The organism is Brevundimonas sp., assembly GCF_029946145.1.
In the GTDB taxonomy this organism is placed as follows: Bacteria; Pseudomonadota; Alphaproteobacteria; order Caulobacterales; family Caulobacteraceae; genus Brevundimonas.
The window spans coordinates 1-54,847 of record NZ_JAQSDY010000030.1; the positions used below are offsets into that span (position 1 = coordinate 1).

Below are 54,847 nucleotides of genomic sequence, written 5' to 3' on the forward strand. Positions count from 1 at the left end.
GAAAGGCAGACGGTTGTAGCTTAACCGGGTGTCCTCGAAACCGGGTGCAGCTCAGGACGCCTTTCTCTTCGACACCACTGTCCTGTCGATCTATCTCGACCCGAACCATCCTCAGCACATCGCGAAGGGTCAATCGCTCGCGGCGCTGCCGGCCGAGAACCCCCGGTTTGTGTCTCCGGTCGCTCTAGGAGAACTCGGGTTCGGAACCCGACTCGCCAGCCTGATCGGCAAGGGCGATCCCGCCAGACTCAACGCCATCCTCGCAGAGGCCCGCGCCTATGCCGTTCTCGACATTACCCACCACACAGCGTCCGCCTATGCCGAGCTGAAGTCGAAGGTGGCCCACAAATATCTTGCCAAGACGCTTCGGCAGGATCGCCCGAAGTATATCGAGGACTGGATCGACAAAGCCACCGGACAGAAGCTCGCCATCGACGAGAACGACCTTTGGATGTGCGCCCAAGCCAAGGAGCGCGATCTCGTCTTCGTCACGGCGGACGCGCGGATGAAACGTATCCCTGATGCCGATGCAGAAGTGCGTCTGCTTATCGTCTAGCCGGCACCCGGGTTCTCCGTGCCAAGGCGTCAGAGGCGGTCGGGAGGCGGCTACTCGATGTGAGAGTGGTGCGGGTGGCCGGGGTCGAACCGGCACTCCTTTCGGAACTGGATTTTGAATCCAGCGCGTCTACCAATTCCACCACACCCGCACAGGTCTAGCGAGGGCTGATCTACAAGGCGGGCGCGCGGGTTTCAACTGATGTGATGCCGGGTCGTCACCCTTGCCCTGTTACGAGGAATAGTCGGCAACGCGCCAGAACCGGAACTTGGCGGCTAGTCAGAAACACGACATTCTGCTCAATTGGCATGCGGCTTGAAAGCCCGCTTCCCGGACGCCTCCGAAGGTGCCGTAGGCGACTCAAAGGAGATATCGCAAGAGACTGCTTCCGGCCGGATAGGAACCGCTGGCATACTTCAACAACGGCTCGGTCCGTCGCAAGGCCCTCATTGGGTCGGGTTCACGCCCCTCCAGCCGGCCGGACGCCCAGCTGAAGGTGTACCTCCTTGATCGGCGGAGGGGGCCTTGCTCCCTCGACAACCTCCACCACCGTTTGAGGAGGTTTGCGGGTGGCAAAACCACCGCGTACAACGTTCGAGAAAGTTGCAGCTAGTTCGATGAAGTTCTGGCGCTGATCGTTGGGCATACAACAATCAGCATATCGGCGGGACTGAGACCCGCATCCGCATAGCTCATCGCCTCTACATTCGATCAGCCTGTAGTAGGCCGACACTTTCGGGTCGCCACCGGGGAGAGCGTACTGCCTTCCGGGCCAGCGGCCGAAAGCTTCTAGATGGAGGTGTCGGAGCGCCCAAACGCTATAGAGATCAAGCAGAGTTCGAAGATCGCCGCCCTCGTGCCAGGCGCCGTCCGTCGGAGAGAAGGCGCAGACAGAGCCGTCGTGAAAATTGGTATGCCTCGGGCCTATCCAGCGCGGGGCACTGTCACCGGTCCAAAAAGCCCATGCGCGAGGGCCAGCATCTGCCCGATAAGGCAGAGCTACCAAGAACGTGGCTTCTCGATCGAGATCGGCGATGACCGAACTCTTTGCAAGAAGCCACATCCCGTCTTCGTCGGGGTAGGTCCGGAGCGAGGGATACGCTTCGGCAAGCGCGGTCACCTGAACTTCGTACGCGGCACGAAGTAGGTCGATGCCGATCCGTGCCCCGGCACCGGCCGGCCGTGGTCCACGGGCCTGCCCTTGCCGTCTGGCGGCCCCTTTCCGCGGTCGGGTTGCGGATCCTCGCGTTCCTTGTCTGCCATCACCAGTCTCCTTTGTTTCGTTGGATGGGGACTCTCGACCCAAGGCGACGCGCCCTTGATCGTGCACTACGAGCAAACATTGCGTGTCGAGCGCAGCGCCAAGCTCGTGCAACACTGCCCGCGTACCCGTCCCGAAAGTCTCTTCCCTCGGAATCCCGGATGTGCGAGTCTGTGTCACCAGCACAAGCTGCGCCGCCGGCTGGGGTGTGTCAAGGCGTGTCGTTCGCACGGGGAAAGATGCAGTCATTCCAGGAGAAGCTCGTTGAAGCCGTCAAACGGAAGCGAGAGGCCGAGGGACTAAGCATCCGTGCCTTGTCGGCAGCTGTCGGAATTAGCTTTTCTTCGCTGGCCCGGATCGAGCGCGGAGAGGGCCAGCCAGATAACAACTCCAAGATTCGGTTGCTGCAGTGGCTCGGGACGGACGCCGAAGCGGCCGGCCTAGGGTTCGACAATGTCGCGTTCGTGCACTTTCGCGCAGGGAAAAACATTCAGTCGCCGACCGTTCAAGCGTTGCTGGAAGCGGCCGATTGTCTTCGCCGATCTCTTGGCAAAGTAGATGACCGCACGGCTCATGTAGCGGTCGAAGACAGTGCGTCCGAAAGCGCACCGCTATCGAAGGATGAGCTCGAGCAGATTGCGTACAAGTTCCGAGCGGACCTCGGACTAGCCGAGGCGCAGCCCATTGATAGTCTAAAAATTGAGGTCGAGGGGGTAGAGGTAGTCCGTGCCGGACAGACGAACTGTCTTGATCAGAAGACGGTGGATTACCTTCGCGAGCGCGCGAGCGGAGAGTGGTCGGCGATGAGCGTGCCGTTGGACGTTGAGCATGAACGGTGGGCTGTCCTGTTGAACGATGGCCACACTTTGGAGCGCCAGCGCGTCACCGTTCTAGAAGAGTTCTGGCACATTCTGCTCGGCCACAAGCTCACGAAGATCGCACGGATAGCTGAGGCTTTCGGCCGGACGTACGACAAAACCGAGGAGCACGACGCCTACTACCTCGCCTCGGCGACCCTATTGCCCAAGGCCGCGTTGATAGAAGCCGTCGGCAAGAACCGCTCGTCCGAGCAAATCGCGGGGGTGTACGGCACGTCGTCTGAGCTCGTGGACTATCGCGTTAAACGCCTGGGCCTATGGCGAGAGCACGTAGGCAAGCGGGTCAGCCTGTCTTCCGACTGACGGCATTGCGCGGTGGGCCAAGAAGCGGACATGCCGATTTCGCTATGGGAAGCCCTCATCGCAGAGGACTGCCGGCTTCTTTGAGCTCGACCGTCGAGCCTTCGTACCCCTCCGGTGAGGGCCGCCTTGCGGGGACGGGGTGGGGCCGGGATGCTGCGCTGGTAAGGAGTCCTTATGAGCGCTGATACGAGAGACTGCCTGGGGGCATCGGTTTTTTGATGCACTGCGCCCGCAGGCCGTCGCCCCGGACAAGGACCACGACCGGCTCGTGAAGGCGAGCCGCCAGTTCTAGTCCCAAGCCCCACCCCTCTCTTCGAGGAGATCGCCCGGCCTGACCTTCAATTCCAGCGCGGGCCGCGCCCCCCCAAGGGATATATACCCGAATTGTTTACCTCTTCTTTCCTCCTCGTAGGCGAGTGGTTAACAGTTCATTTTCGAGGGGGAGACGGGTTTGGCGAAGCGTCCAGCGACCGGCGGGGCTGACCCGGCGGCGACAACGAAAATGCAGGCGACGCTGTGGGCTGCGGCCGACAAGCTGCGCGGCAACATGGACGCGGCCGAATACAAGCACGTCGCGCTGGGTCTGATTTTCCTGAAGTACATCTCCGACCGGTTCGAGGAGCGGCAGGCTGAGATTCTGGCCGATCCGGACACGCCTGACGACCTCAAGACGGAGTTGGCCGAAGACCGCGACGCCTACACGGCCGAAAGCGTATTCTGGGTGCCGCCGACGGCGCGTTGGACCTATCTCAAGGAAAACGCGACGAGTGTGTCTCCTACGGTCGGCACCCTGATCGATGACGCAATGATCAAACTGGAGGCCGAGAACGCTTCGCTTCGAGGCGTGCTGACCAAGAACTACGCCCGTCCTGAGCTGGACCAGACACGCCTGGGTGAGGTGGTGAAGCTCTTCTCCGACCTGGCGTTTCGCGACGCTCACCACGGTCAGGACACGCTAGGACGCGTGTATGAGTACTTCTTGGGGCAGTTCGCCATCGCGGAAGGTAAGCGCGGCGGTCAGTTCTATACCGCAGGCTCGGTTGTGCGGCTGCTGGTCGAGATGCTCCAGCCCTTCAAGGGGCGCGTGTACGATCCATGCTGCGGTTCGGGCGGGATGTTTGTCCAATCAGAACGGTTCGTAGAGGCCCACAATGGGAGTCGGAATGACGTCTCCGTCTTTGGTCAGGAGTCCAACCCGACCACTTGGCGCCTAGCAAAAATGAACCTCGCGATCCGAGGCATCGAGGCTGACCTAGGGCGCAAGTGGGCAGATACCTTCAACGAAGACCTCCATCCCGGGCTGAAAGCCGACTTCGTGTTGGCCAACCCGCCCTTTAACGACAGCGATTGGGGCGGCGAGAAGGTTCGGTCGAGCGAACGCTTCCCCTATGGCGTGCCGCCCGCTGGCAACGCCAACTTCGCTTGGGTTCAGCACTTCATCCACCACTTGGCACCCTATGGGCTCGCCGGCTTTGTATTGGCCAACGGCTCTCTCTCCAGCCAACAGTCGGGCGAAGGTGAAATTCGCCGCAGGATCATTGAGGAAGGCGATCTGGTCGACTGCATTGTGAGCCTGCCAGGCCAGTTGTTTTCAACGACGCAAATTCCGGTCTGTCTGTGGTTCCTCGCCAAAGATAAGTCGAATGGCCTGATCAAGGACATCACCCTGCGTGACCGGCGGCGCGAGACGCTGTTCATCGACGCCCGAAAGCTGGGAACGATGGAGACTCGCACACTCAAGGTTCTGAGCGACGCAGACGTAGCCAAGATCGCAGATGCGTACCACGCTTGGCGGGAAAAGGGTGGGCGGTACACGGATCAGCCGGGTTTCAGCAAGGCGATCACGACCGAGGAAATTGCCGCTCAAGCCTATGTGCTCACCCCTGGTCGCTATGTGGGAACGGCCGCTGCGGATGACGACGCCGAACCCTTTGAAGAGAAGATGGCCCGGTTGGTCACGACTTTTCGAGAGCAAGTCACCCAAGGCGCGAAGCTAGACGACACCATACGCCAAACGTTGGCCGGGGTCGGCCATGGCTGGTGAGTGGATCGAACAGTCTTTCTCCGATTTGGTGGGGGGGCGTGAGAACGTCATCGGCGGGCCCTTCGGTTCAAACCTGACGTCCGCCCACTATACTGCATCTGGAGTTCCAATTGTTCGCGGAAGCAACATGGAACGTGCCGGGCGCTATCTCGGCGATGATTTCGCATACGTGTCCGATTCAAAGGCCAAGTCATTAAAGACGAACCAGATTGCGGCAGGCGATCTTGTAGTCACTCAGCGAGGTACTCTAGGTCAGGTTTCAATTGCTCCTGAAATTGGACCGGCCCACTACGTAGTCTCCCAAAGCCAAATGGGAATTCATGTCACGTCAGCCAATCGGCTTTTCGTATATTACCTTCTGAAATCTCCGGCGTTCGATGAGTTTTTGGACGGGGCGGCAATTCAGACGGGCGTACCGCACATCAATCTGGGACTGCTCAGGCAGTGGCGAGTGAAGGCTCCGTCACGATTTGAGCAAGACGCGATCGCTGGCCTACTAGGAGCGCTAGACGACAAAATCGAACTTAGTCAGCGAATGGCGCAGACGCTTGAGGCGATGGCACTAGCGCTCTTCAAAAACTGGTTCATAGATTTCGAACCAGTTCGGCGCAAAGCCGATGGTCGCAATCTAGGCCTTCCACACCACGTAGAAACATTTTTCCCTGCCGCGCTCTCCGAGGAGGGCCTGCCGGCAGGCTGGGGCCTGCAGACCGTCGGAGAAATGTTCGAGGTAAGTGGCGGCAATACACCGTCAACAACCGAGCCTGACAACTGGAACGGATCGCATCAATGGGCGACACCGAAGGATTTGTCGTCCCTAACATCCCCTGTATTGCTTCAAACGGAGCGCCAAATTTCCGAGGCAGGATTGGCGCGGTCGACATCAGGACTCCTGCCGAAGGGAAGCCTACTGCTCTCCTCACGCGCTCCCATCGGCTACATGGCATTTGCGACCCGCCCCGTCGCAATCAACCAAGGATTCGCTGGGCTGGTACGCAAGAAAGTATCGACTGTGTACGCGTGGGCTTGGTGCGCAGCTCACATGGAGATGATCCGGGGTAATGCAGGCGGCTCTACTTTCCCTGAAATCAGCAAGTCTGTACTGCGCAACCTACCAATGCTCCGACCATCTGATGCGGTACTCACGGCCTTTGAAACTACGTCAGAGCCTTTGGTCAGCCGAATGATCACAGCCGTAGAAGAAGCGGCTACGCTTGCGGATCTCAGAGACGCACTGCTTCCCCGCCTGATCTCGGGTGAGCTGCATATCCGAGACGCTGAAAATGCGGTTGCGGCAGCCTGACATGGCGTACTCCCTGCAAATGCTCCGCGCCTTGATTGAGGCTCACCCTGATCGGGCAGAGCGGCTTACCCCGCACGTCGAGGCTCTTGAAGTCAGCATTCAGAGCCAGCCGGCCTTCTGCCTCCAGAATGTCAGAACCTTGTTTGAAGCCGCGCATGCCACGATCGCGCCCCAGTTAGGAATCGAGTTCCCAAGTCGGGCCGGATTTCCGGACCGAATGCGGGGTGTCATCGACGCACTCGATTTCTCCGTCGCAGATCATCCCGACGCCGCGACCATTCACACTCACGTTCAGTCACTGGTTGCCGCCATCAACGACATGGCTGTGGCCCTCGCCCGGCTAAGCAACGTGCCCAACATGCGCCATGGCGGTTCCCTGGATTGGGGTACCCTGGAACGTCAACACGCGACGATGCTGGGTGGGTTGTGCGACAGCTTGGTTAGTTTCCTTTTCGACGTCGCTTGGAGCCGCCCTCTCGCCCTCGATGAGGATGCCCAGCCCGCGATCTTCGAAGACTTCGCGGACTTCAATGAATGGCTCGATGACGTAAATGGACCAGTCGAAGTCGCTGGCTCGACCTTTCGCGCGAGCCGAGTCCTGTATCTGCTCGATCCTCTGAAGCACGAAGCGGGACGTGCCGACTGGTATACCAGAGCCGCGGCCGGCACCGCTGAAGACGAGGAAGCTGCGTGACGGATTATCCGGTTCCGCCCAGCGCTTCGCGTCACTCGGTCCGTGAAGAGGCGGTAGAACTCGCCGCCCTGTCTTGGTTCAATTTGATCGGTTGGCGAACAGTCGCAGGTGACTACCTAGCCCCGGACGGACCAATCGGCGCGCGCGCAAGCTACGCTGAGACGATCTTGGTACCGGAACTCCGAAGCGCGTTGGTGGCTCTGAACCCAGATGCCCCTGCTTCGACGATCGAGGCCGGCATTCAGAAGGTGCTGGCATTACCCAGCCAAGACTTGAACGAGAACAACCGCGCCTTCCATCCTTTTCTCGCATCCGGTGTGCCGGTCGAGATCGTCGAGAACGGGGAGCCGCGCACAGTAGGCCTTCGCCTTCTCGACCGAGATGTCCTCACGAACAACCGGTGGCTCGTCGCCAATCAGTTCGTCGTTCAAGGCGAGCGCGAGGTGATCCGTCCGGACGTGGTCGCCTTCGTCAACGGGCTTCCCCTAGCCGTGCTGGAGTTGAAAAGTCCTGTTGCCACACTGGCAACCTTGGAGACGGCACACAATCAGCTTCGAAACTACAAGGCCAAAGCCGCCGAACTGTTTCGGACGAACCAAGTGTTGGTGATCAGCGACGGCCTTCACGCGCGTGTCGGGTCGCTTACTTCCGGACTCGACCGCTTCTCGCCTTGGCGCACCATCGACGGCGTCAAGGAACAGGACGACGGCCGCCCGGAGTTGGAGGTTCTGATACGGGGCGTCTTCGCACCGGAACGGTTTCTGGAACTGATCGCCGATTACGTCGCCTTCGAGATCGAAGACGGGGTCGTCCAGTCCAAGAAGTTGGCGGGCTATCACCAGTTCCACGCGGTGCGGAAGGCGCTCTCTTCGACGGTGGCTGCCGCCGTAGGCGGCGGGAAAAAGGGTGGCGTCGTTTGGCACACTCAAGGATCGGGCAAGAGCCTGACCATGTTGTTTTTCGTGCGTCAGCTGCAACTGGCCAAAGAACTGAAAAACCCGACGATCGTGGTGGTCACCGACCGAAACGACCTGGACGACCAGTTGTTCGGCACCTTCTCCGCGCACATCTCCGCCCTTCGCGGTCAGCCGCAGCGGACGACCAACGCCGAGGACATGCGCCGCTCTCTTTCGGTGGACATCGGCGGGTTGGTGTTCACGAGCATGCAGAAGTTCCGGGGCGAGGAAGGGCAGCACCCTCGACTAACTGAACGCAGCAATGTCGTTGTCATCGCGGACGAAGCGCACCGCACCCAGTACGGCTTCAACAAGACCTTCAAGGTCGAAAAGGAGGGGGTTACCGAACAGGTCGGCTTCGCTGAGTACCTACGACAGGCTCTACCCAACGCAACTTTTGTCGGGTTCACCGGCACGCCGATCGAGGAAAAGGGCCGAAACACCGAGGCCGTATTCGGCGAGGTCATCGACAGCTATGACATGACCCAAGCCGTAGCTGACAAGGCGACGGTGCCCATCCACTACACCGCAAGGCTGGCGAAGCTCCGGCTGAACCTGACGGACGAGGAGCGAGCCGAGTTAGACGCCTTGGCGGAGGAGCTGTCCGAAGACGACGATGCCGCCGTTGAGCGCGAGAAGGGCAGGCTCAGCCGGTTCGAGGAAGCCGTCGGCGCACCAGATCGCGTGGCGCAAGTCGCAGCCGACATCGTTGAGCATTTCGCAGCCCGGCGCGAGGCCATGGCTGGCGGCAAGGGCATGATCGTCGCGGTCAATCGAAAGACCGCCGTCGCACTCTATGACTGCATCACTGCGCTTCGCCCTGATTGGGTCTCGGCCGATCCTCGCGATGACACGTCGGGGATGCTGAAAGTCGTCATCACGGGCAAAGGCAATGCCGATCCGCCCGAACTCCAGCTTCACTTGCGGACGAAGAAGGGGCGCGAGGACCTAGCAGACCGGTTCAAGAAGCCGGGGTCGGGCTTTGACCTGGCCATCGTCCGGGACATGTGGCTGACAGGCTTCGATTCGCCCTCACTGCACACGCTCTACATCGACAAGCCGATGCGAGGGCACGGGCTGATGCAGGCCATTGCGCGCGTGAACCGGGTCTGGGGGGACAAGCCGGGCGGTCTCGTCGTCGATTATCTCGGGATTGGCGCGGAGCTGCGCGCTGCCTTGGCCCAGTACACTGACCGCGATCGCGACCAAGTACGGCTCGATAACGACGAAGCGGTGCGCCAGACCCTGATTCGGCTGGAGAGCGCGCTGGCGCTTCTGGAAGGCGCGCCGTGGCGCGACTTCTTCGGCGCCGACCCTGGAGGCCGCCTAACCGTCCTTAAGCAGTGTCTGGAACACCTCTTGGCAAGCCAGCACCGCGACGAATTCGTCAAGGTCGCGCTGGAGCTGGAGAGCGCCTACGGCATCAGCGCCGGCGACGCGCACGTGACAGTCCGCCGTGATCAGATCGCCCTCGTCGCCGCGATCCGAGCGAACCTGGTTAAATATACGTCCGGCGGCAGTGGGCGGGGTAGTTCCGAGGTCGAACGAGACATTCGCCAACTGATCTCTCGCGCGGTCATGGCTGATGGCATTCTGGACGTATTCAAAGCGGCCGGCCTAGACCGCCCGGACCTCGCCATCTTGTCCGACGAGTTCCTCGCTGAGGTCGCGCAGACCAGTCAGAAGAACCTCGCTGTCGAAACCCTGCGGCGCCTTTTGGCCGGTGAAATCAAGACCCGCGAGAAGAGCAACATCATCGAGGCGATGAGGCTGTCGGACAGGCTGGAAGGCACCCTGCGTCGCTATCACAACCGCGCGGTCGACAGTGTTCAGGTGATCGAGGAGCTCATTGCCCTCGCGAGGGACATCAGCGCCGCCAACGCGCGGGGGGCCGAACTAGGGCTCTCGGCAGAAGAGCTCGCGTTCTATGATGCTCTTGCGGAGAACGGCTCCGCCAAGGAGCTGATGGCGCATGAGGAGCTGCGGACCTTGGCCCAGGTGCTGACCCTCACGATCAGAAAGTCGGCTTCTATCGACTGGACCGTGAAAGACAGCGTCCGAGCCAAGATGCGGATCGAGGTCCGGAAGGCTCTAGCGCGCTATGGATACCCGCCCGACCTTCAGAAGGCGGCGGTCGATTTGGTGCTCCGGCAGGCGGAGTCTATCGCTTCCGGCTGGGGCTAATCGCTATAGCGCAAAGGAGGGCGGACCCGCCCCTTGGAGGGTCCAGGCTGCGCTCACCGATCATGCTTCGATCTTTAGATCCGGCTAGCCCGTCCGTCGGTGGCGGGTGCTGGGCGCAGTAGGTCAGCAGCGCTATTTCCGAGACAGGGTTAGGATGATCGCAGTCCGAAAGCGGACGTCGCCAACGACAGATATGAGTCAAGTTCAGAGAATGTCTCGACGCCAATCATCGGTGCCGAGATGTAGGTTGATTCTGTGTCGCTGTTGGGTGGCGCGGGCGGCGGGGTCGACCCGGCAATCCTTTCGGAACTGGATTCTGATCCAGCGCGTCTACCAATTCCACCACACCCGTGTCGTAAAGAAGAATGGCGGCTCGGCGATAGGTCGCCAATCACTTTGCCCAGCAATCGTGTTCACAAGGATGGGCGTTCGCCCGGTGGGGTCGAGCGGGTTCCCGCTCTTCGGCTCGGCTTAGGACGCCGAACGTTGATGGCCGACGCGTCGATCATATTCTTGATGTGGGACGCATAGTATTTCTCGATCATCTCGACGCTGGTTCGGCAGTTTTTGGCGATCTGGTAGATGTCAGCACCTTCCATGAGGCGCATGGAAATGTAGGAGTGGCGCAAGCTGTAGGCGGTGCGCACCTGACCATCCCTGTCGCGCTTGAGGTCCAGCTCTTCCAGCACCGTATTGAGCAGCTCGCGCGGCGTGCAGCCAAAGACCTTTTCGGTGGGCCTGGGCGCCTTCGCACCGGCTGCTGTGTTCCGTTGAACGAGACGCCGAAACGGCTGCACGGCACCCGGCATGCTCTTGCAAAAGCCGACGCCGCGTTTGCCCCTCACCTCGATCTCGAGGATCCGCTCGCCGCTGTCATCGTCGAGGACGATCTCAACATCCCGGAACTCCAGGCGACCCGCCTCGTCTGGGCGCAGACCTGTGTTGACCATGAACAGAACGTAGTCGTGCAGGCGCAGGCTTTCGAAGGTCCAGCGCCCTCTGTTGTGCCGAGGGTTGGCGGCTCGTTCGCGTGTGGCCTCGTAGAGGAGCTTGTATTCGGCCGGCGAGAACCATGCCCGGTGAACGATCTTGCCTGATGTTTTGTACGGGGTGGAAAGGTCGGGAAGAATGGCTAGCCAGCCATGTCTATTGGCTGTCTTCAGGACCTGACGGAGCGTCACGATCTCGTGGTGCAGTGTCGTGCGGGCAGGTCGCTTCGGCTCGCCGGTTTTCGGGTTGAGCCGGGATGTCATCCGGTGAACCCGGTACTCCTGCACCAGCCCGGGAGTGATCTCGCTCAGCAGCTTGTCTCCGAAGAAGGGATAGAGGTGAACCCTCAGCCGATCACTGTGTCCTTTGACGTACTCCGGGTTCCGCTCACCCAGAGTGAGGGCTTCGTACTCGCGCACGAACTGCTCTCCACCCTCCCTGAATGTCTTGCCAGATCGCTTAGGGGCGATGCCGCCGCCGAAACGGTGTTTGCCTTGAAGGGTGAGAAACCAATCCTCGGCGAAGTCTTTCGCCAGAGCGAGACTCTCTTGCTTCGTGGTGCTGCGGAACTGGCGCCCGCCCACGGACGCGGAGCACTGCCAGTGCGGGCTGTTCGGCCGCTTGAAGACCTGAACTTTGCCGCCAAGGAGCGCGTGTCGAGTGGTCATCGACAGGGCCTCCATATTGCGCTGTTTGCGCTAGCACTGCGCTAGGCGCTTGCCGCACCATAGAGCCAGAAAAATGCTATGAAATCAATATGACGTCAGTAAATTTGACGTGATTGACGGGCTTTTGAGTCCAGCGCGTCTACCAATTCCACCACGCCCGCACAGGCCGCCCGGACTTCTCGGCAGGCGGGCTTGGTAGCGTGGGGGGTCCGTGCGGGTCAATCCGGCAAAGCCGCCGACCCGCCGCCGGATTATCCCCCTGCGGCTCGACGGGCCGCGCGCTCTTCCCGCTGCAGCCGGCGGCTCTCGCGCTGCCGTTCCTCGTCTTCGCGGGTCTGATAGCCGCTCATGATGAAGTGGGTCTTGTAGAGCACGCGTGTGGTCGGGACGGGGGCGCCGGGCTCGGCGAGGTTCTGGAGCCGGGCGCGGCGAGCCGCGGTCAGCGCGGCCCGGCCGAACCGACCGTCCCTGGGATGTTCGGATTCAATGGCGCAGTCTCGCAGGGATCCGTCCGGATTGCTCACACAGGTGGCCACCGCGAAACCCCGGGCATACCGCGTTGAGGGAAAATCCGGTTGGGGACGCACCGCCCAGGCGAGGTTCCTGGGAATGCCGTCTTCCTGCAGGGCCTCCAGTTCCGCGTCGCGCGGATCCACAAGCGGCCGGTCGCATGTGGTCAGGGTCTGATCGATCGAGACGGATGAGGCCGGCAAATCAATGTCGTACAACAGGTTGCGCCCGTCCGTATGGCCTGCCGGCACGAGGATGCGCAGGCGCCCGCCGGTCCGCAGTTCGCGGGCGAAGGGGGCCGGCAGCTCACTGATCGCGATGGTGTCGTTCGTCGCCACGCCCCAGCGGCTTTCTACCAGATCGTCATCCCCGAAGGCGATGCGCAGTGGACGGGTCGTCGCTCGCCCCGCAGGCGGCAAGCCGGTGATAATCGCTTCGAACCCGCCGTCGGCGCACCGCGTTGCGATGCTTATCCCGTTGTCGAACCGGGTATAGGCGACCAGCAGCTTCTGGCGCTGATCCTCCAGCAGATCCCAGTCGGCGGAGGCATCCTGGGCGAGCGCTGGCAGCGCGACGGCGCAGGCGAAGAGGGCGGTCAGGTTACGTTTCATGAGAACAATCCGGACGGGTCCACTGCCGCAACCTTGCGGGGATCGAAGACCGCCCGTCAAGGCGACGTTTCAGGAAACCCTGAACCGGATCGTGAAACTGATGACCTTGCCGATCACGGCCCCTTCATCCTCGGGAAGTCCAAGTAGGGCACGTTCCGCCGATCGCTGGGCGCTTCGTCCGAACCCTGCGCCTGCGGGCATTTCAGACACGACGCGGCAATCATTCAGAGCGCCTTCGGCGGCGACAAGGCACACAAGGCGCACCTCCGCCTGTTCAAGACCGCGCTCCATTGCGAGCGAGGGGAAGTCAGGCCTGGGTCGACTGGCCCAGACGATCAGTTCCGGCTCGGCCCTCGGTCGCAAATCCCAATCGTCCGTAAGCGGAACCGAGCATGCCGTCAGAACCCGGTCCACGGACGTCGCGGACGCCGGCACGGACAGGCGATAGCGATGGGACCGCGCCCCGGCCTCGGTCGCTTCCAGAAGAATGTCCAGCTCGCCCTCCGCACGAAGCTGGCGCGCCAACCGTTCCGGTTCGGCGGGCGAAGCAATCGGCCGACCTGCCCAGGTGAGCCAAAGTTGGCTTTCATTCTGGATCGGGTCGGCAGTGACCCTGACCGGTCGCAGGGCCATGTCTGTTGGCGGCACGCCGGTGAGCAGAAGGTCCAGCGCGCCAGCGCGGCAGCGCAGTGCAATCTGATTTGCCCCGAAGTTCAGCGTGGCCAAGGTCAACTGACGTTCTGGATCTGTGATCAGATCCCAGTCCCCGCTCGCCTCTTGTGCCGTCGCAGGGCCGGCCAGCGTCAGGGCGGTCAGGATGACTACCAATGGCATCGCGCCACAGCCTGCTGCGCCACGGGAGGGGCCACCGGACTGATGTCGGGGAATGCTCTGTTCAGGCGTCATGACAGTATTCCCGCGCCGCCCGGAAGAGGCCGCACAGCTTGCGAAACCTTAATCCGCTGCGCGCATCCGTAAAGGTGCGTCGCCGCCTCTGCCCTCTGAAACCGGAGGTCGAGATGAAACGTGTGACGCTGGCAGTCATTTCAGGCGTGCTGCTGTCCTGTCAGGGACCGGCGGCCGTTCTGGCGCAGGAGGCGGCGGCGACGGCAGGCGTCGCGACCGGGGCGGGCGCCCTGATCCACCGGACGCGCGCGCTGGATACGCTGGACCGTCGGCTGGCTCACTATGTGATGGCTGAGCGGACGCCGCCGATCCGGGCCCGGCTGGCGGAGCGACGCGCGGCCTATCTGGCGCTGACCGAGCCCGAGGCCTTCCGCCAGGCGATCAACGCCGACCTGCTGGCCGTGTCGGGCGACAAACATCTGCAGGTCTGGCTCGAAGGCCGCAGCCGCGACGACGTGGTCGCCGAAGGAGCGCCGCCGTCCATGGAGGCGATGTCGGCCGAGGAGGCGCGCAACGGCTATGGCGTCCGCGAGGCGCGCATGCTGGACGGCGGCGTCGGCTATCTGAACCTGGCCTCGTTCAGCGGCCATCCCGATTCGACCCGCGCGATCGACGCCGCGATGGCCCGATTGGCCGGGGCGCGGGCGCTTGTGCTCGATCTGCGTGAGAACCTTGGCGGCGGCGAGGTCGCCCTGCGCCAGCTGATGGGACATTTCGCGCCGGAGCCGATGCGGCTGGAGGATTTGCAGTTCCGGCGCTGCGCGCCCGATCCTGCCGATCCCGAGGGGTGCATTCAGGACGGCAGCCGCGATACCTTCGAGCGGTTCGCCAATACGGTCGACCAGCCGGCCTTCCCGGATCAGCCGATCTATGTGCTGGTCGGCCCCGGCGCCTTTTCGGCGGCGGAAGCCGTGGCCTACGACCTGCAGGCGGCGCGCCGCGCAACCGTGATCGGCGAGCCGACGGGCGGCGGCGCCAACCCCTCAACGGGTATGGATCTGGGGCCGTGGTTCACCGTCATCATGCCCATCGGCGTGGCGCGGCACCCGGTGACCGGGACCAACTGGGAAGGCGTGGGCGTTCAGCCTGATGTGCTTGTTCCGGCGGAACGGGCGCTGGATGAGGCCCTGAGACTGGCGGCCGGCTAGACGCTTTCGACCGTCTGTTCGATCGCGCCGAATATCGAGTGGTGTTTGTCGTCCAGCATCTCGATGCGGACCGTGTCGCCGGCCTTGAGGAAGGGGGTCACGGCCTTGCCATGCAGGATGGTCTCGACCGTCCGGACCTCGGCGATGCAGGAATAGCCCAGGCCGCCTTCGGCCACCGGCTTGCCGGGACCGCCGTCAGCGTCGCGGTTCGACACCGTGCCGGACCCGATGATGGTGCCGGCGCACAGGGCGCGGGTCTTCGCCAGGTGGGCGATCAGCGTGCCGAAGTCGAAGGTCATGTCCACCCCGGCGTCGGCCTTGCCGAAGTCCTCGCCGTTCAGCTGGACGTTCAGCTCGCCCTTGAGCTTGCCGTCGACCCAGCGGTCGCCGAGCGCCCGGGGCGTGACGAAGACCGGCGACAGGGCCGAGGCGGGCTTGGACTGGACGAAGCCGAAACCCTTGGCCAGTTCGCCGGGAATCAGGTTGCGCAGTGACACGTCATTGACCAGGCCGACCAGTCGGATGTGGTTCAGCGCTTCTTCCCGCGTCACGCCCTGGGGCACGTCGCCGGTCACGACGACCACCTCGGCCTCGAGGTCGCACCCCCAGGATTCATCGGCCAGGGGGATGGGATCGCGCGGGGCTAGGAAGCCGTCGGAGCCGCCCTGGTACATCAGCGGGTCGGTCCAGAAGCTGTCGGGCATTTCGGCGTTGCGCGCCTGACGCACCAGGGCGACGTGGTTCACATAGGCGGAGCCGTCGACCCATTGGTAGGCGCGGGGCAGAGGCGCGGCGGCCTCGCGCTCATGGAACCGGCCGCGCGGCACGCCGCCGTGTTCGAGACTTTCCGCCAGGGCCAGAAGGTCGGGCTCGATCCGGTCCCAGTTGTCCAGCGCGGACTGGAGCGTCGGCGCGATCAGGAAAGCGTCGGTGAACCAGGCGAGATCGCTGGAGACGAGAACGAGGCGACCGTCGCGGCCGTGCTTGAGCGAGGCGAGTTTCATGCCTCAGGCTTAGGCGGTTTTATCCGGCGTGGAAACCGTGCCTGGACCGGTCAATGGCCGGCGCGGGTTCCGCTGACCTTCCCCGCCGCCGGACGCTTTGGCCCGTGCGTCGACAGTTCGGCATGGGCGGCGCGCAGCTCGCGCACGCGTTCGCGGCGCAAGCCCCAGTGGTCGTTGAAATGGCCGATGGCGACACGCAGGGCGTCGTTGCGTTCCTGCACGCTCAGCGGCTTTTTCGCGTCATGGTCGCCGTGAGGGTCGCCGGCCGGCTTGTGGCCCTCGGCCTGGCCGCTGTTCACGATGACGGTCACGCCGCCCATGGAGGCGGGAGCCGCTTCATGGTGTCCCGGCTTCTCGTCGTGACCCCCACCATGGCCATGGTCGGCATGGGGCGCGTGCGGCTTGTCAGCGGCTTCGCCTTTCAAAGCCTTGTCCAGGCCCTTGGTGATCTTGCCTGCGCCGCCGGCCATGCCGAGCGTCTTGCCCAGCCGCCGTTCGATGGTCCGGACCAGTGCTGAGGCCCTGGCCGGCAGGGAATCACCGTCGGCCTTCATGGCCTCCTTGGCGGCGTCATCGATCTCTTCCCAGATCGAGTCCGCGGCGTCGGTCCGCGCGCTCCGGGAGCCTTGGCCGAAATACCAGCCGATCAGGGCGGCCGCGGCCAGTCCCAGCAGCAGCCCTCCCCACACGACCGGATCGGCGCCGATCATCAGCGGGGCGTCCAGCGGCGCATTGGCGGCGTCAGCGGTGGCGAAGTCGGCGCCGTAGGCCATGCGGCTGTCCCTCCCGGTCTGCGCGAATGAGTGCGGCGCGCATCTTGCTCCGACGGCTCAGCTTGGCAACGACAAAGGTTAACGGCCTGCGGATTCCGGCGTCAGCGCGGCGGGGTGATCAGGGCCTTGGCCTCGGCCCCTGTCGGGGCTCCCATATCGCGCACCTCGACCTCGACCGCGATGGCGCCTTCGGGGTCGTGGGCCCAGAGGTAGCGCCGTTCTATCTCGACCTCGCGACCCGACGGTGCAAAGCCGGTGAAGCTGTCACCCCAGGGGGTCACCGACCTCATGTCGGGCCAGGGCAGGGCGCAGGCGATGTCCAGTTCCTCGATGGCCATGGCCGACAGCTCGTCGTCGCTCACAGCCATCGGCGGACCTTCTGGCGATACGCCTCATAGGCTGAACCGAATTTGGCGCCGAGGTAGCGCTCCTCGCGCTGGATGACGAACCGGTCGATCACCAAAAGGCAGGGGATCAGCAGGATGAGCACGATCCAGCTGTCCATCGCGATGGCCAGACCGGCGTAGGTAACGGCGAATCCGACGTAGATGGGATTGCGGCTGAGGCGGTAGGGACCCTCGATGATCAGGGCGGTCGACGGCTTCCACGGCTCGACCGCGGTGCCCCGACGGCGGAACAGCCCCGCCGCCATGCCGTCGAGCAGCAGGCCTCCGACGATCAGGGTCAGCGCAATGCCGCGACGAACGGGCATCTCCAGCCCGAAGCCGGCCGCCAGCCAGCCGAAGCCGGCCTCGACCCCCTCGGGCCGGGCGCCGAGTTCCGCCAGCCCCCAGCCGACCAGCAGGAAGCCGAGATAGATCAGCGGGGGCGGCGCGATGACGCCGGGGATGTCGCGGATATCAGCCATATTGTCCCCACTGACCATATCGAGGGTTGAACTCGTTTTGGGAAAACCACAGCCCCAGCCGGGATTGAACGACCACAAACGCCGTGATCAGCACCAGGGCGACGACCGTTTCCGCGACCGCAAACCGATCACGCTGACTGATTTCGTCGTAGCCCCAGGTGCGTTCCGCGAAATAGCGTTTCGCCAGTCGAAAAGCGAGCTGAAGCAGAAGGACGCCGGACCAAAGATAGACGCGCCACCGTTCAAAAAACAGCATCAGGGCGACTATCGCCAGACTGAGGATGACCAGCAGCCAACGGTGCGTTTGTTTCTGGTCCTTGACGATAAGCCGTTGATAGCCGCTCGGATCGTTATCGGGCGCCGTCATCGTTGGCCTCATCGGCATAGATGGCGACGGATGGCGCCGAGATGCTGGACACCGCGCCGCGATACATGCCGGACGTGGTCATGGCGAAGGCGGGCCGGCCCTGCAGGTCCATGACGATGACCCCGCCCGAGCCCCCCAGCGACAGGGCGTCATCGACCTCGGCCTGGCCCGCCACCTGACCCGGGGCCCCGGCGTGGATGCGGCTGCAGATGTCGCGCGCGACCGAGGCGCGGATGTAGAATTCTCCGTCGCCCGTCGCGGACACGGCGCAGCCTTCGCGGTTGGACGCATAGGTGCCCGCGCCGATCACCGGCACGTCGCCGACCCGGCCCCAGCGTTTGGCGGTCATGCCGCCGGTCGAGGTGCCGGCGGCGAGGCGGCCCTGGCTGTCCAGCGCCACGGCTCCGACGGTGCCGAATTTGCGCTCGTTCAGGGGTGGGGCCGGCAGGTCGTTTGTGGCTTGCGGAACCGGGGCGCCGGCGGGTCGCTGCGGAATGGGCAGGTTCTGCTGCTGAAGCGCGCGCTCCAGCCCCTGCCAGCGGCGTTCGGTGAAGAAGAAGGACGGATCGACCTGCTCCAGCCCCACCGAGGCGGCGAAGCTATCGGCGCCCTGGCCGATCAGCATGACGTGGGGCGAGCGCTCCATGACGGCGCGGGCCGCCGCGATCGGGTGGCGGGTGGTGGTCAGGCCGGCCACGGCGCCGGCGGTCAGGTCCGTTCCGTTCATGACGGCTGCGTCCAGTTCATTGCGTCCGGCGGCGGTGAAGACCGCGCCACGCCCGGCGTTGAACAGCGGATCATCCTCCATGACCTCGATCGCGGCCTGCACGGCGTCCAGCGCCGCCCCGCCGTCGGCCAGCACGGCGGAGCCGGCCTCCAGCGCGCGCTTCAGGGCCACGCGATAGGCGGCGTCCTGTTCGGCCGTCAGACTCTGGCGCTCGATGACACCGGCCCCGCCATGGATGGCGAACGACCAGCGGGGCGCTTCCTGGGCCAGGGCCGGGGCGGCGGACAGGAGCAGCGCGAGCGCGGCCGGAACGAGGCGTGCAAGGGACATGATCGGCCTTTCGAAAGCGAGCCCTGAACCTCGGCCAAGCGCGGGTTCAACTCAAGGGGCGGCCGCAACAGCCGACAGGGCGGATTTCAACCGGTTCAAAGTATCCATTGCGGTTGGGCGATCTCGACCGGCGCCATGCCATAGATGCGGCGGCTGAGGGCGCCGAGAGTCAAGGCGGACCCCTTCGAATCGGCCAGCCAGGCGCATCCCAGCAGACGGTTCACCGACGGCGGCCGGTCGACCCAGCCGAAAGGCCGGTCTGGCAGCAGCAGCAGGCGGCGGCGCTGGCCGTCGCGTCGCCAGCGCCACGCCGGATCGCCGCGGATCGCCTGGGCGAATTCCGGGTCAAGCGTGACCAGAACCTCGGGGTCCCACGCGGCGACCTGTTCGCGGGTCACGCGACCGATGTCTCTCGCCCCCTCGGCGACGTTGGTCCATCGCGCACCTTCCAGCACCTCGGTGGCGAGGGCGCCCCGGAAACCTGTTTCAAGTCCGTCCACTCCCCGGGCGTAGTAGAAACTCGGCCCCGGTGGCGCGGCGCGCCAGCGCTCCAGCACCCCGGCGGCCAGATCGGCCAGCGTGTCGGCGCTCCGCCCGGACTCGAGCAGCGCTCCGGCCTCCCGGATTGCCTCCGGGATACGGGTCAGCGTCCCGTCGATCAGCCGCCAGTCCACCCCCAGTCGGGCCTTCAGGCGCTGTGCGAGGGCCTGATGCTCCGCGTCGATGTCGCCGTAGTCGATGATCAGCCGCGGCTTCAGCGCGGCGATGGCTTCCAGGTTCGCGGCTCGGTCGCCGCCCACGAGAGCGCCCAGCTCGGGCAGGTCAGCGGCCAGGGCCGGTAGCGCGGCGAGCGTTGTCCCCGCAGGCTTTCGCGGCCAACCGGCCAGCCGCTCGCGCGCGACGGCCCATACGAGGAGCGCCGCCGGCGATCCGGCGACAACGACATCCCGACGGGTTGCGGCGCCGGGCGAAGAGCCGCGGGAACAGGCAGACAGGGTCAGGGCGCCGCTGAGGCCGATCAACGCTGACCTGCGTGTCGTGTTCATTTGCCGTCCCGGTCTGCGAATCCCGTGCATCGTGCCGCCCACTTGAGCAAGGCGCTACCATCGAACCAATTTACCCTTAACTCTTGTCCGGTCTTGCGCAGCGTGCTGGTTATGCGCCCATCGCGCGCAGGTGGGCGCCGCAATATGGGAGTGAGCCGTTGAGTACGACGGACGGAGGAGGCGCAGTGACAACGACGCCCCAAAAGACTTTTCTGGGACATCCCCGCGGACTGGTGATCCTGTTCTTCACCGAGATGTGGGAGCGCTTCTCCTTCTACGGCATGCGCGCCCTGCTGGTTCTGTATTTGACCCAGCACTTCCTGTTCGGCTCGGCCGAGGCGCAAGGAATCTACGCCGCCTATGCCGCGCTGGTCTATCTGATGCCCGTGCTGGGCGGCGCCATCGCCGACCGGTTCCTGGGGTCGCGCAAGGCCGTAACCATCGGCGCCCTGCTGCTGGTGGCCGGTCACTTCACCATGGCCTTCGAAGGCGGCGGCGGACGCGAGTACATCCAGTACGGCGGTCAGGAATACCGGATCGAGGTCGAGGGCCGGGACACCGATCGCCAGCTGTTCGCCATGGTCGGCGAAGAGAAGGTGCCGATCACCGTGGGTCCGGAAGGCATCCGCGTTTCCGGCATCCCGACTGCGGCCGAGGAAGCCCAGGCGCGCTCGGAGGCGTCGTCACAGGCCACCGTGCCCGCAACCGCGACCGTCACTGACCCCGAAGCCGCCGCCGTGCCGGCCGATGGTCCGGCGACCGCCGTGGCCACCTCGCCTGAGACCCTGGCCGACGCCGTGCGTCCCGGGGCCGTGACCGCGCCCGGAGGCCTGCCGGCCATGATCGGGCCGGACGACTACGAAATCCGCAAGACCGTGGACCTGCCCGGTCAGGCGACCCTGTTCTTCGCCCTGGCGCTGATCATCGTCGGCGTGGGCTTCCTGAAGCCGAACATCTCGACCGTGGTGGGCTCGCTCTACGAGCAGAACGACCCGCGCCGCGATTCGGGTTTCACCATCTTCTACGTCGGCATCAACCTCGGTTCGATCCTGGCTACCGCCCTGTGCGGCTGGCTGGGCATCCAGTATGGCTGGCGTTACGGCTTCGGCTTGGCCGGCGTCGGCATGCTGTTCGGCCTGCTGACTTTCTGGATGGGCCAGAAATGGCTCGGCGGTCGCGCCGACCCGCCCGCCAGCGCCAAGCTGGACAAGAAGACGCTCGGCGTGCCGCGGGAGGCCTGGATCTACATCCTCGGCATCCTGTTCGTCATCCCGACCTGGCTGATCGTGCAGCAGCACGATGCGGTCGAAGCGTCGCTGCTGTATCTGGTGCCGGCCGTGTTCGCCGGCCTGCTGCTTTATTCGCTGACCTTCCTGAAGGGCGACGACCGCTGGAAAATGCTGGCGGCGATCATCCTGACCATGTTCTCGGTGCTTTTCTGGACCCTGTTCGAACAGGCGGGCTCGTCCCTGACCCTGTTCGCCGACCAGTCCACCGAGATGCCGAGCTGGTTCAACGCCGCCCAGACCCAGACCTTCAACCCCGGCGTCATCGTGGTCTTCGGCCCGGTCATGGCGGCGCTCTGGGTCCTGCTGGCCAAACGCGGTCTGAACCCGAGCGTGCCTCTGAAGTTCGCCTTCGGCCTGATCCTGGTGGGCGCCGGCTTCCTGCTGCTGGTGTGGGCTTCGAAGAACTTCGTCACCGCCGACTTCAAGGTGCCGTTGCTCTGGCTGTTCCTGGCCTACTTCCTGCACTCGATCGGTGAGCTGTGCCTGTCGCCTGTGGGCCTGTCGATGATCACCAAATTGTCGGTGGCGCGCATGGTCGGCATGATGATGGGGGCCTGGTTCATGGCCTCGGCGCTGGCGCATATCATCGCCGGCATCGTCGCCAAATCGACGGCTACCGAGACGGTCGGCGGCGTGGTGACCAACCCGCAACTGGCGCTGGAAACCTACGCGGGCGTGTTCCAGACCATCGGCCTGTATGGGGTCGGCATCGGCTTCATCCTGCTGCTGATCTCGCCGGTCCTTAAGTGGATGATGCGCGGCGTTCAGTAGCGCTGCTCATCGCTGAAACAGAGAGGGCGGAGCCTGACGGCTCCGCCCTTTTTCGTGCGCCGGGGGTGGGCGCACATCAGTTTTGGGGACGTGTGGACGCCTTCTTCAGAAGGTCTTTCTTATCTGGACGAACAGCCAGGGGCTCATCTGCGTGCGGCGCACCTCGCGGAACGACAGGGGGGCGGTGTCGCGGGGGCCGGCGTAGATTTCGCGGTCATAGCCGGTGCGGCGGTTCGAGGCGTTTCCGAGGTCGACCCTCACCGTCAGATCGCGGCGCGGCTTCCACTGGGCATAGGCGCTGACGCCGGGCTCGGCGTAAAAGTAGCGGATTTCGCGCACGCGGTAGGCGGCGCCCTTGTCGACATTGCAGCCGTGGTCAAAGCCATAGGACCAGCGGCCGCCCTTCAGGTCCTGATTGAAAGCCACGCCGCAGCCGAAGGCCTGGCTGCCCTGGAATCGCCGCTCCGCGCCGGTGACCGGGTCGACGACCGAGGTCTGTGACCAGCTGCCGCGCACCTGCAGGCGGCCGTTGGGCAAGCCGAGCTTGTCTGTCGGCAGGGTCAGGCGGGTCTGGAAGAAGTTCGAGGTCCCGTCGCCGATATTGCCAACGCCGTCGAAACCACCGGTCAGTGGAATGACGTCGACGACGTCCTCGATCTCGGCATGACTCAGGGTGAAGTCGAGAACGCCTTCATTCCAGAAGCGGCGCTCATAGATGGCCTCGAACACGGTCGCCTTCTGCGGCTCCAGGTCCGGGTTTCCGCCCTCGACCTGGCCGATGTCGATGTCGGCCGAAGCGACGAAGTCGCCGAAGTCCAGCTGGCCGACCTCGCGTTCGGCGCGGAAGCGGAACTGGTGGCCGACCCACGGCGTCCACGTCATCTGGATGCGAGGTTTGGGAAAGACGAACGATTTGGACTGGTTGCTGTCGCCCGACTGGCTGATCTCCGAGATCTCGACCCGCAAGCCCGCCTCAAGCGTGAACTTCGGACCCGGCCGCCAGGTCGTCTGGCCGAACACCTCGCCGCGCAGTTCCTCGACCCGGACCGAGGCTGACGGCAGCGGAATGACCACGCCGTTCTCTTCATAGGCGTTGGTGCTGTCGAGGAAGTTGAAGGCCACCTCGCCTCCCGTCTCGACGGCGAATTGGTCGTCGGGCCGGTAGCGCAGGGTGGCGCGGGCGATCGACTCGCCCGCGGTGGAATCGGCGTCGAAGGTCGAGCTGCCGCCAATGCCGGTCGAGACGCCCGTGTAGGCCTCTGTGCCGTAGCGTTGCAGTCCGGTCAGCTCCAGCCCGGTGCGGGGGTTCAGATCGCGGGTCCAGTTGATGCCGAGCTCGCCGTCGACTGAATCCGCCTCCTCGTCATTGAAGCTGTCGCTGCCGGCGCCCGAACGGATCAGCAGATCCTGCGAGTTCTCGTTGCCGAACCAGCCCAGCAGGCCGTTGACCTTCAGCAGGCCGTCGGCCACGCGGCGCTGGACGGCGCCGGTGGCCCGCACCGTCCGGATGCGGTCCCACAGCACCAGATCGGCGTCCTGAATCAGATTGCCGGCGGGGTCGTAGCGGCGGCGGGGGCCGTCGCCGGTCCCGTCGGTGCGATCGGTGAAGGCGTTGATCGAACCCTCGATCTGGTTGTCGCCCTCGCGGCGCGACCAGCGGGCGGCGATCACCGGACCAATGTAGCCGTCAGGATAGAAATAGGCGTTGGTCTCCAGCACGCGTTCGGTGACGACCGTTCGCACCAGAACGACGTTGGCGATCACCGAGCGCCCCTGCATGTCGATGCCCGGCGCGCCCCCGCGGATCAGTTCGATGCGGGCCACCCCGGCGCCGGAGATGCGGCGCAGGATCTGGTCCAGGCTGTCGCTCTTGGTCGAGGGCCGCACGCCGTCGATCAGGACGTTGCCGGCCGTTCCCGCCAGGCCGCGGGTGCCGCTGTCGCCGGTGTCGAGGCTGAATCCGGGCAGGCGGGCGATCATGTCCAGCGCAGTGTCGGGCCGCGCGTCGGCGAAGAAGGCTGGCTCGAACACCAGCGGGCCCTGCTGTGCCGTGGCTATTGCGGGCGCGCTTTCCGCCGGGGCGATCGGAACCGGCGCCCGCGCGGCCGACTGGAGCGTTGCGGTCTGCGAGGGCGGGGTCTGCGCTACCGCCGGCGCCGCCAGGGCGCACAGGGCCGCGCCCGCCAGCCAGACTGCCTTTTTCATCATCCTCTCCCTGTTACGGCAAAGGTGCGCGAGGGTCGGCGGCGTCTCCAGTTACAAGCTGGACAGGTGGATTAAATCGCCGACAGGCTTGGGGCGGCTCCAGGGCCGCCCCGCCGTGTGGAGGTCAGAACGTCTTGCGCAGTCGGAGCGACACGAAGGTCCGCGGGTCGATGTAGCGGTTTTCCACGAAGGCTACGGGGCGGGCCTGGGTGCGGTCGGCGAAGACGGTGCGCTGGACTTCGAAATCGTCCCAGACGTTCAGCTGGGCCCGCAGCGACAGGGTCGCGGTGGGCTTGTACTCGGCCCATACCTCGAAATAGTCGGCGCCACGGAAGCCCGAGGTCTGGTCCGGATCGTAGCTGGTCTGGCTGAGCTTGGTGATGTAGGCGCCGCCCCACTGCAGCTTCCAGGAGTTGATGTCCTGGGCGATGGTGAAGGTGGCCTGCGACGGGCGAACGCCCGAAATTCCGCGGGTCTCACCCGTGGTCGGATCGGTGACCTCGGTGTGGTTCCATGTGTTGCGGAAACCCAGCCGCCCGCCCGTGAAGCCGTACCTGTCCATCGGGACCAGTACGTTGACCGCCAGCTGGTCCAGCGTCCCGTCGCCGATATTGCCGACAGCGGAAAGGCCGCCATCCAGCGGGATCACGTCGATGGCGTCGACGATCTCGTCGTGGCGCAGGCCGACGCTGACGATGCCGTCGGTCCAGAAGCGGCGCTCATAGGTGGCTTCGGTGATCCAGCGCTGCTCCGGTTCCAGATCGGCGTTGCCGCCCAGAACATTCTCCTCGTCGAGATCCGACGAGGCGGCGAAGTCGCCGAAGTCCAGCTGCCCCAGTTCGCGCTCGAACCGGAACCGGAACTGGTTGTTCGGCATCGGCGTCCAGGTCGCCAGCACCCGGGGTTTGGGGAAGAAGAAGCTCTTCTCCTGCTCGGCGTCGCCGGATTGGGTGATCGTCGACGCCTCGACGCGCAGGCCGCCTTCGACGGTCAGGGTCGGGCGGACGCGCCAGGTCGCCTTGCCGAAGACCTCGCCGCGGGTCTCCTCGACCTTGACCGAGGCCGAGGGCAGGGGCACCGCGACGCCGCCGACGGTGAAGGCCTGCTGGATCTCCAGCATGTTGTACGCAACCTCGCCCCCGCCCTCGAAAGTCAGGGCCGACGACCGTTCGAAGCGCAGCAGCGCGCGGGCGATGGTCTCGGAGGCGTTGCCGTCGGCGATGAAGCGTTGTTCGGGGCTGTCGACGCCGCCGACGCGGGTACGCGACGTCGAAAGGTTATCGAATTCGTTGAACTGGTGGATGAACCGGGTCTCGAGGTTCAGACGGGTGCCCAGCGGACGGGTGTAGACGACCCCGAACTCGCCGCTTGAGCCATCCTCCTCATAAAGGTTCTCGCGCCGCACCGTCGGCGAGGTCTGCAGGTTGATGCTGTAATAGTCGTTGACGCCGTAACGGGCGGTCAGGTCGATCTTGCCGCCGAAAAGAGGCGTGGCGAAGTTGCCGCGGATCGAGGTGCCGCCGCCGTACTGGTCATTGAAGAAATCTTCCTGGCGGATGACGGCGCCGTTCGCGTCACGGCGAATGATGGGGCCCTCGCCGTTGGCGTCGCTCATCGACATGCCGTCGCTGAGGGTCACGCCCCAGGTCCTCTCGCCCTCCCTGGCGGTGAACTGGTAGCTGCCGCCGTACAGATCCTGTCCGCCACCGAAGATGGTGGCGTTGGCGGTCAGGATCGACTGCCGGCTGGACTCGGACCTGGTGATCACGTTCACCACGACGGCGAAGCCCTGCATGTCGATGCCGGGCGCCCCGCCGCGGACCAGCTCTATCCGTTCGACCTGGGCAGCCAGGGTGCGGCCGAGGACGGCCGATCCGGTATCGTTCTTGGAGGCCGGACGAGATCCGTTGACCAGGATGTTGCCGACCGAGCCTTCGAAGCCGCGGCTGCCGTCGCCGTCGACGACGGCGAAGCCCGGGATACGGTTGACCATGTCCAGGGCCGAGTTGGGACGCTGGTCGGCGAAGAAGTCGGGCGCGAAGATCAGGACGCCCTGTTGCGCCGCGTCCGCCTGGGGGGCGGCCTGCTGTTCGCCGGGCGTCTGGGCGGACGCCGCGCCGGCGGTCAACAGGAGCGCCGTCGTCGCCAGCAGGATGGTCTTGGTCATTGCAGGATTCCCCTCGTCATGTGACGGGAGGTGTGGCGGTCTGTCGCGGCCGCCTCCAGTTAAAAGACAGACAGGTAGATTAAATCGAGTACATCATTACACAGATGTCATGATTGTGTTCCGATTTAGTCTTGTAACTACTCAGTTACGTCAGACGACAAAGGTAAATCTGTGAAATTTCTTGTATACAGTGCGTTCATTCTGACCTTGCTGGCTGGCGCGAGCCCTCCCGTCGCTTCCGTAGCCCAGACGCCCGAGACGGAGGCGACCGAGCTGGATGAGGTGATCGTTCTGGCCCGGCGGTCCGGCGCGCCGATGTGGACAGTGACCCGGGGCGACAGCACCCTGATCCTGGTCGGCGCGATCACCGGCATTCCGCGCGACCTGTCGTGGCGACCCGACGACCTGGAAGCGGCGGCGGCGCGGTCGGACCAGATCCTGTCGCCCCAGGAGGGGCGGGCCTCGGTCACCGACCTGTTCCGCGTCATCTGGCGCGCCCGCACCATCGCCCGCATGCCCGAAGGTCAAACGACCGCCGACTATCTGACCCCCGACTATCAGGCCCGGCTGGAGGCTCTGATGGCCGGCGAGCGCAATGAGGACTGGAGGCGCAGGAGCCTTCTGTTCGTCGGCTTCGACCTGATGCAGGACAAGGCCGGCTACAGGAGCGGCCGCACCGGCGATGACGCCATGGACGTAATCCGACGCGCGGCGCGGCGGGCCCGCGTGCCGGTTCGGCCGGTCGGGACCGTGCGCGGCGACGAGTTGATCGACAGCCTGATCAATGCGCCCGAGGACGCTCACGTCCCATGCGTCCAGGCCGCCATCGCCGCCGCCGAGGCGGGGCCGGATGCGACGCGCGACCGAGCCGAGGACTGGCGGGCCCTGCGGGTTGCGGACGTCGTGGGCTCTCCCGTCGACCAGGCGCTGAACCAGTGCTGGCCATGGGGCGACCCCGAGATCGCGCCACAACTGCGGCAACAGTGGGCGGCGGCGATCGAGACGGCGATGATCTCGCCCGGCGTGACCATGGGCGTGGCGCCGGTCCGGCTTCTGGCCGAAGCGGGCGGCGTACTGGACGGGCTCGAGGCGCGCGGGTTCGAGGTGGTCGGGCCGGAGTGGAAGCCGGCGCCCTGAAAAACACAGTCCACAGCGTCTATAGCGTCTACTCAGTCCACTGCTGAAGCTTCGCTGGATTTCGGCGGAAGTCGACATGGCGGGCATGGTAGGGCCGGCCTGCGTCAGAATCGGTCGTATCAGACCGCCGTGCCGCCCACCGTCAGGCCCGTGATCTTCAGACTGGGCTGGCCGATGCCGACGGGGACGCCCTTGCCGCACAGGCCGCCGCCCGGATCGAAGGCGAAGTCGTCGCCGATCATCTGTATCCGGGGCAAGGCCGTGACAGGCGGAGGAACAGGTCTCACGGGGTGATCAGGAGGGCGCCCAGGTCCGTCTGGGGCGGGACCACGGCCGCCCAGGTCCCGTTGCCCCAGCTCCAGCCCTGATCGATATCAAAGCTGACGGCCCGAGCCGTCTCTGTCTGGAAGTCGATGAACAGCCCCTCGGCGTAGGCGGTGCTCACGGCCGAGCCGACGGGAATCTTGTCGATGGCGAACATCACCAGCACCTTTGCGGTCGGCCCGATCATGTCCATGCTGTTGCCGTGGAGCGGAAATGCACAAATCGGGGCGGGCCCTGGACCCGCGTCCGCCGACAGGCCGCAGGTCCAGGGCGAGGGCCCCTGGTTGACCACGGAGATCACCCCCGGCTGGCCGCTCGCTTCGGTCGTCAGGAGGCCCGTGGTGGCGACCTGGACGGTCTGGCCGACGTCGGCCGGGGCCGAGGCGGACATGGCGACGACGGCGTTCCCGGACAGGGCCGTGGTCGAGATGAAGGCGGCGGCCGGGTCGGACAGGGTCACGACCGTGCTCTGGAGGCAGTGCGGGATCCGGAACCAGACCAGGGGGTAACCGCCTCCGTAGCCGACGGCGGCGGTGAGGACAGGGCCGTAGCTGACCGCCGCGAAGCCGTAGAGCGCGAGGTTTCCGGTGGAAAGGGCCTGCACCGTGGCGCTTGAGAGACTGATCGTCAGGGTGCGTTGCATCAGAGGTCGATCCCGAAAAGAGGGTCGGCGGAGACGGAACCGCCGACCCTTCAAGGCCAGGTTGTACGATTCCTGGTCTAGTAGACCACGTAGAGGCTGTTGGGCAGGCCGTTGGTGATGGTGAGCGACTGTGCCCGTATGTGGTTGATCGTATACTCCTGGTCGGGCTGGACGGGGATGTTCACAGCCTGCTGGGCGGCGATCTGATAGGTCACCTGACCGGCGACGTTGTGCCGGTTTTCCAGTTCGACCCGGTCATCGAGGACGCCGGCGGGGAAGACGTAGGTGGCGCCTGCGCCGATTCTGGTTTCCATTTCGCTTCTCCTACGCGCTGGCGTCGCTGGTGATCAGCAGCGGGACGAGGCTGGCATTGGGCAGGATCGACCTGGCCCAGGTGCCGCTGCCCCACGACCAGCCCTGATTGATGTCGAAGGACACCGCCCGGGTCTGGGCCGCCGTCAGGTCGACCAGCACGCCGGACGAGAAGCATTTGTACTGGACCGTGCCGGTGTTGACCGTGTTGGTGGCGAAAGTCAGCAGCACCCGCTCGATCGGGGCCACGACGTCCATCATGTTGCCGTTCAGCGGAATGGCGCACATCGGATTGGCCACGCCGTTGGTCAGCTGCGAGATGCCGCACGTCCACGGCTGCGGGCCCTGGTTCAGCACCGAGATCGCCGACTCCGTGCCGCCGCTGGCCGACATGAGATTGCCGTACTGGTCGACGTCGGCGGTATCGCCCAGGTTCATGTCGATCGAATTCTGCGCGTTGACCGCGCCGCCCGAAATGATCTGGCTGGTGGAGATGTAGGCCTGGTACTGTTCTTGCCAGACCACCTGGGTCGACGGCAGGAAGTTGTTGGTCTTGAACCAGACCAGGGGCGCGCCGCCCTGGATGGTGCTCTGGACCGCCTTGAAAGCATACAGGCTGAAGCCCTGGGTCTTGAGGGCGGTGATGGTGTCCGACGATAGGGCGATGTCGATCTCGTATGAGGTCGCCATGGGTTTTCCTCCAAATGTCCCGGCGCGCTGGATCAGCCCGCCGCTGGTCACAGGACGCAACCAGTGAGAGAACTTTTGGTCCTTATTTCGATCTTTGCGAGCATAACCGATTGCGCGACGCGCAAGCAGCCGGCCAGTCGTTTGCGCCTCGCGCATCAGGCGCGTGGATCGACCGCTTCGGTCAGGTCGAGCAGGGCCCGGGCGGCGATCAGGGCCCGGCCAGACGGCAGTCCCGGGAACAGCTCCCGCGCCAGGCGCTCGACGGCGGGGGCCGCTTCCCGATGCGCGTCGATATGACCCCGGCCGGTGACGAGCCAGTCCAGAGAGACGTCCAGCGTCTGGCTCAGCCTGATGGCGTTGGCGATCGAGATGGCCGGACCGCGGCGCCATCGGCTGATGGCGCTCTCGTCCACGCCCAGTTCGGCGGCCAGCGCTTGAAGCTTGCCGATCCGGCGCTGCCGCAGCGCCTCGCCCAGTCGTTCGGCCCAGGCCGAGGCTTCGGTGGAAACATGCATGTGAATCCTTCCCGCATAGATTGCGGATTGGGTCTACATACAATCTATAGTTCTATACCGCCGTGCCGCCTACCGTCAGGCCGGTGATCTTCAGACTGGGCTGGCCGATGCCGACGGGGACACCCTGGCCGCCCTTGCCGCAGACGCCGACGCCGGGGTCGAAGGCGAAGTCGTCGCCGATCATCTGCACCCGCTGCAGCGCCGTGGCGCCGTCGCCGATCAGGGTCGCGCCGCGCACCGGGGCGGTGATCCTGCCGTCCTCGATCAGATAGGCCTCGGTGCACTGGAAGACGAATTTACCGTTGGTGATGTCGACCTGGCCGCCGCCGAAATTGGCGGCGTAGAGACCGCGCTTCGTCGAGGCGATCATGTCGGCCTGCTTGTCCCGGCCGCCTTCCATGAAGGTGTTGGTCATGCGCGGCATCGGCATGTGGGCGAAGGACTGGCGCCGGCCGTTGCCCGTGGCGCGGGCGCCCAGCTGGCGCGCCGACAGCCGGTCGTGCATCAGCCCGACCATGATGCCATCCTCGATCAGGACGGTGCGCGAGGTCGGGGTGCCCTCATCGTCGACCGACAGCGATCCCCGGCGGCCGGCGATGGAGCCGTCGTCGACCACGGTGACCCCCGGCGCGGCGACGCGCTTGCCCATCATGCCCGAAAAGACCGACGAGCCCTTGCGGTGGAAATCGCCCTCGAAGCCGTGGCCGATCGCCTCATGAAGCAGGACGCCGGGCCAGCCGGCGCCCAGAACCACGTCCATTTCGCCGGCCGGGCAGTCGACGGCCTCCAGATTGACCAAGGCCTGGCGCAGGGCTTCGTCGACCTGGCCCTGCCAGCGGTCGGGTGCGATCCAGGTCTCGAAGCCGGCGCGGCCGCCGGCCCCGGCCGATGCGCTCTCGCGCTTGCCGTTGGCTTCGACGGTGATGGAGACGTTCATCCGGACGAGTGGCCGCATGTCACGCACCAGCCGGCCGTCGCCGCGCAGGATCTCGATCTGACGGCGCTCGCCGATCAGGCTGGCCGAGACCTGCACGACACGCGGATCGCGGGCGCGGGCCCAGGCGTCGATCTCGGACAGCAGGGCGATCTTGTCGGAGAAGGCGGGCGAGGCGAGGGGATCGACCGCGTCGTAAAGCTGCTGGTTGGTGGCGCGCGGGGCTTCGGCGGTGACCCCGGCGTGGCCGGATTTGGCGAGGGAGGCGCTGTCGGCGGCGCGGCGGATGGCGAGGCCGCTGATTTCGTTGGCGTGGGCGTAGCCGGCGGTCTCGCCCGCCACCACCCGCAGACCGAAGCCTTCGCTGGCGTCATAGGCCGCGGACTTCAGCCGGCCGTCATCGAAGACCAGCGATTCGCTCTCGGAGCGTTCGAGGAACAGCTCCCCGTCGTCGGCTCCCTGAAGTGCGCCTTGCAGGATGGACAGGGCTTCGTCGGCGCCGACGTCGGCGCTGTCGAGAATGGCGGGAGGCGATACGAGGACGGTCATGGGCCCTAAGTAGGGGCTGACCGCCCTCGCGTCACCGGGTCAGTTCTGGTCGATGTCGCCGGAACCGGAAATCGACTGCGTCAGACTGGCGGGCCGGCGGGTCAGATCGACGTCGCCCGAGCCGGAAATGTCGATCCGGGCCGAACCGGTCGGACCGACGCGGACGTCTCCCGATCCGGAGGTGTCGACGCTGGCGTCAGTGGTCCGGAGCGCCGACAGGTCGGAATCGCCCGAACCGTTGACGTCGATCGTCGCGATCTGCGTCTGGCCGGCGGCGTCGACGTCGCCCGAACCTGAAATGTTCAGCTCGAATGTCGGCAGATCATAGGCCCGGATCGACAGGTCGGCCGAACTCTCCAGGTCGAAGGCCTTCACCGACGGGGCGGTGATCACCACTCTGAGCCGGCGATGGTTGCTCCAGCCGAACACGACGTGGTTGGTGCTGTCGTTGTCCCGGTCCCAGGTCAGGCGGCCGTCGATGAAGTTGACGCGGTCGACCATCGACTTGCGGCCGGTGATCACGACCGAGGGCGTGTCGCCCTGGATGTAGGTCACGTCGCCCGGGATCTCGACCGTCAGACGGTCGCCGCCGGTCCAGGCCAGGTTGCGGGTCACGGACGGGCTGTCGTCGCGTCTGTCGAAGGTGACCGTCTCGTATTCGTCGCCCTCGCGGAAGGTCCATTCCCAGCCGTTGCGGGCCAGGTCGTCTCCGCCGATGGCGGCGGCGCCGGACAGGGCGGCGATGCAGAGCACCAGACTGGCGCCCGTGATGATGAGAAGCGTGCGGATCATGTCAGTTCCTCCCTCAGAACTTGCCATCGGCCGGGGTCTGTTCCCCCAGGGCCGGCTTCAGCAAACGGTAGTGCAGGCGCGCGTACCAGACGGTCGCGTTGACCAGCAGGATGGTGGCGATGGCGGTGAGCGCGCCCAGCGCGGTGGCGCCGGCCATCAGGCCGAGACCGCCGAGGATCGCCGTGATAGCGCCTCCCGGGAAGCCGGCGACGGGCCCGGCGATCATCACCGCGCCCCCGCCGATGAACAGGCCGACGGCGGCCATGAAGAAGCCGAACAGAACGCCGACCACGCTCATGAAGATGGGCAGCAGGATCAGCAGGTCGATCGCGCCCAGACCCAGGACCGCGAACACGGCTCCGGCGGCGGCCGACGGGTTCTTCTCCTGATGCCAGCGCTGGGCGCCGGCCTCGGCGCGCAGTTCGCGGGCCAGGCGGTCGGGATCGCCCAGGGCGGCGGTGACCTCGGCTTCGGAGCGGCCGGCGGCGGCTCCGTCCTCGAAATGGGTCTCATAGTCCGAGGCGATGTCGGCGGCGGCGGCGGTCGGCATGCCGACCAGTCCCCGGCGCAACCGGCCCATGAATTCGGCGCGGGTCATAGTTCAGCTCCCTTGTCGGTTTTTTTCACGGCGGGCGCGGCGGCAGGCGCGGCGCCGTCGAGAACGGATTCCACCGCGCGGGCGAAGGCGCGCCACTCGGACGTCTGTGCGTCGAGCGCGGCGCGGCCGGCGTCGGTCAGGCGGTAGTATTTGCGGGACGGCCCGGACGCCGATTCGACCATATAGGTCTCGACCTGTCCGTCGGACTGCATCCGCCGCATCAGCGGGTAAATCGTCCCTTCGCCCATGTCGATCGCGTCCGACAATGTCGCTGCGATCTCATAGGCATAGCTGTCATGCCGGTTCAGAAGCGCCAGCACGCATAGCGTCAGCACTCCCTTCTTCAACTGTATCTCGATTGTTTCGGGCACCTGGTGTCCTCCTTTGATGACGAAGATGTATCGCAAGGTATCAGGTGACGCAAGGTAGCTGTCATAACATGACGAAGATGTAACGGAAGCGGGCGAGCCCCCGGACCCGCCCGCCACGACGCCCTACTGCCCGGACGCTTCGGGGGCGATCACGTGGATCACCTGACCGGCCGCGTTCAGGAATTCGATCGCGCCATAGCCCTCGGGCGTGATCGTCAGACGCAGTCGGGTCTGGTCCCGGGCGTCGTTCAGGGCCACGGCCGGCGCTCCATCCGCGCTGACGGTCAGGGCGATCCGTGTCGGGGTCGCTATGCCCGGGACCAACGAATTGCCCAGTCCCGGCTCACGCAGCAGCGGGGGCGCCTGGTTGATACCGAAGAAGACGCTTCCGTCCGGCATCACCCGCCAGCCGATCGCGTCCATGTTCGGGAAGTCCATGGCGATGACGGGTACGCCATCCCCCACGTCCTGAACTGCGAAGCCGCCGCGTTCCTGGCCCTTGGCGTTATACAGCAGGATGCCCGCGCCCGTGATTGCGCGTTGATACTCGATGCCGTCGATCACGGGGCCCGAGGTCCGTCCGGTCAGGGTCATGCGGATCGTCCCGTCGTCGCCGACGATATCGATCCGGCGGGCAGTGATCCGTTCGTGGTCCACAGTTTCGACGATGTGGCTCTCGGGGGTGCGCGTGACGATCATGCGCTCGAGCTGCTCGAGGGCCGGGCGTCGGAACTCCGGCGTGTCCAACGGCCGACCGGTGGCGTCCGGCGCTCTCGCCATATCCGGGTCCTGCGGGGTCGGGACGAGCCCGGCGGCGTGAACGGGCGCCGCCGCCGCCAGAAGCACGCTGGCCAGGCTGAAGGCGGAAATCATATGCGTTCCAGGGTTCATTGTTCTCCTCCGGAGGTCGCCACCACAGGCTGGGGCGGCATGACGATCTCCGAAGGTGTCGTGCATAGCAAGATACCTTGCGAAACCTGTATGTGATTTAATCCGTGCGCGACCGGCGGACGCGCGGCTGATCGCTTGGCAAGCGCGAGCCGATCCGATAGGGACCGGCCATCAACCGCGACAGCCCGCGAGGGCTTCGCGATCGGCTGCGACTGGTTCGCAATTTACTGCGACGAAACGGTATTCATGAGGATGTCTCGCATGGGGATGGGCACGCGGGCCCGGGCGTCGATCGGCGGTGGTCTCACCGCCCTGTGCCTGGCCGTATTCGCCGCCACGCCGACGTGGGCGAAGGAACTGGTGGGTCAGCCGACGAATGGTGCGCTCGGCTTGCAGCCGGCGGCCTCGCCCCTGAAGGTCGAGGCGCATTTCTTCCACGACATCATCCTGATGCCGATCATCACCTTCATCACCCTGCTGGTGCTGGCGCTGATCCTGTGGATCGTGGTTCGCTACAACAAGAAGTCCAACCCGGTTCCGGCCAAATGGAGCCACAACACCCTGGTCGAGGTGATCTGGACGGTCCTTCCGGTCCTGATCCTGGTGTTCATCTCGCTGTTCTCGTTCCGCCTGCTGTTCGCCTATCACGACATGCCGACGCCCGACCTGACGGTGAAGGCCACCGGCAACCAGTGGAACTGGGCCTATGAATATCCGGACCAGGGCATCGCCGAATACGTCTCCAACATGCTGCCGGAAGCCGAACTGGCCCAACGTGGCATGCCGCACAGCCTGTACCGCCTGGCCGCCGACGAGCCGATCGTGGTGCCGGTCGGCAAGACGGTCCGCGTGCTGGTCACGGCCGCCGACGTCATCCACGCCTTCGCCCTCCCGGCCTTCGGCCTGAAGACCGACGCCGTTCCGGGCCGGGTCAACGAGACCTGGTTCCGCGCCGACCGCGTCGGCACCTTCTACGGCCAGTGCTCGGAACTGTGCGGCGTCGACCACGCCTTCATGCCGATCCAGATCAACGTCGTCACCCAGGCCGAGTTCGAAGCCTGGGTCGCCTCCAAGGGTGGTTCGATGACGCCGAAGACGCCGGAACAGGCCCCGGGCGGCACTGCCGCCCAGGTCGCCGCCGGCACCACGGGCGCGCCGACCGTGTCCGAAGGCGCCGTCGCCGCCCCGACTTCCATCCCGACGGTCGGCCCCGCCGCCGCCGCCCCTGCCCAATCCGCTGCCTCCGCCCCGGCTCCCGCCGTGGCGCCGGCGGCCCAGTAACGATCCGCGAGAGCCCGCAACCATGGCCACCGCAGCCGAAAACCTCGCTTATGACCACGACGGTCATGACGACCACGACCACAAGCCGGGTTTCTTCACCCGCTGGTTCCTGTCGACCAATCACAAGGACATCGGCACGCTGTACCTGCTGTTCGCCATCATGGCGGGCCTGGTGGGCGGCATCCTGTCGGGCTTCATCCGCCTCGAATTGGCCGAACCGGGCATCCAGTATTTCGTCCAGGGCGGCCTGATCGACAAGCTGGGCCTCGTTGAGGCGTCCAAGCACGGATACAACGTCACCGTCACGGCCCACGCCCTGATCATGATCTTCTTCATGGTCATGCCGGCGATGATCGGCGGCTTCGGCAACTGGTTCGTTCCGATCATGATCGGCGCGCCGGACATGGCCTTCCCGCGCATGAACAACGTCTCGTTCTGGCTGCTGGTCGCGGCCTGGGTGCTGCTGTGCCTGTCGATGTTCGTCGACGGCGGCCCGGGCAAGGGCTTCGGCGGCGGCTGGACCATCTATCCGCCGCTCTCCACGACCGGTCACCCCGGTCCGGCCATGGATCTGGCGATCTTCTCGCTGCACGTGGCGGGCGCCAGTTCGATTCTGGGCGCGATCAACTTCATCACCACCATCTTCAACATGCGGGCGCCGGGCATGACGCTGCACCGGATGCCCCTGTTCGCCTGGTCGGTGCTGATCACCGCCTTCCTGCTGCTGCTGTCGCTGCCTGTCCTGGCCGGCGCCATCACCATGCTGCTGGCCGACCGCAACTTCGGCACCAGCTTCTTCGACCCGGCCGGCGGCGGCGACCCCGTCATGTTCCAGCACCTGTTCTGGTTCTTCGGCCACCCCGAGGTCTACATCCTGATCCTGCCGGGCTTCGGCATCATCAGCCACATCGTCTCGACCTTCTCGAAGAAGCCCATCTTCGGCTATCTCGCCATGGCCTACGCCATGGTCGCCATCGGCTTCGTCGGCTTCATCGTGTGGGCGCACCACATGTACACGGTCGGCATGAGCGTGAACCTGCGCGCCTACTTCATCGCCGCCACCATGATCATCGCGGTGCCGACGGGCGTGAAGATCTTCAGCTGGATCGCCACCATGTGGGGCGGTTCCATCAGCTTCAAGACGCCCATGCTGTGGGCGATCGGCTTCATCTTCCTGTTCACCGTCGGCGGCGTGACCGGCGTGGTCCTGGCCAACGCGGGCATCGATTACAGCCTGCACGACACCTATTACGTCGTGGCCCACTTCCACTACGTGCTGTCGCTGGGCGCCGTCTTCGCCATCTTCGCCGGCTTCTACTACTGGTTCGAGAAGATGTTCGGCGTGAAGTACAATGAGTTCCTCGGCTGCCTTCACTTCTGGATCATGTTCGTAGGCGTGAACCTGGTGTTCTTCCCGCAGCACTTCCTCGGTCTGCAGGGCATGCCGCGGCGCTACGTCGACTACGCGGACGGCTACGCCTACTGGAACATGGTTTCGTCGATCGGCTATGCGATCACGGCCGTCGGCGTGCTGGTCTTCCTGATCATGCTGGCCGAGTCCGCGATCCGCCGCCGCAAGGGCGTCGCCAACCCGTGGGGCGAAGGCGCCACGACGCTGGAGTGGACCCTGTCCTCGCCGCCGCCGCATCACCAGTTCAACGAACTGCCGGTGGTCAAGAGCGACGAGCACTAGGAACTACCCAGCCCCGTCATCCTCGGGCTTGTCCCGAGGATCCATGACGGGATTGGCGCGATGGAATGCGAAGGGGGCTCAGGCGTCGGTGCGTCTGGGCCCTCGTCCGTTGCGACGGAAGAATGGGTCCTCGGGACAAGCCCGAGGACGACGGAGTAGAAGGTAGCGGATGCCCGCCGACGCCACGCCACCCGCGATCTCGATGGCCCAGCCGGAAGACTTCTTCCAGCTGCTGAAGCCGCGCGTGATGTCGCTGGTGATCTTCACCGCCGTCACCGGTCTGGTCGTGGCCGGCGGCGACATCGACTGGATATCGGGCGTCATCGCCATCCTGTGCATCGCCGTGGGCGCCGGCGCGGCGGGGGCGCTGAACATGGCGCTGGAGGGCGAGACCGACGCCCTGATGCGGCGCACGCGGGGCCGCCCGGTCGCGGCGGGGCGCGTGAACAAGAACGATGCGATGACGTTCGGCGTCATCCTGTCGGTCTTCTCGGTCATGCTGCTGGGCATGACGACCAACTGGCTGGCCGGCGGCCTGCTGCTGCTGACCATCGTCTATTACGCGGCCTTCTACACCCTGCTGCTGAAGCGTCGGACGCCCCAGAACATCGTCATCGGCGGGGCGGCGGGCGCCTTCCCGCCGGTGATCGGCTGGGCCGCGGCGACCGGCCAGGCGCCGTGGCAGGCGTGGCTGCTGTTCCTGATCATCTTCCTGTGGACCCCGCCGCACAGCTGGGCCCTGGCCCTGTATTCGGCGGGCGACTACGCCAAGGCGGGCATTCCGATGATGCCCGTGGCGCGCGGAGCGAAGAGCACCCGGCTGCAGATACTGCTCTACACCCTGGTCTTCGTGCCCGTGGCGGTCGCGCCGGGGCTGACGGGGATGGGCGGCCTTCTGTATCTGGCCGTGTCCATCATCGGGGGCCTGGGCTTCCTGTTCCTCGCCGCGCGCCTGTATCGCAGCCGCGCCGGCGACCAGCCCGACAAGGCCGAGGCCGTGGGACGAGAGGCCGCATTGTATGATGTCCGCGCCGAGGCCAAACCGGCGCGCAACCTGTTCGCCTTCTCGATCCTGTATCTGATGGCCCTGTTCGCGGCCCTGTTGGTCGAGAGCGTCGCCGCCATCCCTGGACTGTAACCACCATGACCCGCCTGACTCCGGAACAGCTGCAAGCCCGCAACAAGCGCAACCTGGCCATCGCCGGGGCGCTGGTCGTCTTCATCGTGCTGGTGTTCGGCGTGACCGTGCTGAACCTGAAGCGCAATCTGGACGCCCGCGCCGACGCGATCGCCGAGGGCCGTCCGGTCGGCTACGCCGGATGAAACTGTCCCGTAACGCCATCGCCATCGCCTGCGCCGTGGGCGTCATGGGCATGACCGGCGCGGCCTTCGCGGCGGTGCCGCTGTACCGCATGTTCTGTCAGGTGACCGGCTTCGACGGCACGGTCCGCAAGGCCGAGAAAGCGCCCGACCACATGCTGGACGAGACGGTGCTGATTCGTTTCGACACCAATGTCCGCGACCTGCCGATGACCTTCCGCGCGGAACAGGTCAGCCAGCGGGTGCGAATCGGCGAGACCGGCATGGCCTATTTCGACGTGACGAACACCTCGGACCAGCCGATCCACGCCACGGCGTCCTACAATGTCGTGCCCGAACGGGCGGGCCCGTATTTTCAGAAACTGCAGTGCTTCTGCTTCGAGGGGCAGACGATCCAGCCCGGCGAGACCCTGAAATTCCCGGTCCAGTATTTCGTCGCGCCCGAGATGGCGACGGATCGCGAGAGCCGCGGCGTCCGCGAAATCACCCTCAGCTACACCTTCTATCCGACCCGGCCCGCCGAACTGGCGTCCAACGCCGGCCAAGCGGCTCGCCAACCCTCTGGCGCAGCCGGATAGCGGACGCTATAGCCTGCCGCATACGTATCTCGACCACTTCAAGAGACCCTGATGGCCGACGCTCACGCCACTCCGCACCACGACTATCACCTGGTGAACCCCAGCCCCTGGCCGCTGGTCGCTTCCATCGCCGTCACGACCATGATGGTCGGGGCCGTGGTCTGGATGAAGGGTCTGGTCGGCGAGGACGCCGGTCAGGTCGCCGCCGCCCTTCTGGCCAAGGGCGACAAGGCCCTGTTCTTCGCCGGTTTCGCCGGCGTGCTGGTGTCGATGTTCGGCTGGTGGGCCGACGTGATCAAGGAGAGCAAGGCGGGTGATCACACGCCGGTCGTCTCCCTCGGCCTGCGCTACGGCATGATGCTGTTCATCGCCTCGGAGGTGATGTTCTTCGTGGCCTTCTTCTGGATGTTCTTCGAGATGGCGGTCTTCAACGAAGCCCGCGCCCACATTCCGGAAGTCAGCAACTGGGCCAACACGGCCGCCGCCTGGTCGACCTGGCCGCCCAAGGGCGTCGAGACGCTGGACGCCTGGCAGTTGCCGCTGCTGAACACCGTGATCCTGCTGCTGTCGGGCACGACCGTCACCTGGGCGCACCACGCGCTGCAGGTCGGCGACCGCAAGGCCGCCAAGATCGGCCTGGCCATCACCGTCGCCCTCGGCATCCTGTTCACCGCGGTTCAGGCCTATGAGTACCAGCACATCATCCACGAGAACCTGTTCTTCAACGAGGAAGCGGCGAACTCGGGCCTCTACGGTTCGATCTTCTTCATGGCGACCGGCTTCCACGGCTTCCACGTCCTGATCGGCACCATCTTCCTGATCGTCTGCCTGCTTCGCCTTCTGGCCGGCCAGATGAGCCCGGCCAAGCATTTCGGCTTCGAAGCCGCGGCCTGGTACTGGCATTTCGTGGACGTGGTCTGGCTGTTCCTCTTCGCCTTCGTCTACGTCACCTTCGGGTGACGGAAGGCCCCACAGGGCTTGATCCTCAACCGGCGCGGGTCGATCCGATCCGCGCCGGACTTCTTTGCCGCTGTCCCAACTGCGGCAAGGGTCCGCTGTTCGCCGGCTTCCTGAAGGTGGTCGAGCGCTGCGCGGTCTGCGGCTTCGACTTCACCCGGATGAACACGGGAGACGGCGCCGCCATCTTCGTGATGCAGATCGCCGGCGGGATCGTGGTGTTCGGGGCCCTGTTCATCCAGATCGCTTACAATCCGCCGATATGGGCCATGCTGGCCGTCGCCCTGCCGCTGACGGCGGCGCTGTCGATCGGGTTGATGCGCCCGGGCAAGGGCGTGATGATCGCCCTGCAGATGCGCAACAAGGCTGGCCAGGCGCGCAATGACGATTGAGGCGGCACGCGTCCGGTTTCCGTGGGGCCTGACGATCGTCTGCGTCCTCGCCTGCGTCCTGCTGGTCTCGCTGGGCGTCTGGCAGGTCCAGCGGATGCAGTGGAAGGCCGGCCTGATTGCCGAGGCCGAGGCGGCGGCTACCCATCCGCCCGTTCCGGTGATGCAGGTCTATCGGCCCCGTCATGAATTCCGCAGCGTCATCATCGACTGCCCCGGTCTGGCCACCGCGCCGTTCGTCGAGATGAAGACCATCGAAAACGGCGAGATCGGCGTCCGCCTGATCTCGGCCTGCCCCCTGCCCAGCAAGCCCTTCGTCACCCTGATTGACCGCGGCTTCGTGTCCGCGGCCATTTCCGCGCGCCCGTCCGTCCGGCCTTCGAACGAATCTGTGCGGATCATCGGCCAGCTGCGCATGCCGCCCAAACCGTCGGAGTTCGCTCCGCCGCCCGAGGGCGATGTCTTCTACGCCCGCGACCACCTCGCGATGGGCCGGGCCTTGGGCGTCCGCAAATGGCTGGCCAGTCCGATGATCTTCGCCACCACCTCGTCCAACCCCGAATGGCTGGCGCTCGAACCCTCGGCGCCGCCCGCCGCCTTCTCGAACAACCACCTCGGCTATGCGTTGACATGGTTCGGGCTGGCGCTGGCCCTCGCCGGTTTCTACATCGTCCTGCTGCGTCGAAAGCTCACCTCCTGACCGCCACCTTGCACACCCTGTCCAACGGCGTCCGCGTCGTCTGCGATCCGATGCCCGGCCTGCGCACCCTGGCCCTGACCGTCGCCGTCCGCGGCGGGGCGAAATGGGAGACCGAAGCCACCTCGGGCTGGTCCCATTGCCTCGAACACCTCGTCTTCAAGGGCGCAGGCGACATGGGCGCGCGCGAGATCGTCGAACGGATCGAGGCCGAGGGCGGGTCGCTGAATGCTTCCACCGGCTATGAGCGCACCAGTTTCGAGGTTCGCGCGCTGGACGGCTCCCTGCCGCTGGCCATGCAGGTGGTGTCGGATCTGGTCTTCCGTCCCACGCTCGATTCCGACGAGATCGAGCGCGAGAAGGACGTGGTCGCCCAGGAGATCGCCGAGGCCTTCGACACGCCCGACGACCATGTGTTCGAAATGGCCCAGACCCAGGCCTGGAAAGGACAGCCGCTGGGCCGCCCGATCCTGGGCTCGGTGAAGAGCCTGCAGCCGATCACCCGCGCCTCGATCAGCGACTGGCGCGCGCGCCTGTATTCGCCCGACCGTATGGTGGTGGCGGTGTCCGGGGCGGTCGACGAGGCCGAGCTTCTGGCCCTGGCGGAGCGCTGGTTCGGCGCGGAGACGGCGATGGCGGCGGCCGAGCCGGACGTTCCGCGTTTCACCGGCGGTGACGCGGCCCTGTCGCGGCGGATCGAGCAGGCCAATATCGTTTTCCAGCTGCCGGCCCCGGCGGCGGGGGATCCGGCCTATGCCGCGGCGCGGCTGATGACCGAGATCCTGGGCGGCGGCATGGCCTCGCGCCTGTTCCAGAGCGCCCGCGAGGAGCGGGGTCTGGCCTATGCCATCGACGCCTATCACGAGCCCTATGAGGATGCTGGCGTCCTGGGAATCTACGCCGGCGCAGCCGCCGAACGGGCGGTCGAGCTGGCCAGGGTCTGCGCCGCCGAGCTGAGGGCCCTGGCGGAAACGGGACCGACGGCGGCGGAGCTGTCGCGGGCCAAGGCCGTGATGAACGCGGGCCTGTGGATGTCGGACGAAAGTCCGTCGGCGCGCGCGGGCCGGGCGGCGGCGCAGGTGCTGATGTTCGGCGCCCCGATCCCGTCGGAGACCATGGCCGAACGCATGCTGGCCCAGACGGCGGAGGACGTGCGCGGGGCGGCGGCGCTGTCACTGGGCGGCGGCAAGGCCGCGACCGCGGTGCTGGGGCCGAAGGCTGCGGCGCCCGCCGGGGAGGCGTTCCACCAGACCCTTTTCGGCTGACTGTCCCGCTTCACCCGCCCCTTCGGGTTCGCCCGCGGCGCCCCCGGAAGGACAGAAAAGGGGAGGCACCGCTTTCCAAAGTCCCTCGTCGGACGCTATCTTTTCACATGGCCCTGCTGGACTGGATCAATGAGGCGACCGGTCCGGTTGTGAAGGGCGCCGGCGTCACCCTGAGGGCCCCGCGCGCCGGGGACCACGAGGCCTGGGCGACCCTGCGTCAGGCCAGCCACGCCTATCTGCAGCCGTGGGAGCCCAGCTGGCCCGAGGACGATCTGACCCGGGCCGCCTACAAGCGGCGGCTGGCGATCTATGCGCGTGAAATGGAAGTCGGCAACGCCTGGCCCTTCTTCATCTTCGCGGATGCGGACCAGGCGCTGATCGGCGCCATCACCCTGTCCAATATCCGGCGCGGCGTGGCCGAGACGGGGACCCTGGGCTACTGGATCGGCAAGCCTTTCGCGGGGCGGGGGCACGCGACGGCGGCGGTGCGAGCCATGGTCGCCTACGCCTTCGACGATCTGAACCTGCACCGGGTCGAGGCGGCCTGCGTGCCCGGCAACCTCGCCTCGCGCCGGGTTCTGGAAAAAGCGGGCTTCGAACTCGAGGGGCAGGCCCGGGCTTATCTCAAAATTAACGGCGCATGGGCAGACCATCTCCTGTTCGGCGTCGTGAATGACGGAGCCGCGCGTGGCGGCTGATCAGGGGTGATCCCTGGGGGCCCGTCCAGTCAGGACCCGGTAAGGCGTTTGAACACTCGCTCCAGAAGTCTGGCCTGGGACGCGACGACCGCCATCGAGGCGCTGGCCGCCGCCGATGCCGCGCTGTGGATCTGGACGCCCGCCGACGACCAGATGCGCTTCACCGGGGCCACCCGGGCGCTGGGCCTCGGTCCGCTGGCGCCGGAGTGTTCAGGCGCGGCCTTCACCGCCGTGGCGACGCCGCAGGACCGGTCGCTGGCCGAAAAGATTCTCAAGCCACAGGAGGAGGGGACCGAGGTCGCCGTGCGCCTGCGCATGCGCGACTCCGAGACCTGCATCTGGCGCGGCGTCTGGCTGGAAGACGGCCTGCGCGCCGCCGGGGTCGTCGCCCTGGAGACAAAGTTCGCGGCCTCGCACCGGGATCACCTGACGGGGTTGCTGGACCGGCGCACCTTCCTGGCCCGCGCCGGCGAGACCCTGACCCAACCCGGCGACTATGAGCTGGTTGTGGCCGATGTCGACCGCCTTCGCCGGCTGAACGAGGCGCTGGGGCATGCGCGGGCCGATCTGGTCCTGTCCGCCCTCGGTTCGCGCCTCAACGCCGCCTTCGCCCATGACGCCAACGCCGCCCGCATCGGCGAGGACGAGTTCGCCGTCCTGGCCCCGCGCGGCACGGGCATGGTGGCCGAACGGGTGCGCGAGGCGATGGAACAGCCGCTGCGGATCGCCGGCTTCGACATCTATCCGACCGTCTCGATCGGCTCGGCCTCGGCCGAGGGCGGGCCGGACGCGCCCGATCCCGCGGAACTGCTGCGCCGCGTCGAACTGGCCGTCGAACAGGCCAAGACGGCGGGCCGCGGCGGCGTGGCGGCCTATGGCCGGGCGCTGGAAAGCGACAGCCTGTCCCGTCTGGCGCTCGAGGCCGACCTGAGGAACGCCTTCGTCCGCGGCGAGATCGAGCCCTTCTATCAGCCGATCGTGAACCTGCTGACCGGGGCGGTCGCCGGGTTCGAGGCCCTGGCCCGCTGGCGTCACCCCAAGCGCGGACTGGTGCCACCCGACGAATTCCTGGGTCTGGCCGACGAGATGGGCCTGATGAACGAACTGGGCCTGCTGATGATGACCTCGGCGTCGCGCCAGCTGGCCGAATGGCTGCAGCGCCATCCGTCGGCGGGCAAGCTGTTCTGCAGCGTCAATCTGTCGGTAGGCGAGATCGAACGGGCCGATCTGGTCGCGGACGTCACCCGCATCATCACCGAGGCCGGCCTGCCCAAGAGCGCGCTGAAGCTGGAGGTGACCGAGGGCGACATCATGCGCGACACCTCGCGTGCGGCTGACACCCTGACGCGGCTGCGCGAGGCCGGGGCGTCGCTGGCGCTGGACGATTTCGGCACCGGCTTCTCGTCCCTCACGTGGCTGGCCAAGCTGCCGTTCGATACGCTGAAGATCGACCGCTATTTCGTTCTGACCATGGACAAGGACGAGGGCTCTTCGAAGATCGTCAAGTCGGTGGTCAATCTGGGCCGCGATCTGGGCCTCGACGTCGTCGCCGAGGGGGTCGAGAACGCCGGACTGGCCAAGCTGCTGCTGGACGCCCAGTGCCACTACGGCCAGGGCTTCGGCTACGCCCAGGCCCTGCCGGCCCAGGAGGCCGAGGTCTATCTGAACGAATCCCTGGCCGACGGCACGGCGCCGATCAGGGCGCGGTCGGCCTAGGATGGCGGACGGCAAGCCGCCGGTGCTCGTGAGAATATTGCCTGTTGTTCTCGCCATCGCCCTGGTGGGGTGGGGCGCCTACGATCGGATGAAGGCCCGCAGTCCAGCGCCCATCTTCGAGGCCGTCAGGGCCAGCGATCCAACGATTGGCGATGTGGCGATCGAGCTGATCAACACCGGCCAGTTCCGGGACGCTGACGGCCGTCAGGACGCCGTGCTTGAACTGTGGTGCGGAACGGTGAAAGGCCGCGCAGACGGCTTGGTCGGGGTGGTTGCCCGCCGGTCTCACAGGTCCAGCCCCGTGCGCGTGAAGGAATTGGCTCCGGGCTGGGACGACACGCTTACAGATCGCCAGCGTTGGCTGCTCACGGCATGCCGCCGCGTGAGCTCCTAAGCCCGGCCGATCTGTCCCGACAGTCGCGCCGGATCGACGCCCAGACCGGCCAGCACCCGGCCCCATTTGCTCTCGTGGTCGGGGTCGAAGATCAGCTCGGGATCGGCGTCGGCGACCAACCAGACATTCTCGCCCAGTTCGTCCTCCAGCTGGCCGTCGCCCCAGCCGGCGTAGCCGAGCAGCAGCACCGAGTGGTGCGGGCCCATAGCCGGATCCACCATGGCCAGCAGCGCCTCGCGCGTGCCTGTCATGGCGAAGCCGGCGCCGAACGCCAGCGAGGCGTCGTCGACCAGCCAGTCGTCGGTGTGCAGCACAAAGCCCCGCTCGCGCTCCACCGGCCCGCCGATCAGCACGGCGCGGCTGGCGGCATCGTCGGTCACGGGGGTGTCCAGCCGGGTCAGAACCTTCTTCAGGTTCACGCCGGGCGCGGGCCGGTCCAGCCTCAGCCCCATGGCGTGATCCGGCCGGTGGGCGCAGATCAGGATGACCGCGTGCTCGAACCGGGGGTCGCTGATGCCGGGCATGGCCACCAGCAGCCGCCCGGCCAGGGATTGGAATTCGTCCATGACCCTATCATCGGCATGGACGGCGGCGTTCGCAAGTCGGGGCGGTTGGCGGGAGGGGCGGCAACGCCTATCTGAGCGGAACGTTTTGTCCTCACACCCATCCCGGAGCCTGCCCATGACCGTCCAGATCGGCGACCGCATCCCCTCGTCCAACCTGACCCGCGCCACCGACGACGGCCCCAGGCCGGTCACCACCGACGACATCTTCGCCGGCAAGACCGTGGCCCTGTTCGCCGTACCCGGCGCTTTCACCCCGACCTGCTCGGCGTATCACCTGCCGGGCTACAAGGACCTGCGCGAGGACCTGGCCGGCAAGGGCGTGGACACGATCGCCTGTGTCTCGGTCAACGACGCCTTCGTCATGGGCGCCTGGGCCGACAGCCAGGGCGTCGGCAAGGACGAGATCGTCATGCTGGGCGACGGCAACGGCGACTTCACCCGCCAGTTGGGCCTGTCGATGGACGCCACGGGCTTCGGCATGGGCGAGCGGTCGCAGCGCTATTCCATGCTGGTCAGGGACGGCCTGGTCGAACAGCTGAACATCGAACAGCCGGGCGAGTTCAAGGTTTCGTCGGCGGAGCACCTGCTGGCTCAGCTTTAAAGGCGCTATCGCTCGGGACGCGGTCCCTCGCTGCTTGAGCGCAGGGTTTGATTGGTGACTACCGACGTCTTCACCCCCGAGAAACGCAGCGCGGTCATGCGCCGGGTGAAGAGCCATGACACGACGCCCGAGATGGCCGTGCGCCGTATTCTGCGCGCGGCCGGGATCGGTTACCGTCTGGGCGGCGCGGGCCTGCCGGGCCGCCCGGATCTGGTGATGAAGGGCCGGAGGGTCGCGGTCTTCGTGCACGGCTGTTTCTGGCACGGCCACGATTGCGCGAGGGGCGCGCGAAAGCCCAAGGCCAATGCCGCCTACTGGACCGCCAAGATCGATCGCAACCGGGCGCGTGACGAGGCCAGCCGGGCGGCCTTGACGGCGGCGGGCTGGCGGGTGGTCACGGTCTGGGAATGCGCCATGAAGGCGGACGGCTTCGCGGAGCGGTTGGTGGCCGAGGTGCGGGATCAGGCCGCGGCGGTTTCCGCCACGGGCTCTTCGGATTGAGCCATGGTCATCACGTGGGTGATGGCGCCCAGAAGCATTGGCGGCGTGATCGGCTTGGGCACGAAATAGGTCATGCCCGCTGCCGTGCAGGCGGCGATGTCGTCGGCCGAGGTGTCGGCGGTGACGGCGATGATCGGCGCCACGGCGTTGGGGCCGCCGCCGGCGCGGATGCGGCGGGTGGTCTCGCGGCCGTCCAGCTCGGGCATCCGCACGTCCATGAAGATCAGGTCGAAGGCGGTGTGCTCGCAGATCTTCAACGCCTGCATGCCGTCGGCGGCGGTGGCGATGTCGCAGCCCAGAGGCTGCAGGATCAGCTGGATGGCGCGGCGGTTGATGTCATGATCGTCGACGACCAGCACCCGCATGGGCCGGCCCTCGTCATCGTCCTCGCAAGCGGCCTCCGATGCGCCGGCGTCCTCGACCATCAGCGGCGCGGGGAGGGGCGGAGCCTCGTACAGGGGCTGGGGCGCGGCGATCTGTTCGGCGGCGGCCGAGCGGCGGCCCGACAGGGAGCGGGCGACGGCGTCGCGGCTCTCCTGATCCAGAACGGGCGCCTCGACAGCGACGGCCTCGCCGGGCTGGAGGTGCAGCGACAGGGTGAACTGGGCGCCGGCGCCCGGCCGGCTCCGCGCTGTCAGGCGTCCGTCCATCAACTCGACGAGCTGGCGGCTGATGGCCAGACCCAGGCCGGTGCCGCCGTGGACGGTGCTGACGCCGGCGATGGTCTGGTCAAAGGGCGTGAAAAGCCGGTCGAGCTGCTCGGAGGTCATGCCCGGCCCGGTGTCGGCGATCTCGATGAGCACGGCGTGGCCGCCCGGCTCGTCCGCCCACGCCTTCAGGCGCAGGGTGATGGACCCGGTGTCGGTGAATTTCATCGCATTGGAGATCAGGTTGTTCAGGACCTGACGCAGACGCATCGGATCCCCGCGCACCGCGTCGGGGACGGAGGACGCGCCCTCGACCCGGAGTTTGAGCCCCTTGGCCCGGGCCGGCCCGCGCCAGAGCCGGACGGTCTGGTTCAGCAGGTCGCGCAGATCGAAGTCGACCTGGTCCACCGTCATGTGACCGGCGTCCAGCTTGGCGTGGTCCAGCAGGTCGTCAAGCAGGGCCTTCATCATGAAGCCCGCGTCGGTGATCAGATGGGCTTGTGACCGCGCGGAGGCATCGGTCGCGCCGCGTTCGAGTTCGGCGGCGCCGGTGAGGATGGCGCTGATCGGGGTGCGAAGATCATGACCGATGGCGGCCAGGAAGGCGCTGCGGCCCTCCATGATGCGTTCGGCGTCCATCCGCTTCTGATCAGCTTCGACCCGGGCGGCGGTTTCGGCCAGGCGCGCGTCGTTCATCCGCTGCCAGGTCGACAGGCAGTAGGTGACGAAGACGCCCACCGCGATCGCGGCCGCGGTGACGAAGCCGGTCGATGCGCCATAGATGGCCATGAAGACCGGGGTGGCGGCCAGATAGAGGAACTGCACCGAGGCGGTCATCAGCATGACGGACGTCGAGCGCGGTGCGTTGATCACCGAATAGATGCAGCCCGCCGACAGCAGCATGGCGGCGCAGATGCCGCCCATCGGTCCGCCCAGTAGCCACATCGGAATCGAGAGACTGCCGAAATATGCGGCGTTGGCGATCAGCATCATCCAGCCGGCGACCAGGCGCAGTCCGGTCAGGGTTTCGCGACGACCGCTGTTGATCGGCGAGAAGACCCAGACATCCAGAGCCTGGATGGTGAAATAGCCCATCACCCAGGCGACGCTCAGTGGCCAGCCCAGCAGTGGGCTGAAAATCATGGCGGCGGCCGTGGCCATGCCCAGCCGCTGCAGCAACGCCTTGCGCCGTTGACGAATTGCAGTCGCCCAGGCCCCGGTCGTGGCGGCGTCATGGGCTTGCGTTCCGGCCGTAGCGATCGCCATGCGGTTCCCCGAGCAAGGCGTTCTCGCCTTCCTCCCACTATGCCGAGGTTGCCCTAACGCTCCGTCAACGGGCCGCGCCGACGGCCTCGGAGACGGTGGAGAAACCCTCGGCGCGCAGCCGGGCGGTCAGATCCCGCTTTATCCGTGGGATCAGCCCGGGGCCTTCGTAGATCAGGGCGGAATAGAGCTGGACGGCGCTGGCGCCGGCGCGAATCCTGGCCCAGGCCTCGGCCCCGGAATCGATCCCTCCGACCGCGATCAGGGGAAGACGGCCCGCCGATGCGTCCGCGGCGGCGCGCAGGGCTTTCATGGCGCGCGCCTTGAGCGGCGCGCCCGACAGCCCGCCCGCTTCCGCACGGTCCCGGGAGCGCAGGCTGTCCGGCCGGTCCAGGGTGGTGTTGGAGACGATCAGGGCGTCGATTCCGTGGTCCAGGCTGGCCTCGACGATCAGACCGATCTCGGCCGCCGTCAGATCGGGCGCGATCTTGAGAAACACCGGGGTCGGATCGCCGGCCCGGGCCTCGTTCAGCCGGCCCAGCAGGTCATCCAGCGCCGCCCGGCCCTGCAGGGCGCGAAGCCCGGGCGTATTGGGCGAGGACACATTGACGGTGAGATAGTCGCTGAGCCCGCGCAGCCGCCTGAGGCCGGCCACATAGTCCGCCGCCTTGTCTTCCGTGTCCTTGTTGGCCCCCAGATTAGCGCCGACCACGACCGACCGGGGCCGGTGTTCAAGGCGGGCGGCGAAGGCGTCCAGGCCCAGGTTGTTGAACCCCATCCGGTTGATGATGGCGCGGTCTTCCGACAGCCGGAACAGGCGCGGTTTCGGGTTGCCGGGCTGCGGCCGCGGCGTGACCGAGCCGCATTCCACGAAGCCGAAGCCAAGGCGCGCCAGACCCCTCAGGGCCTCTCCGTTCTTGTCCAGTCCGGCCGCCAGCCCGACCGGGTTCGGCAGGTCCAGCCCCGCGATCGTGGTTCTCAGAATCGGGTCGTCGGCGGGCGGGGAGGGCAGGGGTACGGCCTGAAGGGCGCGGATCGCCAGTTCGTGGGCAACCTCGGGATCGAGCTGTCGCAACAGGGCGGCGCCGAGGTCGTTCAGGGCCATCCGACCGCTCCGTCGTCGAAACGCATCACGCCCCCCGCGTCCACCGACAGCGGTCGCTCGTCCGTCGCGGCCGCGACCGGCAGGGGCGCGTAGAGGTGGGGAAACAGGGCGCCGCCGCGCGACGCCTCCCACTTCAGGTCATCGCCGAGAGGCCGCAGGTCCACGGCGACCAGCATAAGGTCCGTGCGGCCCGCATAGTGCCGCCGCGCGGTCTCCGCCAGCTGGTCGGCGCCCGACAGGTGGATATAGCCGTCCGCCAGATCCACCGCCGAACCGGCATAGGCGCCCTCGGCGCGCGCGGCGGCCCATTCGGTCCGGTCGACCAGCTTGAAGGCGACCTCCGTCATTCGCCGGCCAGGTCGCGGGGCTGCAGGAATCCCTCGAAGGCGCACCGGCCGGCCACATCCACGTTGAAGATGGCGGCGGCGCCCGGCGGAAAACCGCCGCTCATGCGATCCAGAACCGAAGGCGAGGCCGCGCTTTCGATCAGATACTCCACGGCCAGCAGGTGGATGCCCGGATTGTGCGCCACCACCATCAGGCAACCGGCCTCGTCCTCGGCGTCCTCGATGTAGTGGCGCAGGGTGTCGGACCCGCCGTTGTAGAGTGGTTCGGGCTCGCGCACCTGCACATCGCCGAAGGCGTCGTGCAGCAGATCCCAGGTCTGGTGCGTGCGGGTCGAGGGGGAGACGAACGCAAGATCCGGCCGCATGCCCCGCGCGGCCAGTGCCCGGCCCATCGCGACGGCGTCGCTCCGTCCCTTGTCCGACAGGGAACGATCACGGTCATGGCCCGAGACGGACGACTTCTCGGCCTTGGCGTGGCGCATCAGGATCAGTCGTTGCATGGCCCCGGCTTTAAGGGCGTTCGCGCGTTCCCGCCAGATCGCCGCCCACCAGTTTCTCGCCCAGTTTCTCACGGTGCGACCGGTTCGCCGGCTGGGGCTGGAGCGCGGGCGTCATCACCGGAGCTGTCGCCACCGCCCCGCCGGGCCGGATACGGGCATAGGCCTGACGCGTCGCCTCCAGCAGGATGACCCCCGCCGCGCCCGGCATGATGCGCTTGCCGATCTGTTCGAAGCCGTCGGCCAACGGGAGCAGCGGCCCCCAAGGCGGTACATACAGGGTCTGGGACCAGGCGGTCGGCTCCAGCCCGGCGGCCCGCACCAGCCGCTCCAGCTGGCCCCGGGTGAAGGGCCGTCCATGCCCGAAGGGAGTCGTTTCAGCTCGCGCCCAGAGCCCGCCGCGCGCCGCCGCGACCAGGATGATCCGCCCCGCCGGCGACAGGGCGCGCACGGCCTCGGCCATCAGGGCCGGGGCGTCGTCTGCCTCTTCCAGGGCGTGGACCAGCAGGATGCGGTCGAACGAACCGGCGGCGAAGGGCAGGCGGCGATCGTCGACCAGAAGCGTCCGGTTCTTGCCGACGGGGGGCCACAGCTCGACCCCCTGACCGCCCGGCATGGCCGCGACCACGCGGCGCGCGCCGACGAAGGCGTCCAGCCAGGGCGTTGCGTAGCCGAGGCCCAGCACGTCGCTGTTGGCCGCCTCGCCCCAGGCGTCTTCCAGACGCCGGGCCAGCAGACGACGCGCCAGGGCGCCGGCCGGCTCGCCGTAGAAGATGCGAAGGTCCTCGATGCTGCGCCGCATGGGATCAACATAGTCCGGGTCAGGCCGGGCTGCTAGGATGGGCGCATGACCCTGGACGTGCACCTCTTCCCCTGCCTGAACGACAACTACGGCCTTCTGATCCGCGATGCCGCCACCGGCGTGGTCGCCACGATCGACACGCCGGACGCCGCCGTCATCCTGGACCAGCTGAAGCGATCGGGCTGGGGGCGGCTGGACCTGATCCTGAATACCCACTGGCACCAGGACCATACCCAGGGCAACGCCCGGCTGAAGGCGGAGACCGGCTGCGAGATCATCGGGCCGGAAGAGGCGCGCAAGGCGGCGCCCATCGACCGGATCGTCGCCGGCGGCGACACGGTGATGCTGGGCGAGACCATGCTGGAGGTTACCGACGCGCCGGGCCACACCCTGGGCCATATCGTCTATCGCTCGGCCGCGGACGCCCAGGCCTTCGTCGGCGATGTGCTGTTCGTGCTCGGCTGCGGCCGGCTGTTCGAGGGAACGCCCGAGCAGATGCACGCCAGCCTGCGGACCCTGGCGGCATGGCCGGACGAGACGGTGGTCTGGTGCGCCCATGAGTATACGGCCGCCAACGCCCGCTTCGCCCTGAGCCTGGACGGCCGGCCGGAAATGATCGCGCGGGCCGAGGAGATTTTCGCGATGCGCAAACGGGGGGAGGCGACCGTTCCGACCACCATCGGCGCGGAAAAGGCTTTCAATCCGTTCGTCCGGGCCGCCGACGCCGCAGAATTCGCCGCCCGGCGCGCCGCCAAGGACGTTTTCGCCGGCTAGACGCCTTCAGCGACGGAGCGGCGCGGCCGGGGTCAGGAAGGCGTCGATCACGCGGGCCGACGAGGGTCTGCCCGCCACGCCCTGGACCGGCGACACCACGATGCGCAGGTCGCCCCGGGCGTAGGTCACCGAGGCGCGGGCGCCGTCGACGATGGTGATGCTGCGCAGACGGTCCAGCGACGACCGGGCCGAGGGCGAGCGGGCGATGCGCAGGGCCGCGTCCGTCGACAGGATCAGGGCCTCGACGGTCAGGCTTTCGGCGGCGCTGTCGGTGTCGACATTGATCTCGATCAGTCGCCCCAGCGCCTGGCTCAGCATGGCGCTGCGCCGGGTCATCAGCTGGAACATCTGGGCCGGACCCAGGGTCGGCGGCGTCAGGCTGGGGGCCGGTCCGGACAGGGAGGCCGGCGATCCACCCGGCGCGCGCGGGGTATAGACGGTCATGCCGCCGCCGGGTGTGACCCGCAGCAGCTGATCGCCCGCGTCATTGCGGTAGATGACGTCGCCGCGCGGCGCCGCGGTCGGGCGCAGCACCCAGGTCTCGTCGCGCCGGTCAAAGCGCAGAAGGGGCCGTTGACCCGAACGGTCGAGGATGAAGCCCTCGCCCGATTCCGCGACGTAACGGCCCGTGGGCGGCATAGTCCGCGAGGCCGGGGTGCTGTTGCGCAGAGACTGGCTCTGTTCGGCCTGGGCGTTCCCGCGGGTCTGGGCCTGGGCTTCGGAAGGCGTCGAGGCAAAGGACAGCCCCGCAGCCGCGAAGGCGATCGCCATCGCGGCCGGAAGCGGCGTTCGCGCCGTTCTGGACCCTGCCGTCAACTCCATGGCGAACAGTCGTGAAACGGGCGCGCGGCGGATTTTGGGCAGCTCCGGGTCAGCCGACCAGATACTGACCACCGTTCAGCGACAGGGTGCAGCCTGTGACATATCCGGCACGTTCGCCGGACAGCCAGGACACCATGTCAGCGATTTCCTCGCCTTTTCCGAGCCTTCCGACCGGGATCTGGGCGATGATTCCGGCCAGGACCTTCTCGTCCATGGCCCCGACCATCTCGGTGTCGATATAGCCGGGGGCGATGCAGTTCACCGTCACGCCCTTGCGCGCATTCTCGAGCGCCAGCGCCTTGGTGAAGCCGATCATGCCGGCCTTGGCGGCGGAGTAGTTGGTCTGGCCGATCTGGCCCTTCTGGCCGTTGATCGAGCTGATGTTGACGATGCGGCCGAAGCCGCGGTCGCGCATGCCGTTGATCACCTGACGCGTCATGTTGAAGACGCTGTCCATGTTGACGCGGATGACGTCCGACCACTGGTCCGAGCTCATCTTGTGGAAGAAGCCGTCGCGGGTGATGCCGGCGTTGTTGACCAGCACGTCGATCGGCCCCAGCTGGTCCTCGACCTCCTTCACCGCGCGGGCGCAGTCCTCGAACGAGCCGACGTTGCCCTTGACGATGGTGACGCCCAGCTCCTTTGCGGTGGCCTCGGCCGCCTCGGTATTGCCGGAATAGCCGGCGGCGACGGACATGCCGTCTTCCTTCAACCGCTGGACGATCGCCTTGCCGATGCCGCGGGTGCCACCCGTGACCAGAGCCACTCGAGCCATGTGCGTTTCCTTGTCCCTGACGGAGCCGTCTGACGCGGCGCCTGTTCAGGAACAGGTGTAGCGGCGGAAGGTTCGAGGGTCGACCCTTCGCGCCTCGCCTCAGATCTTCGCCATGTCCAGCACGAACCGGTACCGCACGTCCGACTTCTCCAGCCGGGCGTAGGCCTCGTTGATCTGGTCGGGGGCGATGACCTCGATGTCGCAGGACAGGTCGTGCTCGGCGCAGAAGTCGAGCATCTCCTGGGTCTCGCGGATGCCGCCGATCAGCGACCCGGCGACGGCGCGACGGCGCCACAGCAGGCCCATTGCGTAAACCGGCAGACCCTCGGTGGTCAGGCCCAGCATGACCATGGTCCCGTCCCTGGCCAGCAGGTTCACATGGCTGGCGATCTCATGCGTCGCCGAGACGGTGTTGATGATCAGGTCGAAACTCTCGCCCGCCGCCTTCATCGCCGCCTTGTCCGAGTTGATGAGGAAATGCTTCGCCCCCATCCGCTCGGCGTCGGCCTTCTTGCGGTCCGAGGTCGACAGGACCGTGACCTCGGCTCCCATGGCCGCCGCCTGTTTGACGGCCATGTGGCCCAGGCCGCCCAGACCAATCACGGCGACCTTCGAACCCGGCCCGACCTTCCAGTGGCGCAGGGGCGAATAGGTGGTGATGCCGGCGCACAGCAGCGGCGCGGCGGCGTCCAGCGGAATGCTGTCGGGGATGGTGACGACATAGTTCTGGTCGACGACGATGGCGGTGGCGTATCCGCCCTGGGTGATGGTCTGGCCGACGGCGGCGCCCTTGGGATCGGCCGAGCCATAGGTCTGGGTCATGCCTGGGACGCAGTACTGTTCC

Annotated in this window: 54 protein-coding genes, 1 tRNA gene and 1 pseudogene (1 of these 56 cut by a window edge); 24 read left to right on the top strand and 32 right to left on the bottom strand. The window is 66.3% G+C overall.

The features are described 5' to 3' along the window. Positions 1-28: 28 nt before the first annotated feature. Complete coding sequence (locus tag PSV23_RS16230) at positions 29-556, top strand: PIN domain-containing protein (RefSeq protein ID WP_300471084.1); 528 nt, start codon at positions 29-31, stop codon at positions 554-556. 66 nt (positions 557-622) lie between these two features. Here PSV23_RS16230 and PSV23_RS16235 read toward each other — a convergent pair. After that, positions 623-707 (bottom strand) — tRNA-Leu (locus PSV23_RS16235). A 1,349-nt stretch (positions 708-2,056) separates the two neighbouring features. Here PSV23_RS16235 and PSV23_RS16240 point away from each other — a divergent pair. The 5 genes from PSV23_RS16240 to PSV23_RS16260 all read left to right on the top strand — a co-directional run bounded on the left by PSV23_RS16240 (position 2,057) and on the right by PSV23_RS16260 (position 10,179). Beyond that, positions 2,057-2,998: an XRE family transcriptional regulator gene (locus tag PSV23_RS16240; RefSeq protein ID WP_300471087.1), complete on the top strand. Its 942-nt coding sequence runs from the start codon at positions 2,057-2,059 to the stop codon at positions 2,996-2,998. Positions 2,999-3,500: 502 nt separating this feature from the next. Beyond that, positions 3,501-5,042 carry a class I SAM-dependent DNA methyltransferase gene (locus PSV23_RS16245; protein ID WP_300471089.1) on the top strand — a complete coding sequence of 514 codons (1,542 nt, stop codon included), beginning with the start codon at positions 3,501-3,503 and terminating at the stop codon, positions 5,040-5,042. Continuing rightward, positions 5,032-6,345: a restriction endonuclease subunit S gene (locus tag PSV23_RS16250; RefSeq protein WP_300471091.1), complete on the top strand. Its 1,314-nt coding sequence runs from the start codon at positions 5,032-5,034 to the stop codon at positions 6,343-6,345. Before PSV23_RS16245 ends, PSV23_RS16250 begins: the two co-directional genes overlap by 11 nt. 1 nt (position 6,346) lies before the next feature. Beyond that, a complete protein-coding gene (locus PSV23_RS16255; protein ID WP_300471109.1) occupies positions 6,347-7,039 on the top strand; it encodes a hypothetical protein in 693 nt (230 codons plus the stop codon). Continuing rightward, positions 7,036-10,179, top strand: coding sequence for a type I restriction endonuclease subunit R (locus PSV23_RS16260; RefSeq protein ID WP_300471112.1), 3,144 nt, complete (start codon positions 7,036-7,038; stop codon positions 10,177-10,179). The genes PSV23_RS16255 and PSV23_RS16260 overlap by 4 nt, the downstream gene beginning before the upstream one ends. Positions 10,180-10,592: 413 nt before the next feature. On the opposite strand, the gene PSV23_RS16265 is transcribed toward PSV23_RS16260, so the two are convergent. The 3 genes from PSV23_RS16265 to PSV23_RS16275 form a co-directional block, all read right to left on the bottom strand. Continuing rightward, positions 10,593-11,837 carry a site-specific integrase gene (locus tag PSV23_RS16265; RefSeq protein ID WP_300471114.1) on the bottom strand — a complete coding sequence of 415 codons (1,245 nt, stop codon included), beginning with the start codon at positions 11,835-11,837 and terminating at the stop codon, positions 10,593-10,595. Between the two features lie 251 nt (positions 11,838-12,088). Further along, on the bottom strand, positions 12,089-13,018 hold the full coding sequence (locus PSV23_RS16270; protein ID WP_300471116.1) for a hypothetical protein: 930 nt from the start codon (positions 13,016-13,018) through the stop codon (positions 12,089-12,091). A 9-nt stretch (positions 13,019-13,027) separates the two neighbouring features. Then, on the bottom strand, positions 13,028-13,864 hold the full coding sequence (locus PSV23_RS16275; RefSeq protein WP_300471119.1) for a hypothetical protein: 837 nt from the start codon (positions 13,862-13,864) through the stop codon (positions 13,028-13,030). A 113-nt stretch (positions 13,865-13,977) separates the two neighbouring features. On the opposite strand from PSV23_RS16275, the gene PSV23_RS16280 reads away from it, so the two are divergent. Beyond that, complete coding sequence (locus PSV23_RS16280) at positions 13,978-15,012, top strand: S41 family peptidase (RefSeq protein ID WP_300471122.1); 1,035 nt, start codon at positions 13,978-13,980, stop codon at positions 15,010-15,012. Here the strand turns inward: PSV23_RS16280 and PSV23_RS16285 are convergent. The 7 genes from PSV23_RS16285 to PSV23_RS16315 form a co-directional block, all read right to left on the bottom strand. Then, positions 15,009-16,016: a fumarylacetoacetate hydrolase family protein gene (locus PSV23_RS16285; RefSeq protein ID WP_300471124.1), complete on the bottom strand. Its 1,008-nt coding sequence runs from the start codon at positions 16,014-16,016 to the stop codon at positions 15,009-15,011. The genes PSV23_RS16280 and PSV23_RS16285 overlap by 4 nt on opposite strands. Before the next feature lie 50 nt (positions 16,017-16,066). Next, positions 16,067-16,789, bottom strand: coding sequence for a hypothetical protein (locus tag PSV23_RS16290; RefSeq protein ID WP_300471126.1), 723 nt, complete (start codon positions 16,787-16,789; stop codon positions 16,067-16,069). Positions 16,790-16,890: 101 nt separating this feature from the next. After that, positions 16,891-17,157 (bottom strand): hypothetical protein, encoded by a 267-nt coding sequence (locus PSV23_RS16295; protein WP_300471128.1) that lies wholly within the window; start codon positions 17,155-17,157, stop codon positions 16,891-16,893. Further along, positions 17,148-17,657 carry an isoprenylcysteine carboxylmethyltransferase family protein gene (locus PSV23_RS16300; RefSeq protein WP_300471130.1) on the bottom strand — a complete coding sequence of 170 codons (510 nt, stop codon included), beginning with the start codon at positions 17,655-17,657 and terminating at the stop codon, positions 17,148-17,150. Before PSV23_RS16300 ends, PSV23_RS16295 begins: the two co-directional genes overlap by 10 nt. Continuing rightward, positions 17,650-18,024, bottom strand: a complete 375-nt coding sequence (locus tag PSV23_RS16305; RefSeq protein WP_300471132.1) for a hypothetical protein — start codon at positions 18,022-18,024, stop codon at positions 17,650-17,652. The genes PSV23_RS16300 and PSV23_RS16305 overlap by 8 nt, the downstream gene beginning before the upstream one ends. Next, positions 18,008-19,081 (bottom strand): isoaspartyl peptidase/L-asparaginase, encoded by a 1,074-nt coding sequence (locus PSV23_RS16310; RefSeq protein WP_300471135.1) that lies wholly within the window; start codon positions 19,079-19,081, stop codon positions 18,008-18,010. Before PSV23_RS16310 ends, PSV23_RS16305 begins: the two co-directional genes overlap by 17 nt. 95 nt (positions 19,082-19,176) lie before the next feature. After that, entirely contained in the window at positions 19,177-20,127 is a 951-nt protein-coding gene (locus tag PSV23_RS16315; RefSeq protein ID WP_300471137.1) for a hypothetical protein, read from the bottom strand. A 185-nt stretch (positions 20,128-20,312) separates the two neighbouring features. Here PSV23_RS16315 and PSV23_RS16320 point away from each other — a divergent pair, with 185 nt between their 5' ends. Further along, on the top strand, positions 20,313-22,187 hold the full coding sequence (locus PSV23_RS16320; protein WP_300471140.1) for an oligopeptide:H+ symporter: 1,875 nt from the start codon (positions 20,313-20,315) through the stop codon (positions 22,185-22,187). A 105-nt stretch (positions 22,188-22,292) separates the two neighbouring features. On the opposite strand, the gene PSV23_RS16325 is transcribed toward PSV23_RS16320, so the two are convergent. Together PSV23_RS16325 and PSV23_RS16330 are read right to left on the bottom strand one after the other, a co-directional pair. Next, the gene (locus tag PSV23_RS16325; RefSeq protein ID WP_300471142.1) at positions 22,293-24,392 is read right to left on the bottom strand and encodes a TonB-dependent siderophore receptor; all 2,100 of its coding nucleotides are present in this window, start codon (positions 24,390-24,392) and stop codon (positions 22,293-22,295) included. Positions 24,393-24,516: 124 nt separating this feature from the next. Continuing rightward, a complete protein-coding gene (locus PSV23_RS16330) occupies positions 24,517-26,559 on the bottom strand; it encodes a TonB-dependent receptor domain-containing protein (RefSeq protein ID WP_300471144.1) in 2,043 nt (680 codons plus the stop codon). 171 nt (positions 26,560-26,730) lie between these two features. Between PSV23_RS16330 and PSV23_RS16335 the strand changes: the two genes are divergently transcribed. Beyond that, complete coding sequence (locus PSV23_RS16335; protein ID WP_300471146.1) at positions 26,731-27,696, top strand: TraB/GumN family protein; 966 nt, start codon at positions 26,731-26,733, stop codon at positions 27,694-27,696. Positions 27,697-27,815: 119 nt separating this feature from the next. Here the strand turns inward: PSV23_RS16335 and PSV23_RS16340 are convergent. The 10 genes and pseudogenes from PSV23_RS16340 to PSV23_RS16385 form a co-directional block, all read right to left on the bottom strand. Continuing rightward, positions 27,816-27,959 (bottom strand): annotated as a pseudogene (locus PSV23_RS16340) (hypothetical protein); the annotation flags it as partial. Positions 27,960-27,979: 20 nt separating this feature from the next. Continuing rightward, positions 27,980-28,663, bottom strand: coding sequence for a hypothetical protein (locus PSV23_RS16345; protein WP_300471148.1), 684 nt, complete (start codon positions 28,661-28,663; stop codon positions 27,980-27,982). Between the two features lie 77 nt (positions 28,664-28,740). Further along, entirely contained in the window at positions 28,741-28,977 is a 237-nt protein-coding gene (locus tag PSV23_RS16350; protein WP_300471150.1) for a hypothetical protein, read from the bottom strand. A gap of 10 nt (positions 28,978-28,987) precedes the next feature. Then, positions 28,988-29,665, bottom strand: a complete 678-nt coding sequence (locus PSV23_RS16355; protein ID WP_300471153.1) for a hypothetical protein — start codon at positions 29,663-29,665, stop codon at positions 28,988-28,990. A 155-nt stretch (positions 29,666-29,820) separates the two neighbouring features. Then, complete coding sequence (locus PSV23_RS16360; protein ID WP_300471157.1) at positions 29,821-30,180, bottom strand: helix-turn-helix transcriptional regulator; 360 nt, start codon at positions 30,178-30,180, stop codon at positions 29,821-29,823. 52 nt (positions 30,181-30,232) lie between these two features. Then, a complete protein-coding gene (gene tldD, locus PSV23_RS16365) occupies positions 30,233-31,663 on the bottom strand; it encodes a metalloprotease TldD (protein ID WP_300471160.1) in 1,431 nt (476 codons plus the stop codon). Positions 31,664-31,702: 39 nt separating this feature from the next. After that, on the bottom strand, positions 31,703-32,455 hold the full coding sequence (locus PSV23_RS16370; protein ID WP_300471164.1) for a GIN domain-containing protein: 753 nt from the start codon (positions 32,453-32,455) through the stop codon (positions 31,703-31,705). Positions 32,456-32,468: 13 nt separating this feature from the next. Further along, entirely contained in the window at positions 32,469-33,053 is a 585-nt protein-coding gene (locus PSV23_RS16375) for a DUF1700 domain-containing protein (RefSeq protein WP_300471167.1), read from the bottom strand. Then, complete coding sequence (locus PSV23_RS16380; RefSeq protein ID WP_300471170.1) at positions 33,050-33,424, bottom strand: PadR family transcriptional regulator; 375 nt, start codon at positions 33,422-33,424, stop codon at positions 33,050-33,052. Before PSV23_RS16380 ends, PSV23_RS16375 begins: the two co-directional genes overlap by 4 nt. Before the next feature lie 123 nt (positions 33,425-33,547). Beyond that, the gene (locus PSV23_RS16385; RefSeq protein ID WP_300471174.1) at positions 33,548-34,297 is read right to left on the bottom strand and encodes a hypothetical protein; all 750 of its coding nucleotides are present in this window, start codon (positions 34,295-34,297) and stop codon (positions 33,548-33,550) included. A 264-nt stretch (positions 34,298-34,561) separates the two neighbouring features. On the opposite strand from PSV23_RS16385, the gene coxB reads away from it, so the two are divergent. From coxB to PSV23_RS16445, 12 genes are all read left to right on the top strand, one after another. Continuing rightward, positions 34,562-35,596, top strand: a complete 1,035-nt coding sequence (gene coxB / locus PSV23_RS16390; protein WP_300471177.1) for a cytochrome c oxidase subunit II — start codon at positions 34,562-34,564, stop codon at positions 35,594-35,596. A 22-nt stretch (positions 35,597-35,618) separates the two neighbouring features. Beyond that, the gene (gene ctaD / locus PSV23_RS16395; protein ID WP_300471179.1) at positions 35,619-37,289 is read left to right on the top strand and encodes a cytochrome c oxidase subunit I; all 1,671 of its coding nucleotides are present in this window, start codon (positions 35,619-35,621) and stop codon (positions 37,287-37,289) included. A 169-nt stretch (positions 37,290-37,458) separates the two neighbouring features. Continuing rightward, positions 37,459-38,427, top strand: a complete 969-nt coding sequence (cyoE, locus tag PSV23_RS16400) for a heme o synthase (protein WP_300471182.1) — start codon at positions 37,459-37,461, stop codon at positions 38,425-38,427. Positions 38,428-38,432: 5 nt separating this feature from the next. Beyond that, positions 38,433-38,612 carry a hypothetical protein gene (locus tag PSV23_RS16405; RefSeq protein WP_300471184.1) on the top strand — a complete coding sequence of 60 codons (180 nt, stop codon included), beginning with the start codon at positions 38,433-38,435 and terminating at the stop codon, positions 38,610-38,612. After that, positions 38,609-39,187, top strand: coding sequence for a cytochrome c oxidase assembly protein (locus tag PSV23_RS16410; RefSeq protein WP_300471187.1), 579 nt, complete (start codon positions 38,609-38,611; stop codon positions 39,185-39,187). Before PSV23_RS16405 ends, PSV23_RS16410 begins: the two co-directional genes overlap by 4 nt. A 51-nt stretch (positions 39,188-39,238) precedes the next feature. Continuing rightward, the gene (locus PSV23_RS16415; RefSeq protein ID WP_300471189.1) at positions 39,239-40,147 is read left to right on the top strand and encodes a cytochrome c oxidase subunit 3; all 909 of its coding nucleotides are present in this window, start codon (positions 39,239-39,241) and stop codon (positions 40,145-40,147) included. Next, positions 40,144-40,536, top strand: a complete 393-nt coding sequence (locus PSV23_RS16420) for a DUF983 domain-containing protein (RefSeq protein ID WP_300471191.1) — start codon at positions 40,144-40,146, stop codon at positions 40,534-40,536. Before PSV23_RS16415 ends, PSV23_RS16420 begins: the two co-directional genes overlap by 4 nt. Then, entirely contained in the window at positions 40,526-41,233 is a 708-nt protein-coding gene (locus PSV23_RS16425; protein ID WP_300471193.1) for an SURF1 family protein, read from the top strand. The genes PSV23_RS16420 and PSV23_RS16425 overlap by 11 nt, the downstream gene beginning before the upstream one ends. A gap of 50 nt (positions 41,234-41,283) precedes the next feature. After that, complete coding sequence (locus PSV23_RS16430; protein WP_300471376.1) at positions 41,284-42,495, top strand: pitrilysin family protein; 1,212 nt, start codon at positions 41,284-41,286, stop codon at positions 42,493-42,495. 107 nt (positions 42,496-42,602) lie between these two features. Further along, complete coding sequence (locus PSV23_RS16435) at positions 42,603-43,193, top strand: GNAT family protein (RefSeq protein WP_300471195.1); 591 nt, start codon at positions 42,603-42,605, stop codon at positions 43,191-43,193. Between the two features lie 48 nt (positions 43,194-43,241). Further along, positions 43,242-44,909 carry a bifunctional diguanylate cyclase/phosphodiesterase gene (locus PSV23_RS16440; protein ID WP_300471197.1) on the top strand — a complete coding sequence of 556 codons (1,668 nt, stop codon included), beginning with the start codon at positions 43,242-43,244 and terminating at the stop codon, positions 44,907-44,909. Position 44,910: 1 nt separating this feature from the next. Further along, complete coding sequence (locus PSV23_RS16445; RefSeq protein ID WP_300471199.1) at positions 44,911-45,303, top strand: hypothetical protein; 393 nt, start codon at positions 44,911-44,913, stop codon at positions 45,301-45,303. Here PSV23_RS16445 and PSV23_RS16450 read toward each other — a convergent pair. Beyond that, a complete protein-coding gene (locus PSV23_RS16450; protein WP_300471201.1) occupies positions 45,300-45,869 on the bottom strand; it encodes a YqgE/AlgH family protein in 570 nt (189 codons plus the stop codon). The two genes, PSV23_RS16445 and PSV23_RS16450, sit on opposite strands and share 4 nt — an antisense overlap. Before the next feature lie 115 nt (positions 45,870-45,984). Between PSV23_RS16450 and PSV23_RS16455 the strand changes: the two genes are divergently transcribed. Together PSV23_RS16455 and PSV23_RS16460 are read left to right on the top strand one after the other, a co-directional pair. Next, a complete protein-coding gene (locus tag PSV23_RS16455) occupies positions 45,985-46,470 on the top strand; it encodes a peroxiredoxin (protein ID WP_300471203.1) in 486 nt (161 codons plus the stop codon). 54 nt (positions 46,471-46,524) lie between these two features. Beyond that, positions 46,525-46,971, top strand: coding sequence for a very short patch repair endonuclease (locus tag PSV23_RS16460; RefSeq protein WP_300471205.1), 447 nt, complete (start codon positions 46,525-46,527; stop codon positions 46,969-46,971). Here the strand turns inward: PSV23_RS16460 and PSV23_RS16465 are convergent. The 5 genes from PSV23_RS16465 to PSV23_RS16485 all read right to left on the bottom strand — a co-directional run bounded on the left by PSV23_RS16465 (position 46,932) and on the right by PSV23_RS16485 (position 51,632). Continuing rightward, the gene (locus PSV23_RS16465; RefSeq protein ID WP_300471208.1) at positions 46,932-48,884 is read right to left on the bottom strand and encodes an ATP-binding protein; all 1,953 of its coding nucleotides are present in this window, start codon (positions 48,882-48,884) and stop codon (positions 46,932-46,934) included. The two genes, PSV23_RS16460 and PSV23_RS16465, sit on opposite strands and share 40 nt — an antisense overlap. A gap of 64 nt (positions 48,885-48,948) precedes the next feature. Continuing rightward, positions 48,949-49,986 carry a quinone-dependent dihydroorotate dehydrogenase gene (locus tag PSV23_RS16470; RefSeq protein ID WP_300471210.1) on the bottom strand — a complete coding sequence of 346 codons (1,038 nt, stop codon included), beginning with the start codon at positions 49,984-49,986 and terminating at the stop codon, positions 48,949-48,951. After that, on the bottom strand, positions 49,977-50,333 hold the full coding sequence (locus PSV23_RS16475) for a DUF952 domain-containing protein (RefSeq protein ID WP_300471212.1): 357 nt from the start codon (positions 50,331-50,333) through the stop codon (positions 49,977-49,979). The genes PSV23_RS16470 and PSV23_RS16475 overlap by 10 nt, the downstream gene beginning before the upstream one ends. Continuing rightward, entirely contained in the window at positions 50,330-50,833 is a 504-nt protein-coding gene (locus PSV23_RS16480; RefSeq protein WP_300471215.1) for a histidine phosphatase family protein, read from the bottom strand. Before PSV23_RS16480 ends, PSV23_RS16475 begins: the two co-directional genes overlap by 4 nt. A 10-nt stretch (positions 50,834-50,843) precedes the next feature. Continuing rightward, complete coding sequence (locus PSV23_RS16485; RefSeq protein WP_300471218.1) at positions 50,844-51,632, bottom strand: class I SAM-dependent methyltransferase; 789 nt, start codon at positions 51,630-51,632, stop codon at positions 50,844-50,846. A 45-nt stretch (positions 51,633-51,677) separates the two neighbouring features. Between PSV23_RS16485 and gloB the strand changes: the two genes are divergently transcribed. Beyond that, positions 51,678-52,406: a hydroxyacylglutathione hydrolase gene (gene gloB / locus PSV23_RS16490; protein ID WP_300471221.1), complete on the top strand. Its 729-nt coding sequence runs from the start codon at positions 51,678-51,680 to the stop codon at positions 52,404-52,406. 6 nt (positions 52,407-52,412) lie between these two features. On the opposite strand, the gene PSV23_RS16495 is transcribed toward gloB, so the two are convergent. The 3 genes from PSV23_RS16495 to PSV23_RS16505 all read right to left on the bottom strand — a co-directional run. Beyond that, entirely contained in the window at positions 52,413-53,177 is a 765-nt protein-coding gene (locus PSV23_RS16495) for a DUF4908 domain-containing protein (RefSeq protein ID WP_300471223.1), read from the bottom strand. 100 nt (positions 53,178-53,277) lie between these two features. Beyond that, positions 53,278-54,003 (bottom strand): acetoacetyl-CoA reductase, encoded by a 726-nt coding sequence (gene phbB / locus PSV23_RS16500; RefSeq protein WP_300471225.1) that lies wholly within the window; start codon positions 54,001-54,003, stop codon positions 53,278-53,280. Between the two features lie 99 nt (positions 54,004-54,102). Beyond that, on the bottom strand, positions 54,103-54,847 hold the 3' portion of the coding sequence (locus tag PSV23_RS16505) for an NAD(P)-dependent alcohol dehydrogenase (RefSeq protein ID WP_300471228.1). 314 nt of this gene lie beyond the right edge of the window; only the last 745 of its 1,059 coding nucleotides appear in the window; its start codon lies off the right edge, out of view; the stop codon is at positions 54,103-54,105.

What these genes read in the sequence shown, in the direction of transcription:
- PSV23_RS16355 (WP_300471153.1), bottom strand. Translation starts at nt 29,665, where the DNA reads ATGGCGACCTCATACGAGATCGACATCGCCCTATCGTCGGACACCATC.
- PSV23_RS16310 (WP_300471135.1), bottom strand. Translation starts at nt 19,081, where the DNA reads ATGTCCCTTGCACGCCTCGTTCCGGCCGCGCTCGCGCTGCTCCTGTCC.
- PSV23_RS16385 (WP_300471174.1), bottom strand. Translation starts at nt 34,297, where the DNA reads ATGATTTCCGCCTTCAGCCTGGCCAGCGTGCTTCTGGCGGCGGCGGCG.
- PSV23_RS16470 (WP_300471210.1), bottom strand. Translation starts at nt 49,986, where the DNA reads ATGGCCCTGAACGACCTCGGCGCCGCCCTGTTGCGACAGCTCGATCCC.
- PSV23_RS16455 (WP_300471203.1), top strand. Translation starts at nt 45,985, where the DNA reads ATGACCGTCCAGATCGGCGACCGCATCCCCTCGTCCAACCTGACCCGC.
- tldD (WP_300471160.1), bottom strand. Translation starts at nt 31,663, where the DNA reads ATGACCGTCCTCGTATCGCCTCCCGCCATTCTCGACAGCGCCGACGTC.
- PSV23_RS16405 (WP_300471184.1), top strand. Translation starts at nt 38,433, where the DNA reads ATGACCCGCCTGACTCCGGAACAGCTGCAAGCCCGCAACAAGCGCAAC.
- PSV23_RS16255 (WP_300471109.1), top strand. Translation starts at nt 6,347, where the DNA reads ATGGCGTACTCCCTGCAAATGCTCCGCGCCTTGATTGAGGCTCACCCT.
- PSV23_RS16290 (WP_300471126.1), bottom strand. Translation starts at nt 16,789, where the DNA reads ATGGCCTACGGCGCCGACTTCGCCACCGCTGACGCCGCCAATGCGCCG.
- PSV23_RS16475 (WP_300471212.1), bottom strand. Translation starts at nt 50,333, where the DNA reads ATGACGGAGGTCGCCTTCAAGCTGGTCGACCGGACCGAATGGGCCGCC.
- PSV23_RS16495 (WP_300471223.1), bottom strand. Translation starts at nt 53,177, where the DNA reads ATGGCGATCGCCTTCGCGGCTGCGGGGCTGTCCTTTGCCTCGACGCCT.
- PSV23_RS16315 (WP_300471137.1), bottom strand. Translation starts at nt 20,127, where the DNA reads ATGAACACGACACGCAGGTCAGCGTTGATCGGCCTCAGCGGCGCCCTG.
- PSV23_RS16265 (WP_300471114.1), bottom strand. Translation starts at nt 11,837, where the DNA reads ATGACCACTCGACACGCGCTCCTTGGCGGCAAAGTTCAGGTCTTCAAG.
- PSV23_RS16300 (WP_300471130.1), bottom strand. Translation starts at nt 17,657, where the DNA reads ATGGCTGATATCCGCGACATCCCCGGCGTCATCGCGCCGCCCCCGCTG.
- PSV23_RS16370 (WP_300471164.1), bottom strand. Translation starts at nt 32,455, where the DNA reads ATGATCCGCACGCTTCTCATCATCACGGGCGCCAGTCTGGTGCTCTGC.
- PSV23_RS16465 (WP_300471208.1), bottom strand. Translation starts at nt 48,884, where the DNA reads ATGGCGATCGCTACGGCCGGAACGCAAGCCCATGACGCCGCCACGACC.
- PSV23_RS16435 (WP_300471195.1), top strand. Translation starts at nt 42,603, where the DNA reads ATGGCCCTGCTGGACTGGATCAATGAGGCGACCGGTCCGGTTGTGAAG.
- PSV23_RS16330 (WP_300471144.1), bottom strand. Translation starts at nt 26,559, where the DNA reads ATGACCAAGACCATCCTGCTGGCGACGACGGCGCTCCTGTTGACCGCC.
- PSV23_RS16245 (WP_300471089.1), top strand. Translation starts at nt 3,501, where the DNA reads ATGCAGGCGACGCTGTGGGCTGCGGCCGACAAGCTGCGCGGCAACATG.
- PSV23_RS16410 (WP_300471187.1), top strand. Translation starts at nt 38,609, where the DNA reads ATGAAACTGTCCCGTAACGCCATCGCCATCGCCTGCGCCGTGGGCGTC.
- PSV23_RS16325 (WP_300471142.1), bottom strand. Translation starts at nt 24,392, where the DNA reads ATGAAAAAGGCAGTCTGGCTGGCGGGCGCGGCCCTGTGCGCCCTGGCG.
- PSV23_RS16480 (WP_300471215.1), bottom strand. Translation starts at nt 50,833, where the DNA reads ATGCAACGACTGATCCTGATGCGCCACGCCAAGGCCGAGAAGTCGTCC.
- PSV23_RS16445 (WP_300471199.1), top strand. Translation starts at nt 44,911, where the DNA reads ATGGCGGACGGCAAGCCGCCGGTGCTCGTGAGAATATTGCCTGTTGTT.
- PSV23_RS16425 (WP_300471193.1), top strand. Translation starts at nt 40,526, where the DNA reads ATGACGATTGAGGCGGCACGCGTCCGGTTTCCGTGGGGCCTGACGATC.
- phbB (WP_300471225.1), bottom strand. Translation starts at nt 54,003, where the DNA reads ATGGCTCGAGTGGCTCTGGTCACGGGTGGCACCCGCGGCATCGGCAAG.
- PSV23_RS16240 (WP_300471087.1), top strand. Translation starts at nt 2,057, where the DNA reads ATGCAGTCATTCCAGGAGAAGCTCGTTGAAGCCGTCAAACGGAAGCGA.
- PSV23_RS16350 (WP_300471150.1), bottom strand. Translation starts at nt 28,977, where the DNA reads ATGGAAACCAGAATCGGCGCAGGCGCCACCTACGTCTTCCCCGCCGGC.
- coxB (WP_300471177.1), top strand. Translation starts at nt 34,562, where the DNA reads ATGAGGATGTCTCGCATGGGGATGGGCACGCGGGCCCGGGCGTCGATC.
- PSV23_RS16450 (WP_300471201.1), bottom strand. Translation starts at nt 45,869, where the DNA reads ATGGACGAATTCCAATCCCTGGCCGGGCGGCTGCTGGTGGCCATGCCC.
- PSV23_RS16375 (WP_300471167.1), bottom strand. Translation starts at nt 33,053, where the DNA reads ATGACCCGCGCCGAATTCATGGGCCGGTTGCGCCGGGGACTGGTCGGC.
- PSV23_RS16250 (WP_300471091.1), top strand. Translation starts at nt 5,032, where the DNA reads ATGGCTGGTGAGTGGATCGAACAGTCTTTCTCCGATTTGGTGGGGGGG.
- PSV23_RS16430 (WP_300471376.1), top strand. Translation starts at nt 41,284, where the DNA reads ATGCCCGGCCTGCGCACCCTGGCCCTGACCGTCGCCGTCCGCGGCGGG.
- PSV23_RS16285 (WP_300471124.1), bottom strand. Translation starts at nt 16,016, where the DNA reads ATGAAACTCGCCTCGCTCAAGCACGGCCGCGACGGTCGCCTCGTTCTC.
- PSV23_RS16280 (WP_300471122.1), top strand. Translation starts at nt 13,978, where the DNA reads ATGAAACGTGTGACGCTGGCAGTCATTTCAGGCGTGCTGCTGTCCTGT.
- PSV23_RS16295 (WP_300471128.1), bottom strand. Translation starts at nt 17,157, where the DNA reads ATGGCTGTGAGCGACGACGAGCTGTCGGCCATGGCCATCGAGGAACTG.
- PSV23_RS16275 (WP_300471119.1), bottom strand. Translation starts at nt 13,864, where the DNA reads ATGACGCCTGAACAGAGCATTCCCCGACATCAGTCCGGTGGCCCCTCC.
- PSV23_RS16345 (WP_300471148.1), bottom strand. Translation starts at nt 28,663, where the DNA reads ATGCAACGCACCCTGACGATCAGTCTCTCAAGCGCCACGGTGCAGGCC.
- PSV23_RS16485 (WP_300471218.1), bottom strand. Translation starts at nt 51,632, where the DNA reads ATGCGGCGCAGCATCGAGGACCTTCGCATCTTCTACGGCGAGCCGGCC.
- PSV23_RS16415 (WP_300471189.1), top strand. Translation starts at nt 39,239, where the DNA reads ATGGCCGACGCTCACGCCACTCCGCACCACGACTATCACCTGGTGAAC.
- PSV23_RS16305 (WP_300471132.1), bottom strand. Translation starts at nt 18,024, where the DNA reads ATGACGGCGCCCGATAACGATCCGAGCGGCTATCAACGGCTTATCGTC.
- PSV23_RS16360 (WP_300471157.1), bottom strand. Translation starts at nt 30,180, where the DNA reads ATGCATGTTTCCACCGAAGCCTCGGCCTGGGCCGAACGACTGGGCGAG.
- cyoE (WP_300471182.1), top strand. Translation starts at nt 37,459, where the DNA reads ATGCCCGCCGACGCCACGCCACCCGCGATCTCGATGGCCCAGCCGGAA.
- gloB (WP_300471221.1), top strand. Translation starts at nt 51,678, where the DNA reads ATGACCCTGGACGTGCACCTCTTCCCCTGCCTGAACGACAACTACGGC.
- ctaD (WP_300471179.1), top strand. Translation starts at nt 35,619, where the DNA reads ATGGCCACCGCAGCCGAAAACCTCGCTTATGACCACGACGGTCATGAC.